Origin of the sequence: Microbacterium sp. R1, assembly GCF_015159725.1 — a bacterium.
GTDB classification, from domain to species: Bacteria; Actinomycetota; Actinomycetes; order Actinomycetales; family Microbacteriaceae; genus Microbacterium; species Microbacterium oxydans.
On record NZ_JADDUD010000001.1, the window covers coordinates 1456880 to 1512342 of the forward strand.

Annotated in this window: 55 protein-coding genes (1 of these 55 cut by a window edge); 29 read left to right on the top strand and 26 right to left on the bottom strand. The window is 68.4% G+C overall.

Annotated features, from left to right (window positions below; translation table 11 throughout):
* The first annotated feature begins 24 nt into the window (after window positions 1-24).
* The 3 genes from ILP86_RS07215 (at window position 25) to ILP86_RS07225 (ending at window position 3967) form a co-directional block, all read left to right on the top strand.
* Window positions 25-1479, top strand: coding sequence for a GuaB1 family IMP dehydrogenase-related protein (locus ILP86_RS07215; protein WP_193761683.1), 1455 nt, complete (start codon window positions 25-27; stop codon window positions 1477-1479).
* Window positions 1480-1592: 113 nt separating this feature from the next.
* On the top strand, window positions 1593-2909 hold the full coding sequence (locus tag ILP86_RS07220) for a hemolysin family protein (RefSeq protein ID WP_058631355.1): 1317 nt from the start codon (window positions 1593-1595) through the stop codon (window positions 2907-2909).
* Window positions 2906-3967, top strand: coding sequence for a hemolysin family protein (locus tag ILP86_RS07225; RefSeq protein WP_046749470.1), 1062 nt, complete (start codon window positions 2906-2908; stop codon window positions 3965-3967). Before ILP86_RS07220 ends, ILP86_RS07225 begins: the two co-directional genes overlap by 4 nt.
* Window positions 3968-4031: 64 nt before the next feature.
* On the opposite strand, the gene ILP86_RS07230 is transcribed toward ILP86_RS07225, so the two are convergent.
* Window positions 4032-5099: an NADH:flavin oxidoreductase/NADH oxidase gene (locus ILP86_RS07230; protein ID WP_193761684.1), complete on the bottom strand. Its 1068-nt coding sequence runs from the start codon at window positions 5097-5099 to the stop codon at window positions 4032-4034.
* 56 nt (window positions 5100-5155) lie between these two features.
* Here ILP86_RS07230 and ILP86_RS07235 point away from each other — a divergent pair, with 56 nt between their 5' ends.
* Genes ILP86_RS07235 through ILP86_RS07260 form a run of 6 tightly spaced genes read left to right on the top strand, consistent with a single transcriptional unit; the run spans window position 5156 to window position 9998 of the window.
* A complete protein-coding gene (locus tag ILP86_RS07235) occupies window positions 5156-5989 on the top strand; it encodes an NAD(P)H-hydrate dehydratase (protein WP_193761685.1) in 834 nt (277 codons plus the stop codon).
* Window positions 5986-7218, top strand: a complete 1233-nt coding sequence (locus ILP86_RS07240; RefSeq protein ID WP_230977869.1) for a hypothetical protein — start codon at window positions 5986-5988, stop codon at window positions 7216-7218. Before ILP86_RS07235 ends, ILP86_RS07240 begins: the two co-directional genes overlap by 4 nt.
* A 4-nt stretch (window positions 7219-7222) precedes the next feature.
* Window positions 7223-7582, top strand: a complete 360-nt coding sequence (locus ILP86_RS07245; RefSeq protein ID WP_061017298.1) for a thiamine-binding protein — start codon at window positions 7223-7225, stop codon at window positions 7580-7582.
* Entirely contained in the window at window positions 7575-8051 is a 477-nt protein-coding gene (locus tag ILP86_RS07250) for a GNAT family N-acetyltransferase (RefSeq protein WP_193761686.1), read from the top strand. The genes ILP86_RS07245 and ILP86_RS07250 overlap by 8 nt, the downstream gene beginning before the upstream one ends.
* Before the next feature lie 9 nt (window positions 8052-8060).
* The gene (locus tag ILP86_RS07255) at window positions 8061-9350 is read left to right on the top strand and encodes an MFS transporter (protein ID WP_058631349.1); all 1290 of its coding nucleotides are present in this window, start codon (window positions 8061-8063) and stop codon (window positions 9348-9350) included.
* Window positions 9351-9389: 39 nt separating this feature from the next.
* Window positions 9390-9998: an NUDIX hydrolase gene (locus ILP86_RS07260; RefSeq protein ID WP_193761687.1), complete on the top strand. Its 609-nt coding sequence runs from the start codon at window positions 9390-9392 to the stop codon at window positions 9996-9998.
* A 9-nt stretch (window positions 9999-10007) separates the two neighbouring features.
* Here the strand turns inward: ILP86_RS07260 and ILP86_RS07265 are convergent, their stop codons facing one another.
* The 3 genes from ILP86_RS07265 to ILP86_RS07275 all read right to left on the bottom strand — a co-directional run bounded on the left by ILP86_RS07265 (window position 10008) and on the right by ILP86_RS07275 (window position 13657).
* Window positions 10008-11213, bottom strand: coding sequence for a homoserine O-acetyltransferase (locus ILP86_RS07265; RefSeq protein ID WP_113681586.1), 1206 nt, complete (start codon window positions 11211-11213; stop codon window positions 10008-10010).
* A 40-nt stretch (window positions 11214-11253) separates the two neighbouring features.
* Window positions 11254-12210: an endonuclease/exonuclease/phosphatase family protein gene (locus ILP86_RS07270; protein ID WP_193761688.1), complete on the bottom strand. Its 957-nt coding sequence runs from the start codon at window positions 12208-12210 to the stop codon at window positions 11254-11256.
* Window positions 12211-12334: 124 nt separating this feature from the next.
* Window positions 12335-13657 carry a bifunctional o-acetylhomoserine/o-acetylserine sulfhydrylase gene (locus ILP86_RS07275; protein ID WP_046749463.1) on the bottom strand — a complete coding sequence of 441 codons (1323 nt, stop codon included), beginning with the start codon at window positions 13655-13657 and terminating at the stop codon, window positions 12335-12337.
* Window positions 13658-13854: 197 nt separating this feature from the next.
* Here ILP86_RS07275 and ILP86_RS07280 point away from each other — a divergent pair, with 197 nt between their 5' ends.
* From ILP86_RS07280 to ILP86_RS07290, 3 genes are read left to right on the top strand one after another with little or no spacing between them, the layout of a single operon-like run.
* Entirely contained in the window at window positions 13855-14637 is a 783-nt protein-coding gene (locus ILP86_RS07280; protein ID WP_174799784.1) for an SDR family oxidoreductase, read from the top strand.
* Between the two features lie 2 nt (window positions 14638-14639).
* A complete protein-coding gene (locus tag ILP86_RS07285; RefSeq protein ID WP_046749462.1) occupies window positions 14640-15353 on the top strand; it encodes a uracil-DNA glycosylase in 714 nt (237 codons plus the stop codon).
* Between the two features lie 4 nt (window positions 15354-15357).
* A complete protein-coding gene (locus tag ILP86_RS07290) occupies window positions 15358-15975 on the top strand; it encodes a GNAT family N-acetyltransferase (protein WP_046749461.1) in 618 nt (205 codons plus the stop codon).
* Window positions 15976-16010: 35 nt separating this feature from the next.
* On the opposite strand, the gene ILP86_RS07295 is transcribed toward ILP86_RS07290, so the two are convergent.
* From ILP86_RS07295 to ILP86_RS07320, 6 genes are all read right to left on the bottom strand, one after another.
* Complete coding sequence (locus ILP86_RS07295) at window positions 16011-16808, bottom strand: ABC transporter ATP-binding protein (RefSeq protein WP_061017283.1); 798 nt, start codon at window positions 16806-16808, stop codon at window positions 16011-16013.
* Window positions 16805-17596, bottom strand: coding sequence for an ABC transporter ATP-binding protein (locus ILP86_RS07300; protein WP_113681583.1), 792 nt, complete (start codon window positions 17594-17596; stop codon window positions 16805-16807). The genes ILP86_RS07295 and ILP86_RS07300 overlap by 4 nt, the downstream gene beginning before the upstream one ends.
* Window positions 17593-18462 carry an ABC transporter permease gene (locus ILP86_RS07305; RefSeq protein ID WP_061017279.1) on the bottom strand — a complete coding sequence of 290 codons (870 nt, stop codon included), beginning with the start codon at window positions 18460-18462 and terminating at the stop codon, window positions 17593-17595. Before ILP86_RS07305 ends, ILP86_RS07300 begins: the two co-directional genes overlap by 4 nt.
* Window positions 18459-19409, bottom strand: a complete 951-nt coding sequence (locus ILP86_RS07310) for an ABC transporter permease (RefSeq protein ID WP_061017277.1) — start codon at window positions 19407-19409, stop codon at window positions 18459-18461. The genes ILP86_RS07305 and ILP86_RS07310 overlap by 4 nt, the downstream gene beginning before the upstream one ends.
* A gap of 17 nt (window positions 19410-19426) precedes the next feature.
* A complete protein-coding gene (locus tag ILP86_RS07315; protein WP_193761689.1) occupies window positions 19427-20947 on the bottom strand; it encodes an ABC transporter substrate-binding protein in 1521 nt (506 codons plus the stop codon).
* 86 nt (window positions 20948-21033) lie between these two features.
* Complete coding sequence (locus ILP86_RS07320) at window positions 21034-21960, bottom strand: alpha/beta fold hydrolase (protein ID WP_113681579.1); 927 nt, start codon at window positions 21958-21960, stop codon at window positions 21034-21036.
* A gap of 172 nt (window positions 21961-22132) precedes the next feature.
* Here ILP86_RS07320 and ILP86_RS07325 point away from each other — a divergent pair, with 172 nt between their 5' ends.
* From ILP86_RS07325 to ILP86_RS07335, 3 genes are read left to right on the top strand one after another with little or no spacing between them, the layout of a single operon-like run.
* Window positions 22133-22609 (top strand): carboxymuconolactone decarboxylase family protein, encoded by a 477-nt coding sequence (locus ILP86_RS07325; RefSeq protein ID WP_046749454.1) that lies wholly within the window; start codon window positions 22133-22135, stop codon window positions 22607-22609.
* Complete coding sequence (locus ILP86_RS07330; RefSeq protein ID WP_179515936.1) at window positions 22606-23334, top strand: tyrosine-protein phosphatase; 729 nt, start codon at window positions 22606-22608, stop codon at window positions 23332-23334. Before ILP86_RS07325 ends, ILP86_RS07330 begins: the two co-directional genes overlap by 4 nt.
* 59 nt (window positions 23335-23393) lie before the next feature.
* Window positions 23394-23864: an SIP domain-containing protein gene (locus tag ILP86_RS07335; RefSeq protein WP_046749452.1), complete on the top strand. Its 471-nt coding sequence runs from the start codon at window positions 23394-23396 to the stop codon at window positions 23862-23864.
* 72 nt (window positions 23865-23936) lie between these two features.
* On the opposite strand, the gene ILP86_RS07340 is transcribed toward ILP86_RS07335, so the two are convergent.
* The 4 genes from ILP86_RS07340 to ILP86_RS07355 all read right to left on the bottom strand — a co-directional run bounded on the left by ILP86_RS07340 (window position 23937) and on the right by ILP86_RS07355 (window position 28083).
* Window positions 23937-24380 (bottom strand): hypothetical protein, encoded by a 444-nt coding sequence (locus ILP86_RS07340; RefSeq protein WP_058631339.1) that lies wholly within the window; start codon window positions 24378-24380, stop codon window positions 23937-23939.
* Window positions 24377-25180: an arginase family protein gene (locus tag ILP86_RS07345; protein WP_046749450.1), complete on the bottom strand. Its 804-nt coding sequence runs from the start codon at window positions 25178-25180 to the stop codon at window positions 24377-24379. Before ILP86_RS07345 ends, ILP86_RS07340 begins: the two co-directional genes overlap by 4 nt.
* Before the next feature lie 64 nt (window positions 25181-25244).
* Window positions 25245-25988 carry a PspA/IM30 family protein gene (locus ILP86_RS07350; RefSeq protein WP_046749449.1) on the bottom strand — a complete coding sequence of 248 codons (744 nt, stop codon included), beginning with the start codon at window positions 25986-25988 and terminating at the stop codon, window positions 25245-25247.
* 58 nt (window positions 25989-26046) lie between these two features.
* Window positions 26047-28083 (bottom strand): TPM domain-containing protein, encoded by a 2037-nt coding sequence (locus ILP86_RS07355; RefSeq protein ID WP_193761690.1) that lies wholly within the window; start codon window positions 28081-28083, stop codon window positions 26047-26049.
* Window positions 28084-28205: 122 nt separating this feature from the next.
* Between ILP86_RS07355 and ILP86_RS07360 the strand changes: the two genes are divergently transcribed.
* The 5 genes from ILP86_RS07360 (at window position 28206) to ILP86_RS07380 (ending at window position 32272) form a co-directional block, all read left to right on the top strand.
* Complete coding sequence (locus tag ILP86_RS07360) at window positions 28206-29045, top strand: DUF3097 domain-containing protein (RefSeq protein ID WP_193761691.1); 840 nt, start codon at window positions 28206-28208, stop codon at window positions 29043-29045.
* A gap of 53 nt (window positions 29046-29098) precedes the next feature.
* Window positions 29099-29824 carry a tRNA (guanosine(46)-N7)-methyltransferase TrmB gene (trmB, locus tag ILP86_RS07365; RefSeq protein WP_193761692.1) on the top strand — a complete coding sequence of 242 codons (726 nt, stop codon included), beginning with the start codon at window positions 29099-29101 and terminating at the stop codon, window positions 29822-29824.
* Window positions 29821-30693, top strand: a complete 873-nt coding sequence (locus ILP86_RS07370) for a CPBP family intramembrane glutamic endopeptidase (RefSeq protein WP_046749445.1) — start codon at window positions 29821-29823, stop codon at window positions 30691-30693. Before trmB ends, ILP86_RS07370 begins: the two co-directional genes overlap by 4 nt.
* 67 nt (window positions 30694-30760) lie before the next feature.
* Window positions 30761-31153, top strand: a complete 393-nt coding sequence (locus ILP86_RS07375) for a DUF1304 domain-containing protein (protein ID WP_061015248.1) — start codon at window positions 30761-30763, stop codon at window positions 31151-31153.
* A 45-nt stretch (window positions 31154-31198) separates the two neighbouring features.
* Window positions 31199-32272, top strand: coding sequence for a DNA polymerase IV (locus tag ILP86_RS07380; RefSeq protein ID WP_193761693.1), 1074 nt, complete (start codon window positions 31199-31201; stop codon window positions 32270-32272).
* Window positions 32273-32307: 35 nt separating this feature from the next.
* Here the strand turns inward: ILP86_RS07380 and ILP86_RS07385 are convergent, their stop codons facing one another.
* The 4 genes from ILP86_RS07385 to ILP86_RS07400 form a co-directional block, all read right to left on the bottom strand.
* A complete protein-coding gene (locus tag ILP86_RS07385) occupies window positions 32308-32709 on the bottom strand; it encodes a RidA family protein (protein ID WP_046749442.1) in 402 nt (133 codons plus the stop codon).
* 55 nt (window positions 32710-32764) lie between these two features.
* Entirely contained in the window at window positions 32765-33742 is a 978-nt protein-coding gene (locus tag ILP86_RS07390) for a zinc-binding dehydrogenase (RefSeq protein WP_046749441.1), read from the bottom strand.
* Between the two features lie 29 nt (window positions 33743-33771).
* Window positions 33772-34230 (bottom strand): MarR family winged helix-turn-helix transcriptional regulator, encoded by a 459-nt coding sequence (locus ILP86_RS07395; RefSeq protein WP_227750928.1) that lies wholly within the window; start codon window positions 34228-34230, stop codon window positions 33772-33774.
* 96 nt (window positions 34231-34326) lie between these two features.
* Window positions 34327-34713: an SHOCT domain-containing protein gene (locus ILP86_RS07400; RefSeq protein WP_058631330.1), complete on the bottom strand. Its 387-nt coding sequence runs from the start codon at window positions 34711-34713 to the stop codon at window positions 34327-34329.
* Window positions 34714-34889: 176 nt separating this feature from the next.
* Here ILP86_RS07400 and ILP86_RS07405 point away from each other — a divergent pair, with 176 nt between their 5' ends.
* The 3 genes from ILP86_RS07405 to ILP86_RS07415 all read left to right on the top strand — a co-directional run bounded on the left by ILP86_RS07405 (window position 34890) and on the right by ILP86_RS07415 (window position 40214).
* Window positions 34890-36530, top strand: coding sequence for a SulP family inorganic anion transporter (locus ILP86_RS07405; RefSeq protein WP_193761694.1), 1641 nt, complete (start codon window positions 34890-34892; stop codon window positions 36528-36530).
* Between the two features lie 11 nt (window positions 36531-36541).
* Window positions 36542-37519, top strand: a complete 978-nt coding sequence (locus tag ILP86_RS07410; protein WP_193761695.1) for an FUSC family protein — start codon at window positions 36542-36544, stop codon at window positions 37517-37519.
* Window positions 37520-37616: 97 nt separating this feature from the next.
* Complete coding sequence (locus ILP86_RS07415) at window positions 37617-40214, top strand: LuxR C-terminal-related transcriptional regulator (protein ID WP_193761696.1); 2598 nt, start codon at window positions 37617-37619, stop codon at window positions 40212-40214.
* A gap of 28 nt (window positions 40215-40242) precedes the next feature.
* Here ILP86_RS07415 and ILP86_RS07420 read toward each other — a convergent pair whose 3' ends face one another.
* From ILP86_RS07420 to ILP86_RS07445, 6 genes are all read right to left on the bottom strand, one after another.
* The gene (locus tag ILP86_RS07420; RefSeq protein WP_193761697.1) at window positions 40243-42585 is read right to left on the bottom strand and encodes an arylsulfatase; all 2343 of its coding nucleotides are present in this window, start codon (window positions 42583-42585) and stop codon (window positions 40243-40245) included.
* A gap of 131 nt (window positions 42586-42716) precedes the next feature.
* Entirely contained in the window at window positions 42717-43433 is a 717-nt protein-coding gene (locus tag ILP86_RS07425) for a GAP family protein (RefSeq protein WP_113681327.1), read from the bottom strand.
* A 34-nt stretch (window positions 43434-43467) separates the two neighbouring features.
* On the bottom strand, window positions 43468-44139 hold the full coding sequence (locus ILP86_RS07430) for a GAP family protein (RefSeq protein ID WP_061015256.1): 672 nt from the start codon (window positions 44137-44139) through the stop codon (window positions 43468-43470).
* Window positions 44139-45815, bottom strand: a complete 1677-nt coding sequence (locus ILP86_RS07435) for a SulP family inorganic anion transporter (protein WP_193761698.1) — start codon at window positions 45813-45815, stop codon at window positions 44139-44141. Before ILP86_RS07435 ends, ILP86_RS07430 begins: the two co-directional genes overlap by 1 nt.
* Before the next feature lie 132 nt (window positions 45816-45947).
* Window positions 45948-47090: an AI-2E family transporter gene (locus tag ILP86_RS07440; protein WP_231728723.1), complete on the bottom strand. Its 1143-nt coding sequence runs from the start codon at window positions 47088-47090 to the stop codon at window positions 45948-45950.
* Window positions 47091-47111: 21 nt separating this feature from the next.
* Window positions 47112-47945, bottom strand: coding sequence for a mechanosensitive ion channel family protein (locus ILP86_RS07445; protein WP_193761699.1), 834 nt, complete (start codon window positions 47943-47945; stop codon window positions 47112-47114).
* A 234-nt stretch (window positions 47946-48179) separates the two neighbouring features.
* Between ILP86_RS07445 and ILP86_RS07450 the strand changes: the two genes are divergently transcribed.
* Window positions 48180-49190, top strand: a complete 1011-nt coding sequence (locus tag ILP86_RS07450) for a DUF998 domain-containing protein (protein WP_181800737.1) — start codon at window positions 48180-48182, stop codon at window positions 49188-49190.
* A 146-nt stretch (window positions 49191-49336) separates the two neighbouring features.
* Window positions 49337-51793: a LuxR C-terminal-related transcriptional regulator gene (locus tag ILP86_RS07455; RefSeq protein WP_193761700.1), complete on the top strand. Its 2457-nt coding sequence runs from the start codon at window positions 49337-49339 to the stop codon at window positions 51791-51793.
* 22 nt (window positions 51794-51815) lie between these two features.
* On the opposite strand, the gene ILP86_RS07460 is transcribed toward ILP86_RS07455, so the two are convergent.
* Window positions 51816-52262, bottom strand: a complete 447-nt coding sequence (locus ILP86_RS07460) for a DUF6325 family protein (RefSeq protein WP_061015262.1) — start codon at window positions 52260-52262, stop codon at window positions 51816-51818.
* A gap of 4 nt (window positions 52263-52266) precedes the next feature.
* Window positions 52267-52653 carry an SHOCT domain-containing protein gene (locus ILP86_RS07465; protein WP_061015263.1) on the bottom strand — a complete coding sequence of 129 codons (387 nt, stop codon included), beginning with the start codon at window positions 52651-52653 and terminating at the stop codon, window positions 52267-52269.
* A gap of 213 nt (window positions 52654-52866) precedes the next feature.
* Between ILP86_RS07465 and ILP86_RS07470 the strand changes: the two genes are divergently transcribed.
* The 4 genes in view from ILP86_RS07470 to ILP86_RS07485 are tightly spaced (at most 47 nt apart) and all read left to right on the top strand, a layout consistent with a single transcriptional unit that may run on beyond the window.
* A complete protein-coding gene (locus ILP86_RS07470) occupies window positions 52867-53301 on the top strand; it encodes a DUF6325 family protein (protein WP_193761701.1) in 435 nt (144 codons plus the stop codon).
* A 1-nt stretch (window position 53302) separates the two neighbouring features.
* Window positions 53303-53644 (top strand): SHOCT domain-containing protein, encoded by a 342-nt coding sequence (locus tag ILP86_RS07475; RefSeq protein WP_113681332.1) that lies wholly within the window; start codon window positions 53303-53305, stop codon window positions 53642-53644.
* Window positions 53645-53691: 47 nt separating this feature from the next.
* Window positions 53692-55098, top strand: a complete 1407-nt coding sequence (locus ILP86_RS07480) for a hypothetical protein (RefSeq protein WP_227750929.1) — start codon at window positions 53692-53694, stop codon at window positions 55096-55098.
* Window positions 55099-55113: 15 nt separating this feature from the next.
* A protein-coding gene (locus ILP86_RS07485; protein WP_193761702.1) for an arylsulfatase crosses the window boundary here: on the top strand, window positions 55114-55463 show its beginning. Its footprint extends 1984 nt past the window's final position; only the first 350 of its 2334 coding nucleotides appear in the window; its start codon is at window positions 55114-55116; its stop codon lies beyond the right edge, outside the window.

Consider the following 55463-nt stretch of genomic DNA (forward strand, 5'->3'; position numbering starts at 1 on the left):
TCGCGATCTGGGTACCGTGGAACCATGAAGTTCTCTGGAGCGCAGCCGACCGTCGATCTGACCTACTCCGACGTCTTCCTGGTACCCCGCAGATCCGCGGTCACCAGCCGTCTCCAGGTCGATCTCGCGCCGCAGGACGGCACGCCGGCGACGCTGCCTTTGGTCGCGGCCAACATGAACTCCGTGACGGGTCCGCGCATCGCCGCTGTACTCGCTCGGCGTGGCGCCCTCGGGGTGCTGCCGCAGGACCTGCCTCTGCAGGAACTCGATGCCGCGATCCGTGAGGTGAAGTCGCAGCCCGTGCTCTGGGACACGCCGATCGTGCTGCCCCCGGAAGCCGCGGCTGCTGACGCGCTCCGCCTGCTGCCGGCGACCAGCGGTCACGGCATCGTCGTCGCCCGTGGCGCTGCCCCCATCGACGTCGGCCGGATCCTCGGCATCCTGCCCGCGACCAGGCTGGCGACCGCGCTCCCCGATGCGCAGCTGGGTGACCTGGTGCATCGCGGCACGCCATCGATCGACGCGGACGACATCGGCTCTGAGCGGCACGCGTTCGACGTCATCACCGACGCGGGCGTCGAGATGGTCACCGTCGTGCACCACGGGCACCTCGTCGGCACACTGAGCGCCCGCAGCGCGCTTCGTTCGACGCTGTACCGTCCGGCCGTCGACGCCGACGGGCGCCTCGCCGTCGCCGCCGCGGTCGGCATCAACGGCGACGTCGCGGCCAAGGCCAAGGCACTCGCCGCCGCCGGCGTCGACGTGCTGGTGGTGGACACCGCCCACGGACACCAGGAGGGCATGCTGCGAGCGCTGCGGGCCGTCGCCGAGCTCGACCTCGGTCTTCCCGTCGTCGCGGGCAACATCGTCACCGCGGAGGGCGTGGCCGACCTGGTCGACGCCGGTGCGTCGATCCTCAAGGTCGGCGTGGGTCCCGGCGCGATGTGCACCACCCGCATGATGACCGCGGTCGGCCGCCCGCAGTTCTCCGCTGTGCTCGAGACGGCACAGGCGGCGCGGGAGCTCGGCGCGCACGTCTGGGCCGACGGGGGAGTGCGCTACCCCCGCGATGTCGCCCTGGCCCTCGCCGCAGGTGCCGCCTCCGTCATGGTCGGTTCGTGGTTCGCGGGGACGATCGAAGCGCCGGGCGAGTTGCAGCGCGATGCGGAAGGGCGCCTGTTCAAGGAGTCGTGGGGCATGGCGTCGACCAAGGCGGTCCAGGCCCGCTTCGGCAGGCTCGACGCCTACGAGCGTGCGCGTAAGGAGCTGTTCGCTGAGGGGATCTCGTCATCGAAGATCTACCTCGACCCGCTCCGGCCCGGCGTCGAGGATCTCCTCGACATGATCACCTCGGGGGTGCGATCCTCGTTCACCTACGCCGGGGCTGCATCCGTCCCGGAGTTCCATGACCGCGCCGTCGTGGGTCTGCAGTCGGCGGCCGGCTACGAAGAGGGCAAGGCGCTTCCGGTCAGCTGGTGATCGTTGCGCGCATACACGGTCGCGTTGGGTACAATCGTCGGCATAATGGACGACCCTCCCAGTTGTAGAACATCGCCCCACTGTCCGCCTCTCTCACAGGAGAGGAACCTCTGATGGACTACATCATGTTGGGCGTGGGGCTCCTGCTCACGGTCGGCACCGGCCTCTTCGTCGCCAGCGAGTTCGCCCTGGTGAACCTCGATCGCGCGGAACTCGAGGCCAGGCAGGCGAGAGGCGAGTCGCGGCTCTCCCTCACCATCAGCGCCCTCAAGCACACGTCGACCCATCTCTCCGCTGCGCAGCTCGGGATCACGCTGACGACCCTGCTCACCGGGTACACGATGGAGCCGGCGCTGTCGAATCTGCTGCGTCCGACGTTCATCGCCTGGAGCATCCCCGAGGCGGCCGTCACCCCGATCGCGACCATCGTGGCGATGCTGGTGGCGACGGTGCTCTCGATGATCCTCGGTGAGCTCGTCCCGAAGAACTTCGCCCTCGCGCTGCCTCTGGCCACTGCGAAGCTCGTGGTCCCGTTCCAGATCGCCTTCACGACCGTGTTCAAGCCGGCCGTCGTGGTGCTCAACGGCAGCGCGAACGGCGTGCTGCGCAGTATGGGCATCGAGCCGAAGGAGGAGCTCTCGGGGGCCCGGAGCGCTGAGGAGCTCTCCTCTCTCGTGCGCCGTTCCGCCAGCGCCGGTCTGCTGGAAGCCGATACAGCGACGCTCCTCGACCGCACGCTCACCTTCGCCCGGCTGACCGCCGCCGATGTGATGACGGCGCGTCCGAGCATGCATGCGATCGCGGCCGGCGACTCCGCCGACGACGTCATCCAGCTCGCCCGACGCACCGGGCACAGCCGTTTCCCGGTGTACGACGACGACCTGGACGACATCACCGGTGTCGTCCACCTCAAGGCGGCCATCTCCGTGCCTCGAGAGCGTCGGACCGAGGTTCCTGCCGGCGCGCTGGCGACGGAACCGCTCCGGGTGCCGGAGACCGTGCACGTCGACGCCCTGATCGCCGAGCTGCGGGCACGCGGCTACCAACTGGCCGTCGTCGTCGACGAGTACGGCGGCACCGCCGGTCTGGTGACTCTCGAAGACCTGGTCGAAGAGCTCGTGGGCGAGGTCGCCGACGAGCACGATCGCACCAGGGCCGGAGTGATCCGCAACCGCGAGGGCATCACGTTCCCCGGGGAGCTCCGACCGGACGAGCTGCGTCGTCGCGCCGGCGTTGAGGTGCCGGAGGGCGACGTTTACGACACCGTCGGCGGCTACGTCATGAGCGTGCTCGAACGGGTTCCGTCGGTCGGCGACGAGGTCGAGCTCGACACCGGCACGCTCCAGGTCGTGCGCATGGACGGTCGGCGAGTCGATCGGGTGCGCTACGTGCCGAGACCGCTCGCTGTCGATGAGGAGGTGACCCGATGAGCGATTGGGGCGGACTCGCCTGGCTCGTCGTGCTCCTGGTCGCGAACGCGTTCTTCGTCGGCGGTGAGTTCGCCGTGATCTCGGCCAGAAGATCGCAGATCGAGCCGCGCGCGGATCAGGGTTCGCGTGCAGCGAAGACGGCCCTGTACGCGATGGAGCATGCCACTCTCATGCTCGCGACCTCGCAGCTCGGCATCACGATCTGCTCGCTGCTGATCCTCAACGTGTCGGAGCCGGCCATCCACCACCTGCTGTCGGTGCCGCTGCATGCGCTGGGGTGGCCGGACGGCGCCGTCGATGCCGTGTCGTTCACGGTCGCGCTGCTGGTCGTCTCGTTCCTGCACGTGGTGTTCGGTGAGATGGTGCCGAAGAACCTCGCCTTCTCAGTGCCGGACCGCGCTGTGCTGATCCTCGCCCCGCCGCTGGTCTGGGTGTCGAAGGTCTTCATGCCGGTGATCTGGGTGCTCAACGCGGCGGCGAACGGCGTGCTGCGCCTGTTCCGCGTCGAGCCGAAGAATGAAGCGGCATCCACGTTCACGCTCGAAGAGGTCGCGACCATCGTCAGCCAGTCGCGTCGCGAGGGCGTGCTCATGGACACGGCGGGAACCGTCGCCGCCGCCGTCGAGTTCACAGACAAGAAGGCCAGGGATGTCGCTGTGCCCTTGAGCGATCTGGTCACTCTTCCGCAGTCGACGACGCCGGACGACATCGAGAAGGCGGTCGCCCGCTACGGGTTCTCGCGTTACGTGATCGTCGACGACGAGTCGGTTCCGATCGGCTACGTGCATCTCAAGGACATCCTGCGGGCGTCCGAGGGAGCGGACGCCGAGACCAAGATGATCCAGCCGGTCCCGGCCAAGCGTATCCACCACATGGTGCCCGTTCAGGAGAACACCGACCTCGAGGACGCCCTCGCGGTCATGCGCCGCGCGGGCCGGCACCTGGCCAAGGTGCGGGACGCGGAGGGGAACACCACCGCTGTCCTGTTCCTCGAGGACATCCTGGAGGAACTGGTCGGCGAGGTTCAGGACGCGACACGTCGCTTCCGCGGACGCTGATCCTCCACCGCACGACGAAGGCCGCCGAATCCTGCACGGATCGGCGGCCTTCGTCGTCGGGGGCTCAGCGGGGACGGGCGCGCTCGTACTGCGGCGGCCAGGCGACCTCGGCGTCGAGCTCGTGCGCGGCGCGGAGGGCGAAATGCGGGTCGCGCAGCCACTCGCGTCCCGCGAAGATCGCGTCGGCGGCGCCATCGGCGAGCACCTGCTCCGCGTGGGAGGCCGCCGTGATGAGGCCCACCGCGGAGACCGGGATCCGACCGCCTTGACGCACGCCCTCGGCGAGACGCACCTGGTATCCGGGGAACACGGTGATCTGCTGATGCGCCACGAGGCCACCGCTCGATACGTCGATCAGGTCTGCACCGTGCTGGGTCGCCCAGCCACTGACGATCTCCGCCTCCTCCGGCGTGAACCCGCCCTCCGCGTGGTCGGTGGCGGAGATGCGGACGAACAGCGGCACGTCGGCGCCGGCGGCGTCGCGGACGGCGCCGACCACGCGCAGCAGTAGACGAGCGCGGTTCTCGAGCGAACCACCGTATTCGTCCTCACGGTGGTTGGACAGTGGGGAGAGGAACTGGTGGAGGAGGTAGCCATGCGCTCCGTGGATCTCCAGCACGTCGAAGCCCGCGGCGACCGCGCGATGAGCTGCATCGGCGAAGGCCTCCACCACGCGGTCGATGCCCGCCGTATCGAGGGCGATCGGGGTGTCGAAGCCCTCGTAGGCGATGGCGGACGGCGCGGACGTGGTCCATCCACCCTCACCGGTCGGCACAGTGCCTCGTTCGGGAGCCCACGGCCACCACGTCGAGGCCTTGCGGCCGGCGTGGGCGAGTTGGATGCCCGCGTGCGAGCCCCGATCGTGGATCGCCTGGACGATCGGGGCGAGCGCGTCGCGCTGCTCGTCGTTCCAGAGCCCCAGGTCGCGCGGCGAGATCCGCCCGTCGGGGACGACCGAGGTCGCCTCGGCGATGATGAGCCCGGCGCCGCCCGAGGCGAACTGCGCGAGGTGAGTGTGATGCCACTCCTGCGCCACGCCGTCGACGGCGCTGTACATGCACATCGGCGACACCCAGAGGCGATTGCGCAGGGTGACGGAACGGATGGTCAGCGGGGAGAAGAGAAGACTCACCGTTCGACGCTACCGCCGCGCAGGCGACCCGAGGGCCGTCGCACTAACGTGGAGTCATGGTCGAGGTGCGCGAGTGGACGCGAGATGACACGGCGCGGTTGTTCCGTGTTCCCACAGCCGACGACGACAAGTACGCCCGTGGTGTGGTGGCGCTTCGCACCGGGTCGCCCGCATATCCGGGTGCCGCCGTGCTCGGGGTGGAGGCCGCGTGGCGCACGGGCGCCGGATTCGTCCGGTACGTGGGCGCGGAGCGGGTGGCAGATGCTGTTCTCGCCCGACGTCCGGAGACGGTGGCGGGGGCGGATGTCGGCCGGTCGCGGATCGACGCCTGGGTGATCGGTTCCGGCACGGACCCCACCGACCGGGACGACGCGGAGCAGGCCGCCCTCGAGGCGATCGTCGCCGGCGATGCAGCGGTGGTGATCGACGCGGGCGCACTCGATCTCGCCGGGAAGGCGCGCGCTCCTTTCCTGGTGACCCCTCACGCGCGGGAGTTCGCCCGGCTGCAGGAGCAGCTCGGCATCTCCACGTCCGAAGAGGATCGCGCGTCGGCGGCCAGGAGGACGGCGGACCGGGTCGGAGGCACCGTGCTGCTCAAGGGCGCTCGCACGCTGATCGCGTCTCCTGACGGCGGCGTCATCGCCGTCGACGCGGGTACAGGGTGGCTGGCGACCGCAGGGACAGGGGATGTGCTCGCCGGGGTGCTGGGTGCCGTGCTCGCAGCGAACCAGGGCAGCCCGATCGCCGAGGTCGCCGCCGCCGGGGCGTGGATACACGGACATGCGGGCCGAGTGGCCGCGGGGATGAGCGACGGCGGGACGGGGCATCCGATCGTCGCCATGGACGTCGCTGCGGCGCTGCCGCAGGCGATCGCGGACGTCCTCGCGTGAATCGCCCGCCGACCGGGGTGGCCGTGCTGTGGGTCGCCTTCCTCCTCGCCCACCTGCTCACGGCATGGGCGGGCTGGGTCTATCCCAGTCAGCCCATGGGCGATGTGGTCCTCGTCTACGAACCCTGGGCTTCGTCGGCCCTCGACGGGGGCCCGATCGTCGGTGTCACCGAGACCTGGGTGTACCCGCAGCTCGCGCTCGTGCCGATGCTCGTGGCCAAGATGCTCGCGGCGCCGCTCGTGCCGCTGCTCGGGGTCTCCGGTGCGTACCTGATCGGGTGGGCCGCCCTCGTCGTGATCCTCGATGCGGTGGCGTTCGGAGTGCTGATCGGCCGCTCGCCGTCGCGCCCGCGCCGCGTCGCCGCCTGGTTCTGGTGCGCGGCGCTGCTCCTCCTCGGACCGATCGCGCTCTATCGGATCGATGCGATCACGGTGCCGATCGCCGTGATCGGCGGGCTCTGGCTCGTGAGTCGGCCGGTCGTCGGTGCTGCCCTCCTCACGGTGGGCGCCTGGATCAAGATCTGGCCGGGCGCGCTCGTGCTCGCCGCCGTGATCGCGCTCAGGGCGCGCATGCGGGTGCTGTTCGCCGCGCTGGCCGTCACGGCCGGAGTCGTCGCAGCGCTGCTCGTGCTCGGAGCGGATTCCGAGATCCTCGGCTTCCTGACGGAGCAGACGGGACGGGGACTGCAGATCGAAGCGGTCGCCGCCACGCCGTTCCTGTGGCTCGCCGTCACCGGGGCCGCCCGCATCGAGTACAGCTTCGAGATCCTGACCTTCCAGATCACGGCACCGGGCGTCGATGCCGTCGCGGCCGTGCTCACGCCCCTGATGGCGGTGTGCGTGCTCGCGGTCGCAGCCGTCGGCGCGCTCAAGGCGATCCGCGGTGCGCGCTTCACCCGGCTGTTCCCTCCGCTCGCCCTCGCGCTCGTGACGTTGCTGATCGTCACGAACAAGGTGGGCTCCCCGCAGTTCCAGACCTGGCTGATCGCGCCGATGATCCTGTGGCTCGTGCTCGACCGCGTCAGGGCGCGCGTCCCCGCCGTCGTCGTCCTCGCCCTCTGTCTGCTCACCTGCCTCGTCTACCCGATCGGCTACGACGCGCTGCTGCGAGCCGATACCCTCTCCGTCGCCGTCCTCACGGTGCGGAACGTCCTTCTCATCGTCCTGCTCGTGCTGGGCATCCGTGCTCTGCTTCGCGTACCCGTCCGCCAACCGAAAACCCTGGAGTGAACCCATGTTGATCGCCTTCTCCGTCGCCCCGAGCGGTACCCCGGCCGAGGGTGCCGAGCGCACCGATGCATCGGTGCACGACGCCGTGGCCGCTGCCGTGCGCGTGGTGCGGGAATCGGGCCTGGCGCACCGCACCACCAGCATGTTCACCGAGATCGAGGGCCCGGACTGGGACACCGTCATGGGCGTCGTGAAGCGTGCGACCGAGGCCGTCATGCCGTTCGGATCGCGGGTATCGCTCGTGTTGAAGGCCGATATCCGGCCCGGGTACTCCGGAGAGCTCGACGCGAAGATCGAACGCCTCGAGGCTGCTCTCACAGAGGCGGGCTCGGAAGAGGCGGGCTCTGCGCGCGCGGATGGCTGACGTCGTCCCGGCGACGTCGATCGCTCTTCGACCGGCGCTCGCCGAGGACGCCGAGTGGATCGCGGAGCTCCGGGCCGACGTGCTCAGAGTCGACCTGGAGCGACTCGGACGTTATGACGAGGTCCGTGTCCGGCAGCGCTTCCGCGACGCGTTCGAGCCTGCGCAGACGCGGATCATCGTCGTGGATGCCGTCGACGTCGGCTCTGTCGCCCTCCGCCGAGACGGCGATTCGCTCTGGCTGGAGCACTTCTACATCTCTCCCTCGCACCAGGGTCGCGGGGTCGGGGGCCGCGTGCTCACGACGGTGCTCGACGGTGCCGGCCGGTATCGCCTCAACGTGCTCAGGGGCAGCCCGGCCCGAGGCCTCTACGAGCGCCACGGGTTCGTCGTCGATTCCGAGGACGACGTGGATGTGTTCATGACGCTCGATCGTGAGGGGGAGACGAGGTGGGCGTCCGAGGGCCGGTAGGCTGTTCCGGTGAATCCCTCGACTGAATCGAGGGGTGCGGCGAAGTGGGCGCTCCTCTCTCTCGCCATAGGCAGCTTCGGAATCGGCATGACCGAGTTCGTGGTCATGGGCCTGCTTCCCAACATCGCCGCCGACCTGCTCCCTTCGCTCTGGGCGACCAGCCCGGAAGATGCGCTGAGCCAAGCGGGGTGGCTGATCTCGCTGTACGCGCTGGGTGTGGTGGTCGGCGCCCCGACCATCGCCGGTTTCGTCGCGCGATATCCACGGCATCGGGTGATGATCGTGCTGGCTCTCGCGCTGACGGTGTTCAACGCCCTCACCGTGGTGCTGCCCACGTTCGAGCTCGTCGCCGCGTCCCGCTTCCTCGCCGGTCTCCCGCACGGTGCGTACTTCGGCATCGGTGCACTCGTGGCGGCCGAGGTGATGGGGCCGGGCAACCGTGCCAAGGGCGTGGCCTTCATCCTCACCGGCCTCACGGTCGCGAACGTCGTCGGCGTGCCGCTGGGCACCTTCCTCGGACAGCAGTGGGGGTGGCGCTCGGCCTTCGCCGTCGTCGCCATCGTGTTCGCGCTCGCCACTGTCTGCATCGCGCTGTTCGTGCCGGAGCATCCGGGGGATCCAGGGCGCACGATGCGGCAGGAGCTGCGGGTGTTCCGGATCCCGCAGGTGTGGTTCACGTTGGGTGTCGGCGCGATCGGGTTCGGCGGGTTCTTCGCCGTCTACAGCTACATCGCGCCCCTGGTGACAGAGGTGTCCGGTTCGCCGGAGTGGGTCGTGCCGATCGTGCTCGTGCTGATGGGGCTCGGGATGACGGCGGGAAACCTGGTCGGTGGTCATCTCGCCGACATCGATCTGCGTCGCACGCTGCTCTTCGGTCTCGCCGCCATGGCTCTCGTCTTCGCGCTGCTCGCCTTCCTGTCGTTCTGGATCGTCAGCCTGGCGGTCGTGGTGCTCGTGGTCGGTTTCGTCTCGTCGGTGCTGAGCCCGACGATCCAGACCCGCCTCATGGATGTGGCCGGTGACAACCAGTCGATCGCGGCAGCCATGAACCACTCCGCGCTCAACATCGGCAACAGTCTGGGTGCCTTCCTCGGCGGCGTCGTGATCGCCGCAGGCTGGGGCTTCACGGCACCGGCGTGGACAGGGGCCGCGCTCGCCGTGGCGGGTCTGCTGATCGCCCTGCTGTCCTATCGCGTCGAAGGGCGTCGTCCCGCGCCGGTGGAGCTCGTCACAGCGGTATCGGCCGGATCGGCATCGGTCGTCTCGACATCGACAGCACCGACCTCGACCGCACCGTAGACGACCGCGCCGTAGACGACCGCACCGTAGAGTGACGGGGTGAGTGCTCCCGAGACGACTCTGCCCGTGGCCGGGACCGTTGTCCTGCTGCGGGCGTCGGATCCGGGGTTCGAGGTGCTCCTGATGCGGCGGCCCGATCGCGGCTCGTTCGCGGGAGCGTGGGTCTTCCCCGGGGGCAAGGTCGAGCCCGGTGACATCCGCGGGGGTGGCGACATCGACGATGCGCGGCACGCCGCCATCAGGGAGACCGCCGAGGAGGTCGGCCTCACGGTCGAGGACCTCATCGTGCTGTCGGAGTGGCAGCCGCCGCCGGAGGCACCGACGCGCATCCGGACCTGGTTCTTCCTCGCTCACGCACCGACCGGGGAGGCCGCGCCCTCCGCCGACGAGGTCGAGGAGATCGCGTGGGTGCGCCCGGCTGAGGCGCTCGCGCGCCATGCGGCCGGGACGTGGAGCCTGTACCCGCCCACCTGGATCACACTGCATCAACTCTCGGCGTTCGGCGATGTGTCCTCGGCACTCTCCTCGGGCGGCTCGACCCAGCTGTTCCAGACGCGGGTGCTCGACTCCGATGCCGGTCGGGGTTTCGCCTGGGAGCAGGGGCGTCTCGAGGCGGGTTCGCTGCCCTGGCGGTTCGAACCGAGCTGAGCGGAGGGGTCAGCTCTCGAGCAGGCGCCGCAGATTCGAGCCGACCGCCTCGGTCTCGATGAGGAAGCCGTCGTGTCCGAAGTCGCTGGCGATGACCACGGCCTCGTCGTCGATGACGTTCGGGATGCTGCGGGCGATGCGCTGCTGTCCGTCGACAGGGAAGAGCCGATCGCTGTCGATCCCGAGCACCAACGTGGTCGCGGTGACGGCATGCAGCGCCTCTTCGACGCCCCCTCGACCGCGGCCGACGTCGTGCGAGTTCATGGCCTCGACCAGGGTGATGTAGCTGTTCGCGTCGAATCGGCGTGTGAACTTGTTGCCATGGAAGTCGAGGTACGACTCCACCGCGAAGCGTCCGCCGTGACCGAGCGGTGACACGTCGGACTGCCAGGAGCGCTGGAACCGCTGATTCAGCTCGATCGGGCTGCGGTAATTCAGCAGAGCCATGCGTCGGGCGAGGGCGAGCCCCCGGTGCGGACCGTCGCCGTCCGCGAGGTCGTAGTACTCGCCGCCCTGGAAGCGCGGGTCCATGCGGATGGTCTCCAACTGCACGGTGTTGAGCGCGATCTGGTCGGCGGTGGTCACCGGGGGAGAGGAGAGCACGGCGAGGCGCTGCACACGCTCGGGGTGCGTGGCCGCCCATTCCAGCGCGTGCATCCCTCCCATGGAGCCGCCGATGACCGCGGCCCAGCTGTCGATGCCGAGAGCATCGGCGAGGCGCACCTGGGCGGCGACCTGGTCGCGGATGGTCAGGTAGGGGAAGCGCGACGCCCATTCGTAGCCGTCCGCGGCGATGCTCGCAGGTCCCGTCGATCCCTGGCATCCTCCCAGCATGTTCGGGGCGATCACGAACCAGCGGTCCGTGTCGAGCGGAGCGCCAGGACCAGTGATGTCCTCCCACCAGCCCGCGGTGGGGTGGCCGGCGCCCGCGGCTCCGCGCACGTGACTGTCGCCGGTGAGCGCGTGCAGCACCAGGACGGCATTGTCCCGTGCCGCGTTCAGCTCGCCCCAGGACTCGTAGGCGATGCGGATGCCGGGGAGCTCTGCACCGCTCTCGGTCGCGAACGGTCCGAAGGCGGCGAAGCGACGACCCCCCACGGGGTCGCCGTCCCGCCAGGCGCCGGTCGCCGGCGGACGGGCGCGGAGCAGCCTGACATCGGCCTCCGTCACGGGTGCAGAGGGCACCGTGTCCTCGGAGGTCGTCTGCCAGTCCATGCTTCCATTCTCGCCTGGCAGGGCACCCCTCGGTGGCAGGTTACGGAGTGATCGCGGATCGGGCTCGGGTGACGGTCGCCAGATGGTCGCTGTTGCCTGCGCGCATGGTGCCAGAGGTGACGACGTCGAGTCCGCGTACGAACACCTGGTCGATGCGGACGAGTGGGAAGGCCGTGGGCCATGTGAAGCCCAGGCTTCCGTCGGTCGGGCGCACCCAGTCGGTCTCCGCGCGCAGGGCGGTCAGACTCGGATCGGTCGACGGTGCGTTGAAGTCGCCGACGACGATCAGCGACTCCGCCGGGTCGGACGCCACCTCTTCCGCGATGCCGCCCAGCATGGTGTCACGGTCCTGTTGGTGCCCTGGCCGTACCGATGCCGCGTGCAGCACATAGACGGCGACGGGAGCGGACGGGGCCTGCACCTCGACGCGAAGCGCGCGCTTCCAGCTGAGTCCGAGTGTGAGGGGCTCGGCATCAGCGAGGGGATACCTGCTCCAGACGCCCACCGTCCCGACGGTGTAGGAGTGCGGGTACTCCGCTGCGAGGGTGTCCTGCGCGGCGGAGAGGCTGTCTCCGTCGAGCTCGACGAGGGCGATCACGTCGGCACCGCTCTGCGCCAGCTCGGAGGCGGAGGATGCGGCTCCACCGGAGCGCGCTCGCACGTTCTGACTCACGACGGTCAGCTCGGATGCGGCAGCCGACTCCACGTCCGCCCCGCCGGGGAGGCCGGGGAACGCCGGCATCATCGCGAGGGCCCACAGGAGTGCGGGAACCAGGATCAGGACGAGAACTCGCGGCGCACGCAGGAGGGCGACCAGCACCAGTGCGACGAGGATGATCCCCAGCCACGGGAGGACAGCCGAGACCGCGGTGCCGACGAGCCCCGGGATCCAGCCGCAGGCGACGACGAGTGCCAGGAGGACACCGGTCACGGCGAGCCACCGGGCGACGGTCCGTGACCGCCGCGTGCGGTGCGGGGGGTGCTGAGCGTCGATCATGGTCTCCTCGGGGCGGAGTCCCATTCTCGACGGAACCGCCTGTGGGTCGGCCGGGTGAGGCCGTCGCCGTCACACGTCGATGCCCCGGAACGCAGGGCTCCGGGGCATCGACGTGGTGCGGGGATCAGGCGCGGGCGGCCTCCGAGACGGCACGTGCTGCGGCGAGGGCCTGCTCGAGGTCGGCCTTGAGGTCATCGACGTTCTCGATGCCGACGGAGAGCCGGACCAGACCGGGAGTCACGCCGGCGGTCAGCTGCTGCTCGGGCGTCAGCTGCGCGTGCGTGGTGGACGCCGGGTGGATGACGAGCGAGCGCACGTCGCCGATGTTGGCGAGGTGGCTGAACAGCGACAGGCTGTTGACGAACTCGCGACCGGCCTCGACGCCGCCCTTCAGCTCGAACGACAGCACGGCTCCGACGCCCTTGGGGGCGTACTCGTTCGCCTTGGCGTACCACGGCGACGAAGGCAGGCCCGAGTAGTTGACGGTCGCGACGTCGTCGCGGCTGTCGAGCCACTCGGCGATCTCCTGCGCGTTCTGCACGTGCCGCTCGATGCGCAGCGAAAGGGTCTCGACGCCCTGGATGAGGTTCCAGGCGCTCTGCGGCGCGATCGCCGATCCCAGGTCGCGCAGCAGCTGCACTCGCGCCTTGATGATGTACGCGAGCGGGTCGCCCACAGCAGCCGTGTAGCTGGCGCCGTGGTACGACGGGTCGGGCACTGTGAGGCCGGGGAAGGTGTCGACGTGCTTCGACCACTCGAACTTGCCGCCGTCGATGATGACGCCGCCGATGGTCGTGCCGTGGCCGCCGAGGAACTTGGTGACCGAGTGGACGACGATGTCGGCGCCGTGCTCGAACGGGCGGATCAGGTACGGGGTGGCGATCGTGTTGTCGACGATCAGAGGGACGCCGTTCTCGTGGGCGATGTCGGCGACGGTGCGGATGTCGAGGATGTTGATCTGCGGGTTGCCGATCGTCTCCGCGAAGAACAGCTTCGTGTTCGGACGGACGGCGCGGCGCCACTCCTCGGCGTCGTCCTGGTTCTCGACGAAGGTGACCTCGATGCCGAGCTTCGCCAGCGTGTACTTGAAGAGGTTGTAGGTTCCGCCGTAGATCGAGCTCGACGCCACGAAGTGGTCGCCGGCCTGGGCGATGTTGAGGATCGCGAAGGTCGATGCCGCCTGGCCGCTCGCGAGGACGAGCGCCCCGGTGCCGCCTTCGAGCGCGGCGAGACGCTGCTCGAGCACGTCCTGCGTCGGGTTCTGGATACGGGTGTAGATGTTGCCGAACTCCGCCAGCGCGAAGAGGTTGGCCGCGTGGTCGGCGCTGTCGAACACGTACGAGGTGGTCTGGTAGATCGGCGTGGCACGCGCCTTGGTGACCGGGTCGGGGGCAGCGCCGGAGTGGATCTGCTTGGTCTCGAAGCGCCAGGACTCGGGTGCGGACATGTGATTCCCCCAGAAGTGGTCGGAAGGTCGGATGGCGGATGCCGTTGCAGCGACAGTACGGAATATCGGCGCTTGTCAACAACAGGTGGGAAATGTGACGTAACAGAGGGGAGCCCCGGAATCACGCGGCGGGAGGGTTCCACGACAGCGCCGTGGGGGGAGCTCGCAATCGGGGGAGAACGCCGTACGGTGGAGGCATGGTGAACAGACGAGCAGTGGTGACAGGTGCGAGTTCGGGCATCGGCGCAGCGACGGTGCGTGCGCTCCGTGCCAGGGGATGGGACGTCGTCGGTGTGGCACGCCGCGCGGATCGACTGGCCGCGCTCGCCGCGGAGACCGGGGCTTCGGCCATCGCCTGCGACCTGACCGATTCGTCCGCCGTCGAGGCGCTCGTGGGCGAGATCGAGCGATCCGGCCCGGTCCACGCTCTCGTCCAGGTCGCCGGTGGCGCCCGTGGCACCGATCGCATCGAGGACGCGTCCGTCGAGGACTGGCAGTGGATGTTCGACGCCAACGTCCTGGCGAGTCAGCGTCTCGTCGCGGGCCTGCTTCCGCTGCTGCGCCGAGCGGCTGCCGCGGACGGCCACGCGGATGCGCTCTTCGTGACGTCCACTGCCGCGCAGACCGCGTATGCCGGAGGTGCGGGCTACAACGCGGCGAAGGCTGCGGAGGGGATGCTGGTGAAGGTGCTCCGGCAGGAGCTCAACGGCGAGCCCATCCGTGTGGTCGAGGTGGCTCCGGGAATGGTGCACACCGAGGAGTTCACGCTCAATCGGCTCGGCGGTGACCCCGTGGCTGCGGAGGCGGTGTACGCCGGTGTCGAAGCCCCGCTCGTGGCCGATGACGTCGCCGACGTGATCGCCTACGCCCTGGAGTCTCCCGGCCACGTGAATCTCGACCTGATCACGATGCGTCCGGTCGCGCAGTCCGCACAGCACCTGCTCGCCCGCGGGCCGCTGCGCGTGCGATCGGCCGATTGACGATGGCGCAGACTCTCGCGGAGCTCGCCGCCGAGGGGCGGATCGATGAGGGATGGGCCGAGGCGCTGGCCCCGGTGCAGGACACGATCACCGCGCTGGGTGAGCGCCTCCGTGCCGAGCAGCAGGCAGGGCACGGCTACCTCCCGGCGGGTGGGAATGTGCTCCGAGCGTTCCAGCGGCCCCTGTCGGACGTGCGGGTGCTCATCACAGGACAGGATCCGTACCCCACTCCTGGGCACCCCATCGGGTTGTCGTTCGCCGTGGATCGCGACGTGCGCCCCCTGCCCCGCAGCCTTGCGAACATCTACAAGGAGCGGCAGAGCGATCTCGGGATTCCACCGGCACCGCACGGAGACCTCACCGCGTGGAGCGATCAGGGCGTCCTCCTGCTCAACCGGGTGCTCACCGTGCGCCCCGGCGCGGCGGCGTCGCATCGAGGCTGGGGGTGGGAGAAGGTCACCGAGCTGGCCATCCGCACCCTCGTCGCCCGCGATCAGCCGCTCGTCGCGATCCTGTGGGGCAGGGACGCGGCGAACCTGCAGCCTCTCCTGGGCGAGACGCCGGTGATCTCTTCCGCACACCCCTCGCCCCTCTCCGCCAGCCGTGGCTTCTTCGGGTCGCGACCGTTCTCCCGTGCCAACACCCTTCTCGAGGAGCAGGGTGCGGCGGCGGTGGACTGGCGAGTGGATGGCGAAGGCCCTCTCTCCCTAAGCTGAGCGCATGCAGTTCGAGCCGGGGGACCGTCGCCGCGTTCTCCCGCGCCATCTCCGACCTGCCCCGGCCCCCGAGGTCTTCTCCTATGCGATCCGCCCGGTCCGCCCGGCGGATCTGCCGCACGTGCGTGAGATATACAACCACTTCGTGAGCAACTCGGCCGTGACCCTCGACGAGCGCCGCAGCAGCATCCCCTACTGGCGTGAGAAGTACGCGCTGCTGACCAGGCTGCAGCTGCCGTTCCTCGTGGCGGTGTCCCCGGGCGGCGAAGTGATGGGCTACGCGCTGGCGCAGCCCTGGGCGGGGAAGAACGCCTACAAGTACACGGTCGAGGACTCGATCTACCTCGGTCCGGGAGCCGGGGGCAAGGGGCTCGGCGCGGCACTGCTGCAAGCACTCATCGACGCCTGCGAGCAGATCGGTCTGCGCGAGATGGTCGCGGTCATCAGCGATCATGGCGCCGAGGCGTCGATCCGACTGCACGAGAAGCTCGGCTTCGTCGAGGCCGGACGGATGGGGCGGGTCGGCTACAAGTTCGGCAGGGACCTCGGCACCGTGTACATGCGTCGTGTGCTCACGCCGACGGGGCGGCGACGAGGAAAGCTGTTCGGCGCGCGACGCTGATGCCCGGAGGGGCGCACCCCGTTCACCTCGTCCGCTCAACCGCCCGGCGGGGTGGGGATGACGGGGATCGCCGCGAGCAGCCTCCTGGTGTAGTCCTGCGTGGGGTGCAGGAGCACATCGCTCGTCGCGCCCCGTTCGACGACGCGCCCGTCCTTCATCACGACGACCGTGTCGCAGAGGTTCTGCACCACGCCGATGTCGTGAGACACGAGCACGAGTGTGAGGTTGCCCGTGCGTCGCAGCTCGATCAGCAGCTCGAGGATCTGCGCGCGCACGGTGACGTCCAGGGCGGACAGGGGTTCGTCGCCGACCAGGACCCGCGGACCGTGGACGATCGCCCTCGCGAGCGCGATCCGTTGACGCTGCCCGCCGGAGAACTCGTGGGGATACCGGTCTGCCATGTCGGGCTCGAGGCCCACCTGGGCCAGTACCTCGCGGACGCGCGCGCGGTGGTCGCCTTCGACGCCGAGCGCCCACAGCGGTTCGCGGACGATCTGGCCTGCCGTCATGCGCGGGTCCAGGGACGCGTAGGGATCCTGGAAGACCAATCCCGTCTCCCGCCGCAGCCAGTGCAGGGACTTCGCGGGAGCGGATGCGTCCACGGCACGTCCGTCGACCGTCACGGAGCCGGATGTCGGGCGGTCGAGTCCCAGCAGCAGTCGCACCAGGGTGGACTTGCCCGATCCCGACTCGCCGATGATGCCGACCGCTGACCCCTCGACGATGTCGAGGTCGGTCGGGGCCAGGGCGGTCACGGTTCGGGCACGCTCGAACGCGGAGCGCTTCGGTGCGAAGAAGTCCCGGCCGAGGCCTCGTGCTTCGATCAGGCTCATGCGGTGCCCCCGTCCGGACGCCAGAGCGTGGCCGTCGCATCACGCAGCAGTCCCTGCGTGATCGGCGAAGCGGGACTCGACAGAAGGGTGGAGACCGGTGCGGCTTCGACGACCTTGCCGTGTTCGAGCACGACACCCTCGGTCGCGACCTGGGCGAGCACGGCGAGATCGTGGGTGATGAAGACCAGCGACATGCCCTCGTCCGCGACGAGCGTCAGCAGCAGGGAGAGGATCTCCGCCTGGATCGTGACATCCAATGCCGTGGTCGGCTCGTCTGCGATGAGCAGACGCGGACGACAGGCGAGAGCCATCGCGATCGCGACGCGCTGCCTCTGACCGCCGGAGAGCTGGTGCGGGTAGCGGTCGACGATCGACTCCGGGTCGGGCAGCCGCACCCGAGCCGCTTCCGCGATCGCCCGTTCTCGCGCCGCGCGGCGTCCGAGTCCTTCGTGGATGCGGATCGATTCCGCGATCTGGCGTCCGACGGTCCTGATCGGGTTGAGCGCGGTGCGGGGCTCCTGGAACACGATGCCGATGTCGTCTCCTCGGAGGCGCGCGAGCTCGCGGTCCGGCATCCCGATCAGTTCGATCCCTTTCCAGCGGATGCTTCCCCTGGCGGTCGCACCGTCGGGGAGCAGTCCCAGCACCGCGAGGGCGGTGAGCGACTTCCCCGAGCCGGATTCCCCGATCAGCCCGAGCCTCGCTCCGTCTGCGACCTCGAAGGAGACGCCGTCGACCACCGGCCGACCGTCGATCTCGATCACGAGGTCCTGCACCGACAGGCTCATGCGACCACCCCCGGAGTGTGGATCTCGGCGGAGCGGTGCCGCAGCGTCGGATCCGTCGCCTCGCGCAGACCGTCACCCAGCAGGTTCAGCGCGAGCACCGTGATCGTGATGGCGAGTCCCGGCCAGATGACCGACAGCGGATGCACCCCGATGTAGCGCTGGAGGTCGGCGAGCAGCAGGCCCCAGCTCGGATCGACCACGGAGGCGCCGAAACCCAGGTACGACAGGCCGGCCTCCGCGAGGACGGCGACGGCCATCGACCAGGACAGCTGCACGATGAAGACGGGTGCCACGTTCGGCAGCAGGTGGCGCACCAGGCTCTGCGCGGGGGTGAGTCCTGCGGCTCTGGCGGCGAGGACGAAGTCGCTCTGCTGCACGCGGCGCAGCTCCGGACGCGTGACCCTCGCGATGTTGACGCCGAAGCCGATGCCGACCGCCCAGATCACGACCCAGAGCGAACCGCCCCAGACAGAGGAGATCATCATCGCGATCAACAGCACAGGGAAGGCGATCAGGATGTCGACGAGCACGGCGACGGTCTCCCGCATCCACCGTGCGGTGAGCGCTCCGAGTGCGGCCAGGGCGATCCCCACAGCCGTGGCGACGATGCCGGCCCCCACGCTCACGAACACCGTCGTGCGGGCACCAGCCATCAGCAGACTCAGGATGTCGCGTCCGGTGTCGTCGGTGCCGAGGACGTGGGGCCAGCTCGGCGGCAGCCACCGATCGCCGATGTCCGAGGCCTGCGGATCGAACGGTGTCCAGAGGAGCGAGATCAGCGCGGTCATGACGATCACCAGGACGACGACGATGCCGAAGCGTCCTGTGGAGGTGTCCCAGAGGCGGGCGAGCCAGCGCGGATTCATGCGGACTCCCGCTGACGAGGATCGATCGCGCGGTGCAGGAGGTCGACCAGGAAACCGACGACCAAGACGAATCCGGTGAGTACGAGGAGTTCGCTCTGCACCTTGATCAGATCGCGCGTGCCGACATCGGCCACGAGCATACGGCCGATCCCCGGCAGGGTGAACAGCTGTTCGATCACGACGGACCCGACGATGATGCCGGCCACCTGGAGCCCGAGCACGGTGATGATGGAGAGGCCGACGGCGGGGATGCCGTGCTGGATGAGGGCTCGGGTACGGGTGAGACCCTTCGCGGCGGCGGTGCGGACGAAGTCCTGTCCCGCTGCCTGCAGGGTCGCGCTGCGTACGAACCGCATGAGCATCGCCCCCTCGACGATCCCGATCGTGAGCGCGGGGAGCAGCAGCGACTCGATCGCCTTCCCCGGTGTGGACCAGCCGGTGCGGGGGAAGCCCTGGGGAGGAAGCCATCCCAGCCATACCGAGAACACGACGATCAGCATCATGCCGGCCCAGACGACGGGGACGGCGGCGAGCGTCTGGGCTCCGACGCTGAGCGCCGTCCCGCCGCGCCGATTGCGAAGAAGGGCGGCGAGGATCCCGAACGGCACAGCGATGACGACGGCGATCAGGAGCGACATCGCTCCGAGCGGAACGGTGACCTGGGCCTTGAGGAGGATCTCTTCGCCGACGGAGGCGCCGGACAGCAGCGATGTGCCGAGATCGCCGCGGAAGATGCCCCCGATCCAGTCGGTGTACTGGGCGAGGAGCGGGCGATTCAGGCCGAGGGATTCGCGGAGTGCTTCGACCTCGGCGGGTGAGGCCTGCGTGCCGGCGATGAGCTGTGCGACGTCGCCGGGGAAGACGCGCAGCGTCAGGAAGATGAGCGCGCTCGACACGAGGAGCCCTGCGATGAGCAGGGCTCCCCGGACGAGCGCATAGCGGATCACGACGCGGTGATCGCTTGCTACTTCTCAGCGGAGACGGTGACGCCCGTGAGGTTGATGCGGGAGTTGATCGAGTCTTCGGGGAAGCCGGACACGATGGGGCTCACGGCGGTGATGGTCTCTCCGTTGTAGAGCCAATCGGCGGCGTGGTCTTCCGAGACGATGCGCGCTGCCTGTGCCAGCAGGTCGGCGGACTTGTCGGGGTCGACCTCGGCCAGAGCCTTCGTGTACAGATCCTGCACCTCGGCGTTGTCGTAGCCGAAGTAGTAGTCGGGGTTGGCGAAGTTGCCGAAGTCGCGCGGCTCGACGTGCAGCACGAAGCTGAGGTCGTAGTCGTGGTTCGTGTACACGTCCTCCAGCCAGGTGGGGAACTCGACCGAGTTCACCTCGAGCGTCACGCCGACCTTCTTGAAGTCCGAGATCAGCACCTTGGGCACGGTCGTGCCGTAGAACGAAGGGATCGTGAGGGTCAGCTCGAGGTCCTCCTGACCGGCCTCAGCGAGGAGCTTCTTCGCCTTCTCCGGGTCGTAGGAGATCACGTCGGACAGGTCCTCGTAGCCCGGGTCGAGTTCGGGGATGGGCCCGTACAGTGCCGTGCCGGCGCCGACCGCGTCGATGAGAGCCTCATGGTCGATGGCGCGGCGCAGGGCTTCGCGCACCCGCACGTCGTCGAGCGGCGCCTTCTTGTTGTTGAACGCGAGAGTGGCCTTGTCGGTGGTGCGTCCCGTGGTGAGGGTGAAGTCCCCGGAGTCTTCGAGCTGAGGCGCGAGGTTCGGGTCGACGGCCGTGAGCACGTCGACGTCGCCGGCCAGTGCGGCGTTGACGCCGGCGGTGAAGTCGGGGATGTACTGGAACTCGACCTGGGCGACGCCGGCAGGATCCCCCCAGTAGGCGTCGTTGCGCGCGAAGGTGATGGTGCTTCCCTTGTTCCAACGCGTCAGCGTGAAGGGACCTGTGCCGTTCTCCGCGGTCTTCAGATCGGTGGTGTCGCCGGTCTTGAACACGAGACCGGCCGGGCCGGTGAGCGCGAAGAGGAAGTTCTGGTTCGGAGCCGACAGGGTGATCTGAACCGTGGTCGGGTCCGGCGCCGTGATCGCTGTGACCGACGCGAAGTCCGCGTTGCCCTGCACGGTGGCGTCCGTGCGCACGGTCTCGTACGAGGAGACGACGTCCGCCGACGTCAGCGGCGTGCCGTCGTGGAAGACCACGCCGTCGTTGAGGGTGAAGGTATATGTGAGCCCGTCCGAGGAGACCTCGTAGTCGGAGGCGAGACGCCCCTCGATCTCGTTGTCCTGCGTGCGCGTGACGAGGCCCTCGTAGATGTTGTCGATCAGGATCTGCTCGAGTGCCGCGCCGCTGGTGTGGCGGATGTCGAGGTTGGTGGGCTCGAGGACGAGGCCGACGTGGAGAGTGGCGCTCGGGTCGGGGGCGCCGGGTGAGCTGCTGGTCTCCGGCTCGGTGGTGCCGGAGCAGGCGCTGAGGATGACGGCGGTGGCCGCGAGGGCGGATATCAGCGCGAGACGTCGGGTACGTCGGAACATGGGTGTTTCCTCTCGGTGCGGCAACTGCTGTGTGCCGTGGAATCGAGCCTAGAGATGTGAGAAGGGGTCGGGTGTGGAACGGAACGTCATATTCCGAGGGCGGGCACGGCGGCGTCGATCAGACCGGCGAGGGCGACCGGCGCGGTCTCCTGCACGTTGTGGGTGGCGTCGAGCACGACCACCTCAGCCGCGGGGACGCGTCGCTGGAGCTCGACGGCGTCGGCTTCACTCACGAATCCGCGTGCGGCACGCACCAGGGTGACCGGTACGGTGACCGCGGTCAGATCATCCCAGCCGGTCTCGTGCAGCACCGACGGTGCGGTCGGGGACCCGGGGTCGTGGGCGGCGAGTGCCTGGGCGGCGAGGTGTGCGAAGTGGTGCTTCCACTCCACCCGCCCGTCCTCGCGCACTCGCGTGTTCAGGAAGACACCGCGCTCTGTCTCGGGTCGGGAGCCCCCGAACCCCAGTGAGATCGCCTTGTCGACGAGCTCGTCGCGTGTCGCGAAGTCGGTCGGGCCCGCGTAGAACTCGCGCAGCGCCGCCGGGCCGGCACTCACATCGATGCCGGGAGTGATGTCGACCACGATGAGCTCGGACACCAGATCCGGTCGCGCTGCTGCCAGAGCAGCGCCGGTGAGTCCGCCGAGGGACTGCCCGACCACGACCTGCGGCCCTTCCACCCAGGCGTCGAGCGCTGCGGCCACGTCACGAGCGAGTGTGCGCGGCGTGTAGTCGACGTCGTCCCGCCAGGAGGAGTCGCCGTGTCCGGCGAGATCGATCGCGAGCAGCGGCTGCTGCAGGGCGAGGGCGGTGTTGTCCCAGGTGTGTGCGTTCAGGCCGGCGCCGTGGAGCAGCGTCACACGCGGTGCTTCGCTACCGAAACGCAGGGCGCTCAGGATGCGGCCGTCGGCGAGTGGGAGGGTGAGGCGCGTGACCGGCGGAACCGGTACGCCGAGCGCTTCGGCCTGTGCGGGAAGATAGCTGAACTCGCTGTTGTCGATCGCCACCTCCACATTCTGCGCCCTCGGGAAGCGGCGTCGGAAATGCCGGACCAGTATGACAAGAGATTATTTCGTAACGTGTCGCATTATGTCGCATGAGGACTGGGTTTGATGGACATATTGATCCAAGCTCCGGTTCGTCTGCGGCAGAGCTTCCCGCTCATCCGCCGAATATCATGGAGTCATGAGCGAGACGCGTGTGCACCTGTCCAAGACCGAGCCGGCCGCGTACCAGGCGCTTGACGCGTTCTCGAAGACGGTGGGCCAGATCTGCGCGGCCAACGGCATCGACGACCGTCTCAAAGAACTCGTCATGATCCATTGCTCGCAGCTCAACGGCTGCGCCTACTGTGCGCGGATCCACGTCGACAGGGCGGTCGCTGCGGGCGTCGACGCCGACACGCTGACCCAGATCCCCACGTGGCGTGAGAGCGGTGTCTTCAGCGAGCGGGAGCGCGCCGCTCTCGAACTCGCCGAGGCCTTCACGTTCATCTCGGAGGACGGGATCTCCGACGAGGTGTACGACCAGGTCGGAAGCGTCTTCACCGAGAAGGAGTACGCGGCGCTCAGCTGGGCATGCGTCTCGATCAACGCCTTCAACAGGATCGTGATCGCCGGCCGCTACCCGGTGCCCCCGCGAGGACCGCAGGCGGCGGGATGATGATCCTCGTCGTCGAAGGGGTCTCCAACGTCCGCGACGTGGGAGGCATGCCGGCGGAGGGCGGTCGGATCCGCTCCGGCGTCCTCCTGCGCTCCGGACAGCTCTCCGGAGCGACCACCGCGGGCGCCGCCGCGTTGCGGGAGAGCGTCTCGCACATCGTCGACCTGCGAGACGGCGAAGAGGTCGCAGCCGAGCCGACGGAGATCGACGGGCCGGACACCACCCACCTCCCGCTGTTCCTCGGATCCGTCCGTTCCTTCTTCGAGGCGGACACCAGTCTCGACGACCTCTACCTCCACCTCCTCGAAGAGAGCGGGGAGCGGCTCGTCGCGGCTATCCGCATCATCGCGGCGAGTGGGCGCACGCTGGTGCACTGCACTGTGGGTAAGGACCGGACGGGCGTGACCGTCGCCCTCGCGCTCTCCGCGGTCGGTGCGGATCGGGAGGCCGTCATAGCCGACTACGCGCTCACCGAGTCTCAGCTGCCGGCTCAGCGCACCCGGTGGATCGCCGACTACCTGCGCACGCAGCACCCGGAGGCTGTGCACGCGGTGGCGCTGGCCACGCAGTCGCCGGCGCCCGTGATGCGCCGTCTGCTCGCGCAGGTCGACGAACGATGGGGCTCGGCTGCCGGGTATCTGCGCGCGCAGGGGATGACCGACGATGAGCTCGACGCCCTGGCCGTCGCACTCGTCGAGCGCGAGCAGCGGCCGGAGCGTGCATGATCATCGCGCAGCGGCTACCAGGTTAGGCAAGCCTTCACTTGGTGTACGATGAAGACACCATGAACACCTCGCTCGAGACCCGCGGCACGCGCGCCGAACGTCGCGCAGCGCGTCGGCGCGCCCATCACCTGGTGACGGCTGATGAGAACTCCCTCACGGAGCTCGAGGTGTTCCTGACGACGCTGCCACTGTGCGCCTCCGGGCGCATCTTCATCGAGGTGCCGACGGTCGCCGACATCGGCGTCATCGAGGCTCCCGGTCGCATGACGGTCACGTGGCTCGCTCGTGAGCAGCGTTCCGGGGCTCCCGGAAGCAGCCGTGCGTGCGCAGCCGGTCAGGCGCTCACCCGTGCGACCTGCGCCTGGGCGGACGAGATGATGTGCGACGACGAGATCGAGACCCACGTCACGCTGCTCGGCGGTTACCTCGGCACGGCCGACATCGTCGAGCACCTGACGAGTCATCTCGAGGTCTCGCCGACGCTGATCCGTACCCCCGAGCGTTTCGGCCTGCTGCCCGCCGACCGGTGACTCCGCGTCCGCGCGCCTGATCCGAATCGGCCACTCGCGGCCTGAGACGTCCGTGCAGAGACCGTCGTAGGGTCAGCGCGTCCGTCGAACGTAGTTGCCGTCTTCGAGCCCTGCCTCGATCTCGAAGCGGTTGCGCAGGGGGTCACGCCCCGCGAGGAAGTACAGGATCGGCATCAGGAACCCGTAGCGGAGCCACTGCGCCTTGTGCACAGCCTCATGACGGAGCACGGCCTCGCTCGGTCGCACGTCTCCGGTCAGGAAGCAGCCGCCGACGCACACTCCGCCGCGATTGAACGTCCATGCCGGCATGCCCTGGAAGATCCATAGGCCCGCCCGCCGTTCGACGGGTCCTGTGCTCCACAGCGAGCCCCACAGCCAGCCGACGGCGGTGCCCCACAGGTAGCCCAGGCGGCTGATCGGGGAGCGCAACAGGAAGGAGGGGATGCGGCGGTCGAGACGTCGGCCCCGGGCCAGGGCGGCACTCGCCGCGGGTCGCCAGTCAGGAGCCGTCGTCATGCCACCGCTCCGACCAGTCGCAGCAGTGCGCCGAGATCATCGACGGCATCGGCCGGTGACCTCGGTGCGAAACCTGCGATGGTCGCGCCCGCGAGCGGCACTTCCGAGCGCAGTGCGCGGATGGCGGTGCTCAGCGCGGCGGGGGACAGCCCGAACGGCACCGACGACGAGACACCGGCGAAGTCGGACGGATCGAGCACGTCGACGTCGATGTGCACCCAGACCCGTGACGCCCCGGTCGCGCGGACCGCGCCGAGCAGCGCCTCGGGATCTGCGAGGTCGTCGACGGAGAGATTCGTCAGAGGCGCGAGCTGCTCGACCTCCGCGTCATCGAGGTTCCGCATGCCCACGGTGATCACGCGATCGGCGGGGATCGCGGGCGAGAGCACGAGCTGCTCCTCGCCCTCGCCGAGCACAGCCCGCAGTGCCATGCCCGAGAAGGCACCGGAAGGGGACGTGTCCGGCGTGTGCATGTCGGCATGCGCGTCGCACCACACCACGGCGAGGTCGTCGGTTCCGCCCGGCAATGCGTCGAGCGCGGCGACGGTGATGCTGCAATCGCCCCCGATCACGACGGTGTCGGAGTCGATGTGCCCGTGCACGAGTTCACGAGTGCGCAGCAGAGCGCTCAGACGGCGTACACCTGTGCCGAGGGATTCACCGGCTTCGACAGGAACGTCGAGAACGGTCGTCGCCGCGCGGGGGAGATCTCCGGCGATCGCTGCAGCACCGTCCGTGAGGAGCATCGCGCGCGCTGCGGGCGAGCCCTGCCACTGCGGGATGACGAGGAATCGCACCATGAGTGCCTCCGAAGAAGGGGGGACGGATGCCTCGGCCCGCGGCCGAGGCATCCGCCCGGTGATGTCAGTTGCCTTCGATGGCCTGGCGGGGAGCGCCGCCGCCGGCCTTGAGCTCGGCCAGACGTGCCTCGACCTCGGTCAGCTCGCCGAGATCCTCGAGGCTCTCGAACTGGGCGTCGAGGCTCGACGCTGCGAGCTCGATCTTGCCCTGAGCGATGGCCTCCTGGCGGCGGACCTTGTCTTCGAACCGTCCCAGCTCGCTGGTGGGGTCGAGCACGTTGATCGAGCCCACGGCGTCCTGGACGCGGGTCTGCGCCTCGGCGACCTTGGCACGGGCGAGGAGTTCGCTGCGCTTGTTCTTGAGCTCGACCAGCTTGTCCTTCATGCCGTTCAAGCCGCTCTTGAGCTTGTCCACGATCTCGGTCTGCGCCGCGATCTGCGGCTCGGCGCCGGTGGCCTCGCGCTCGGCGCTGATCTGACGCTGCAGAGCGATCTTGGCGAGGTTGTCGAACTTGTCCGCGTCGGCCGTGTTGCCGCTCGCGCGCATCTCGTCGGCCTTGCGGCTGGCGGCGAGAGCCTTGTTGCCCCACTCGGTCGATGCCTGGACGTCTTCCTCGTGGTCGCGCTCGAGCAGGCGCAGGTTGCCGATGGTCTCGGCGATCGCGGACTCGGCGTCGGCGATGCTGTTCGTGTAGTCGCGAACGAGCTGGTCGATCATCTTCTGCGGGTCTTCCGCAGAGTCCAGCAAGGAGTTGATGTTCGCGCGGACGAGGGTCGAGATACGTCCGAAGATGGACTGCTTGGTCATGCGTGGTTCCTTTCAGAGGGCGTCTTCGAGAGCTTGTCGTAGATGTCTGTGTGGGGGATCAGAAGCGTCTACCTCCTGATCGGCCGCTGCGGCCGCTGCTGCGGGAGCCGCCTCCGAAACCGGAGCTCCGGAAGCCGCCGCCGGAGGAGCGCCATCCGCTGCTGCTTCCTCGACGGGAAGAGCCGCCGCCACCGCCGGCGAGCAGCCCACCGATGATGCCTCCGAGGATGTCGCCGCCGAGTCCTGAGCCGCCCGACGAGGATCCGGACCCGCCGAACGGGCCGCCGAAGCCGCCCTGGTCGTAGCCGGAAGGGGTGTACGCCTGCACGTCCGACCGCGCGGCCGACGTGGCCTGCGTCGCCAGAGCGAGCGCACGGTTCGCCTCCGCGAGCGCGGCATCCGGGTCGGTTGCCCACAGATTCAGCGCCTGCGACAGGCTCGCCTCCGCGTTCGCGAGGCGGGTGCGCGCGGTGGAGCCCACCGTCCCTCGACGGGTCTCGATGAAGTCCCGAGCCGCGCGGATCTCGGAGTTCGCCTGCGTGAGAGTCTGCTCGAGCAGCTGCTGAACCCGGCGGGCACGTTCGACGCTCTCCCTGCCCTGTGCGATCGCGGCGTCGATCTGCGTGTTCGCGGCGGTGAGAGCCTCGAGCACTCGCTGTGGATCGCGGGCGGTACCGCTCAGATCGGTCTGCGCCGCCCCGAGCTGCTGGGCCGTGGCGGAAGCCGCAGCGGCGATGGCACCCGAGGGGTCGGGCAGCTGCTGCCCGGCTGCGAGGTCGCTCTGCAGTTCGGCGATGAGGGCACGAGATTGAGCTTCGAGCGTCGACAGCTCCGCTCCCAGCGTCGTCACCGCCTGGACGAGCTGGGCGGCCTGCGCGACGGACTGCTCGGCGGTGCGGATCGCGAACGCGGCCTCGCCTGAACGTCCGGCCGCGATGGCCTGCGCCGCCGCCTCGATCGACCGATCCGCGAGGTCGGCCCGTTCGCGTGCCTGCACGGGGTTGTCCGCGACTGTGGCGAGAGCCGCAGGGGCATAGGTCGCGGACAGCGCGTCGAGGGCAGGCTCCGCAGAGGCGAGGGCGGCGTCGAGCGCCGCGCGCTCACCGCGGACGCGCTCGAGCTCCTGCGGGGCGTTCTGCTCGAGCTTTCGGAGCTCGTCGAACGCCGCAGTGTTGTCGTCCAGGATGTCGTCGATCTCGTCGGCGATCCGGATGATGCGTATGTGCCACGCGCGGCGGTCGTGGATCGAATCCTCGATCTCGTCGTCGAGTTTCTGCTTCAGATCGAAGGCCTCGGAGATCTTCGCCTTCGCCGCATCGACGACCCGAGTGAACTCCTCGGTGGCTGCATCGCCGAACTGCGCGACGGCGAAGCCGAGCTCCTCCTTGCTCGAGGTGATGGCATCGTCCGCCTGCACGAGCGCGAGTCCTGCCTGCGTCTCGACCTGCTGGTCGGTGAGAGTGGAGAAGGGGTCGGCGGGGTCCGGTGTCTCCGGCATGGCGCCTCGCTCGCGGATCTCCGCCCGCCGGCGGGCTCCGCGCACCAGTGCCACGACGAGCCACACGAGCAGCGCGACGACGACGACGGCGACGACGATCAGCCCGATGCGGAGCGCGCCGGCGCCCCCGTCGCCCTGGATCTCGTCGGCGGCGAGAGTGATGGCGCCGACCCAATCGCCGTCCGCGGCGAAGGGGACCATCTTGTCCTCGATGCTGTCGAGCTGGCCGAAGCTCACCGGGCCGTCGGGGGCAGCGGAGATGTAGTAGCTGCGCCCGTCGACCGCGATCGCCAGGAGGTACTGTTCGGTGCCGAGGTTGTTGTTCTGCGCGACCGTGTCGGCCCACTGCACGTTGTCGGATGGGTTCGTGAAGTCGTCGACGAGCACGACGAACAGATCGGCGCTCGAATTGTCCGTCAGCTCCTGGAGCCGGGCCTCCACCGTCGCCTCTTCGTCGGCACTGAGCACTCCGGCCTGGTCGGTGACGTATCCGGCATCGAGCGTGACGGGATCGGTCGCGGATGCTGCGGAGGTGCTGAACGCACCGGCGACAACGGCGAGAGCGAGTGCGGCCAGCGTGAGCCACCGTTTCGTCATCGTGTTCCCTCCGACCGGCAGCCGAGCCCCATGCCACGAGTCTATGCACTGGGCCCGACACGCGACAGCACTCGACACGGGTTCGCCGTTCGCCCTCAGCGGAGGCACATACGCTGGAAGGCATGGACGACATCTACGGTTCCGACGTGCTCGCGGCGGGCTGGCGCGAGCGCGGCGCGAAGAAGGTGCCCCAGGTCGCGGCCGAGCCGGATCTCGTGGTCGAGGTCGCCGACGACGGCTTCTGCGGTGCGGTCACACGTGTCCAGGGCGGCAGCGTCGAGTTGGAGGACCGCGTGGGCCGTCGGCGGTTGTTCCCCCTCGGCGGAGGGTTCCTCATCGACGGCGCACCCGTGAGGCTGATCGTGCCCGGTGCTGCCGATCAAGGGCGGCGGCGCACGGCATCCGGATCGTTCGTGGTGGCCGATCAGCGCGCCCGCGTCGCTCTGCCCAGCCGAATCCTCGTCGAGGGCAAGCACGATGCCGAACTCGTCGAGAAGGTGTGGGGTGCCGACCTGCGGGTCGAGGGCGTCGTCGTCGAGTTCCTCCAGGGCGTCGACCTGCTCGACGACCTGCTGGCCGCAGAGCCACCCAGCGCGACTCGGCGGTACGGCGTGCTCGTCGACCACCTCGTCCCTGGCTCGAAGGAATCGCGCATCGCCGACGCGGTCGCCCGGGGCCCGCACGGACGCCATCTGCGCATCGTCGGCCACCCGTTCGTCGACGTCTGGCAGTGTGTGACGCCTCGGGCCCTCGGCATCGCGAAGTGGCCGGAGATCCCGCGCGGCATCGAGTGGAAGGTCGGCATCTGCCGTGCCTTCGGCTGGCCGCACGAGACGCAGGCCGACATCGCGCGTGCGTGGCAGCACATCCTCTCCAAGGTCACGACCTACCGGGACCTGGAACCGGCGCTGCTCGGCCGTGTGGAGGAGCTCATCGACTTCGTCACCGCGCCGACGGCCTGAGCCCGGGAATCGGGGACGCCGGAGCGACGGACGTCGACGGCTACCCTGGAAACATGCCCGAACCCCGTACCTTCCGAGACGAGCCGGTGTCGTTCGTGCGCCGCAGCGGCCGGATGTCCGACGCGCAGGAGCGCGCCTTCGCCGAGCTCGGCCCGCACTATCTGCTCGACGTTCCCCGTGACGTCGCCTGGACCTCCGTGCACCCCGAGGCGCGCCTCGATCCTGCGACCGAGTACGGGCGCACCGCTGACCTCTACGTGGAGGTCGGATCGGGCCAAGGCCACGCGATCGTGGCCGCGGCCTCGTCGCGCCCCGAGGACGACTTCCTCGCCGTCGAGGTGTTCCGCGCCGGCCTCGCCAGGACCATGCTCGACGCCGACAGGGAGGGCGCACGCAACCTGCGCGTCGTCGAGGCGAATGCGCCGGAGGTCCTCTCATCGTTCCTCCCTGAGGCGGCAGCACGCGAGGTGTGGATCTTCTTCCCTGACCCGTGGCACAAGAAGAAGCACACCAAGCGACGCCTGGTGAGACCGGGATTCGGCGACGCCGCAGCGCGAGCGCTCCGTGACGGCGGCCTGCTGAGGCTCGCGACCGACTGGGAGGACTACGCCCTGCAGATGCGCGATGTGCTCGACGCGGATCCGCTGTTCGAGCGCGCATTCAAGGGGGAGTGGGCCGAACGCTTCGACGGTCGCGTCATGACCGCGTTCGAGCGCAAGGGCATCGCGAAGGGACGGGATATCCGCGATCTCGTGTACCGGCGCAGGACCCGCGCGTGACCGACACGCGGCGCGACACGGCGTCGCGGACGGGGCTCCTTCCCGCCCTGCTCGTGTGCGCCGCTGCTCCGGCATTCTTCGTGCTGGAGATCCCGTGGCTGGGCTGGACGCTCCTCGCCGCCGGCATCGCAGTCGCCGGTCTCCTCGAACGCCGTGTCGTCGAACGTCGCGGCGGTGAGCGGGGTGCGGATCCAGCCGGGAGCCCACGCCGTCCTTCGCTCACCCGCGATCTCTCGCTGATCGCGATCGGCATGCTGATCGTGAGCATCATCCCGCTGGCAGCGGAACTCGACAACCTCGCGATGCTGCGGTTCACGCTCGCCCTGGGCGGCGCGGTGGCGGTGCCCTACCTGATCTCGAGGTTCGTCTATCGAGACCGTGCCATCGGCTTCCCCTGGCGCACGCACAAGCGCTGGGGACGGCTGCAATGGGGGTGGCTCGTGGCGGTGCTCCTGCTGGGGTGGCTGATCCTGCCCTTCTACTTCATCACCAGCGGGGTGTACCAGAACTGGCCGGTCGTGGACACTCCTGACCTCATCGCCCGTCTCTTCGTCGGGGTCGGCGCCGTGGGCATCTGGGACGAGCTGTTCTTCATCTGCACCGTGTTCGCCCTGCTGCGCCGACACTTTCCCGACCTGCTCGCCAACGTCCTGCAGGCCATCGTTTTCGTCTCCTTCCTGTGGGAGCTGGGCTACCGAGAGTGGGGACCCCTGTTGACGATCCCGTTCGCCCTGCTGCAGGGGTACATCTTCGTGCGGACGCACTCGCTGGCCTATGTCGTGACGGTGCACCTGCTCTTCGATGCTGTGGTGTTCGCCGTGCTGGTACACGCACACAACCCGGGACTTCTTCCGATCTTCCTCCTGTGACGAGGAGGTTCGTGCGCGCCGGTGCTGTCGGCTTGCTCCCGGCCCCCGGGAACGGAAGAATCAGCCCATGCTCATCGTCGGTCTCGTCCTCGCCGCCGCAGCTGCGGCCTTCCACGTCTTCATCTTCGCGCTCGAGTCGCTGCGGTGGACCGAGCCGGAGACGAGGAAGATCTTCGGCGTCCCCAGCGAGGCGGACGCGGTCACGATGAAGCAGCTGGCCTTCAACCAGGGCTTCTACAACCTCTTCCTCGCACTGACGGCCCTGCTCGGTATCGGCCTCGTGATCGTCGGAGCCGAGACGGCGGGGCTTACCCTCGTCTTCGCCGGAACCGGGATGATGCTCGCCGCCGCGCTCGTGCTCGTGCTCTCCGATCGGACCAAGGTGCGTGCTGCGGCGATGCAGGGAACCCTGCCGTTGCTCGCTGTCGTGGTCACCGCGATCGGCCTCGCGATCCGGTGACGATCGAGGGGTGACATCCACGTCGGCACCGGTCACACTCGTTGCATGGCCGATTGGGTGCTGCACGTGGACATGGATCAGTTCATCGCCGCGGTGGAGGTGCTGCGCAGACCGGAGCTGGGCGGTCGCCCGGTGATCGTGGGCGGACGCGGCGATCCGACCGAGCGGGCGGTGGTGTCGACCGCTTCCTACGAAGCCCGTGCGTTCGGGATCGGCTCGGGCATGCCGTTGAAGATCGCGGCGCGGAAGGCGCCGGACGATGCCGTGTTCCTCCCGGTCGATCGGGACGCCTACGCTCGGGCATCCGACGAGGTCATGGCTGCTCTCCGTGCGCTGCCGGGCGTGGTGCTCGAAGTGGTGGGATGGGACGAGTGCTTCCTTGGGGTGCAGACGGACTCTCCCGAAGGTGTGGCCTCGTCCGCGCAGGAAGCCGTGTTCGAGGCGACACAGCTGCACTGCTCGGTGGGGATCGGGGACAACAGGGTCAGGGCGAAGATCGCCACCGAGTTCGGCAAGCCCCGCGGTGTGTTCCGCCTCACCGCGGACAACTGGTTCGAGGTGATGGGCGACAAGCCGACGCGCGACCTCTGGGGTGTCGGGCCGAAGGTGCAGAAGCGTCTCGCGGTCCACGGCATCGCGACGGTGCGAGATCTCGCCGAGGCGGACGAGCAGACCCTCGTGACCGAGTTCGGACCGCGGATGGGCGTCTGGTATCACGGGCTGGGTTCAGGGATCGGCCCGAGCAGCGTCGACGACACGCCGTGGGTTGCGCGAAGCCACAGCCGGGAGACGACGTACCAGGAGAACCTCACGACGCCGGAGCAGGTCGATGCGGCGATCCGCGATCTCGCCGCCCACGCGTTCGACGACTGCGCGGTGGAGGGGCGGCCGGTCGTCCGCGTGCACCTCAAGGTGCGATATGCCCCGTTCGAGACCAAGACCTTCGGCCGCAAGCTCTCCGCGCCGACCACGGACCGTGCGGAATTCGTCGCGGTTGCCGCGGCGCTGGCCGGCACGCTCGATCCGGAGCGAGAGGTGCGACTGCTCGGAGTCCGTGCGGAGATGACCGCGCCGGAGGACGACGGCGTCGAGCGCACACCGGTGCGGGGAAGGATCTGACCCCGCGCCGGGACATCGCGGGAAGCGTCGTCCGCTCAGGGGCGGAGCACGGCCGCGACCGCGCTCACCTCGATGAGGGCACCCGGGACTCCGAGGCCCGCCACGAGCGCCGCGGTGACGAGGGGTGGGGCTCCGTCCCGCGCCAGCCGTGAGGCGACCGCACCGTACGCCGCGCGCAGGTCCGCGTCCTGATGGATCAGCACCGTCCAGCTGATCACGTCTTCGAGTCCTGCACCCACGGACTCGAGGGCGATCCTGGCGTTCTCGACGGCGCGAGCGGACTGCTCGCCGGCATCGCTCGAGACGACGGCTCCGGTGACGTCGACACCGTTCTGGCCGCCGACGTACACCGTCGTCGCCCCTGGCGGGACGACGGCCACATGGCTGAATGCAGGACTGACGACGAGCCCATCGGGCTGTCCGAGTGTGATCTCCATGGCCACACTCTGCACCGGGGCGCCGACATCCGGAAGTCCCTCGTCGGCGTGCAGCTCAGAAGCGCAGCAGCACCTTGCCGACGCGACCCGGGGTGTCGCTCGCACGCACGGCCGCGCTGATGTCGGCGGCGTCGAAGATGCCGGCCACGGGCAACGTCAGGCTGCCGTCGGCGAGGCGCTGGAACAGCTCACCGAACAGTGCGCTACGGGTGGCCTGATCGAGGCTCGGGATCACCTTGCTGCCCCAGAAGCCCTTCACTGTGGCCTGCTTGAAGATCACGTCGGAGGAGGCGATCTCCATGGTGGGGGAGTCCATCGCTCCGAACGCGACCAACGTGCCGCCTTCCGCGAGCAGCGAGAGAACCTGGCCGGCGGATGCACCACCGACGGAATCGACGCCGGCGGTGATCGGCGCACCTCCGGTGATCGCCTCGACCTGCTCCTTCCAATCGGGCTGATCGGTCGCGACGATCCTGTCGATGCCCTGTGCGCGGAGCTCGTCGACCCCCGCTGTCCGACGCACCAGCCCGAGCACGTTCACTCCGCGCGCTGAGCCGAGCTGAGCGAGCATGCGTCCGACAGCTCCGTTCGCGGCGTTCTGCACGATCCAGCCGCCGGCCTGCACATCGAGGAAGTCCAGCAGCGTGATCGCGCTGAAGGGCATCGAGACCAGCTGAGCCGCCGTCTCGTCAGGAAGGCCGTCCGGGATCGGGATCAGCCCGGCGGCATTCGTCACGATGTACTCGGCCCAGGCGCCGAAGGTTCCGCCGGTGGCGACGCGCTGGCCCACCTCGAGGTGCTCGACTCCGGCACCGAGCGCGTCGACGACGCCGAGGGCCTCGGTCCCCGACGCGGCGGGGAGCTCCGGCTTGAAGCCGTATGTGCCGCGAACGGTCCACAGGTCGTGGTTGTGGATGGGGGAGAGCACGATCCGCAGACGGACCTGGCCTTCGCCGGGCTCCGGAAGAGGTCGATCTTCGACTCGGAGGACTTCCTCCGGAGTGCCGAAGGTGGGGTGGATGAGTGCGCGCATGGCGATTCCGTTCTCTCTCGGGATGTCGATCAGGGCCGGTCGCTCTGGTGGGCGTCGGCGAGATCTTTCGTGGTCTTCTGAAGGCGGTCGGTGATGTCGTGCAGTTCGGCGATGAGCTGACGGCGATGCTCCTCGTCCTGGAGCCCGGAGATCGACGCGATGGTGGTGTGGATGGGGGCCACCTCGGCCCGCAGGTCCTGGCCCTTGTCGGTGAGGGTCACCGTCACCACACGCTCGTCGTCGCGGCCGCGTGTCCTGGTCACGAGTCCGGCCTGCTCGAGTCGCCGGACGAGGGGGGATAGCGTGCCGGAGTCCAGGCGCATCACCGCCCCCAGCGACCCGATCGTCTGCTCGCCGTCGAGCCAGAGTGCGGCGAGCACCAGATACTGCGGATACGTCAGACCCCAGGGGGCGAGCAGCGTCCGGTATGCCTGCGTGGTGGCACGCGCGGCGGAGTACAGGGAGAAGCAGAGCATCTCATCGGTCATCGGCACCAAGATAGCATTGCACGTCATTCAATTGTGCACAACTCGAATGGGCGCGAGGAGGGCGCGACCGATCCGACTGGTCGCGCCCTCCTGGGTTCAGCTGAGCGCCTTGGCCTTGATGGCTTCGTACTCCCCGGCCGTGATGGTGCCGGAATCGAGGAGTGCCCTCGCCTTGGCGATCTCGTCGCTCGGGCTCGTGCCGGCGACCTGCTGGATGTAGGCGTCAGCGGCGCTGCGAACGTTCGCGGCCTCCGCATCGCTCCGCTCGGCCATGCCGGAGCCCCGAGCGATCAGATACACCAGCACCGTGAGGAACGGGACGAAGATCAGGAAGACGATCCACACTGCCTTCCACCAGCCGTTGAGCTGCCGGTCGCGGAAGAGATCTCCGACGATCGCGAACAGCGCGAACAGGTACGAGATGAAGACGAACGCCAGCAGGAACCACCAGATGATGTCCCAGAACGATCCCCAAAAACCCATGTGTACTCCTTCTTAAACCGGCCCGCCCGGTGGCGGCCCCGTCGGACGATACTCGGCACGCGCCAGCACGCGCACCGATTCCCGGTGGAGTTCACCAGGGTGAGCCGATCGTGCGATCACTCGATCCCCGCATGCCCCCGCAGTACGCTTCAGACGACCGGAGGACGGAGAAGCGGATGACCGCGACGAGAAGACCGCCATGGCTGTTCAGCACGGTCGAGGGGTACCGCCGGGAGTGGGTGGTCCGTGACGTCGTCGCGGGTCTGTCCGCTGGTGCCGTCGTGATCCCGCAGGGGATGGCCTACGCGACGATCGCCAATCTTCCGGTGCAGGTCGGGCTCTACACGTGCATCCTGCCGATGCTGGTCTACGCGTTCCTCGGTGGAAGCCGCGCCATGAGCGTGTCGACGACCTCGACGATCGCGACCCTCACCGCGACGACCCTGGTGTCCGCGGGAGTCGCCGCGGGATCGGACGATGCGATCGGCTCTCTGATGATGCTCACGCTGCTCGTGGGAGTGATCCTGCTGATCGCCAGACTCTGTCGCCTCGGCTCGCTCGTGGAGAACATCAGCGGAGCCACTGTTCTCGGCTTGAAGATCGGTGTCGGCGCGACGGTCGCCGTCGGACAGCTGCCGAAGCTGCTGGGCGAGAGCTACAACTTCTCCGGTCATGGATTCCTCAAGTCGCTCGGCGCAGTGGCACAGGCCTTCGACAGCGTGAACTGGCCGACGGTCGCGCTGTCTGCCGGCTCGATCCTCGTGATCGTCGTGCTCAAGCGGTTCGCCCCGCGTGTGCCGGGCGCACTCGTCGTGGTGGTCGCCGGGATCCTCCTGGTCGCCCTCGCTGGTCTGGATCGCTACGGCGTCGACCTCATCGCCCCGGTGCCGAGCGGGCTCCCCGTTCCGGGTGTGCCCGACTTCTCGCAGACGGTCGTCCTCGTGCCCGGCGCGCTCGCTATCGCCGTGATGGCGTTCTTGGAGTCCGCGGCCGTCGCCCGCAGCCTGCGGGCGGCGAGCGAACCTCAGATCGACAGCGACCAGGAGCTGTTCGCGACCGGCGCGGCGAACACGGTCGGCGCATTCTTCGGCACGATGCCAGCCGCGGGAGGCTTCTCGCAGAGCGCGGTCAATCAGAGTGCGGGGGCGCGCTCCCAGGCGGCGACCCTGGTCACCGTGGTGCTCGCCGTGCTGGTCGCGCTCTTCCTGGGACCCGTTCTCAGCCTGCTCCCCGAGGCGACGCTGGCCGCGATGGTGTTCGTGGCCGTCGCCGGGCTCATCAACATCCCCGAGCTCGTGCGGTGGGCGCGGATCAGTCCGGTGGATTTCTGGATCGCGCTCGCGGTCGCGATCCTCGGGCTCACCGCCGGCCTTCTCCCGGCAGTGGCGGTCGGTGTGGTCGTGACCTTGATCCTGGTGCTCCGCGAGCTCAATGTGCCGAAGGTGACGGTCGACGCTCGCATCGGCGACGCTCTGGGGCTCCGTCTCGAACGGGGGCTCTACACGGCGAACGCGATGGCCAACGAGAAGCAGATCCTCGCCCTGGTCGAGGCGGAGGAGCAGCCGGTCCGCGTGCTCGTGCTGGGTCTGAAGCAGCAGGAGGTGATGACGATCACCGTCCTCGACGCTCTGGAGAACCTCGACGGAGAGCTCGCTCAGCTCGGCATCGTGCTGCACATCGCAGCGCTTCCCGAGCGGGCAGCCGCTGTCGCTCGCCGCACACCCTGGTTCCTCGGACTGGAATCGCACGGTCGCGTGCACGCATCGGTGAGTGACGGCGTCGCGGCCGCGGATCGGGAAGCCGGTAGACGGAGCTGAGGGAGCGATGGATGAGTGATGACGCCGGACTGAGCTGGCGATGGTCGCGGTTCGGCCTCGGCCTGCTGTTCGCCGCGCCGGCGATGCTCGTCGCCCCCTTCCATCCGACGCTCGGTGTCGCGCTCGGGATCGGCGTGATACCCGCCGCCGCCTTCGGTCTCCCCCCACGCAGGAGAGCCCGCGCCATCATCCCCGTCGTCGGCACGCTCAGCGCCCTCGGCCTGCTTCTCGGGGCGCTGCTGGCGGAGTGGCCCGTGGTCGCCGTGCTCGCCGTGCTCGGGCTCGCGATCGTCGCGAGTCTCAACGCCCCACGAGGTCGGCTCGGGCAGTTGATCCTCGTTCTGGTGCTGCCGATGACCGGGATCGGGCTGAGCTTCTCCTGGTCCTCGGTCACAGGGGGATTCGCCGCCTGCATCGTCGCCGGCTCCGTGTACGCGTGGATGGTCTCCCTGCTCTGGCCCGAGCGTGAAGAGCGGGCGCGTGCCGCCAGTCCTGTACCTCGGGGGCGAGCCCTCCTGGTCTACGGGATCCTCCTCGGCATGGCTGCGGCGCTCGCCGCCACCATCGGCTTCGTTCTCGATCTCGAGCACGTGGGGTGGGCGACGGGCGCGGTGCTCCTCGTCATGCGTCCGGTCAGGGGGCAGCTGATCTCGCGCAGCATCGGGCGCGCGGCATCGGTGCTCATCGGAGCGTTCGCGGCCGCGGGCCTGGCTGTCCTGGCTCCGGGAGGTCTCGTCACCGGGCTCGTGGTCGGGGCTGTCATCGGATCGACATGTGCCATCCAGGAGAGCCGGTGGTACGTCGTCCCCGGCTTCACCACGTTCCTCGCCCTGACCCTCATCATGTCCACCTCGCCGGAGCCTCCGGGGGCTCGATTCGCGGAACGCGCGGTGGAGACGCTTCTCGGGGTGGGGCTCGCTCTGCTGTTCGGGGCCGTGCTGCCCTCGGTGGTCGGCTTCGTCCGGGTGAGAAGCTCGGTCGCCCGATGAGGGTTCTGGACGAAAGTTGCTTGATGTGCGCGCTCCCATGGTGGGATACTTCGAGAAGGGGAGGACGTAGTATCTAACATTTCACCGGGGGCTCTTGATGGTCGAAGAACAGCCAGACGTCGATTCAGCGCGGATCCCTCCGCTCCCTGCAGGCCCCGGTGACATCCCCAGAGCCCGACTGCTGTCACGACTCTCCGCCGCGTTGGACGAGCCCTGGACACTCACCGTCCTGTCGGCCCCCGCGGGGTCGGGCAAGACACGGCTGCTCACCCAGTGGGCGCATTCGATTACCTCCTTGGACGACGATCGATCGCGTGTGGTGTGGCTCTCGCTCCAGCGCTGGCATCGGGACCTCGACCCCCTGCAGTCTGCCCTTCGGAGCATCGAAGACCCCTCGCTGCGCGAGGCACTCGACCGCCTCACCGGGCCGTGGTCGACGGAGAGGGCGCGAGATCTGGCCCGAGCCCTCCGCGCCGCGGGCCGTCGGGTAGTCGTGATCATCGACGATGTCCACCTCATCGAGACCGGGTCACTCGCCGAGATGCTGTCGGCGTTCCTGAGCGCAGTGCCGGGTACCGCCCACGTCGTGGTCTCCGGACGCGGAACCCGGCGTCTGCCTCTTGCGCGTCGACGTATCGTCGGCATGGCACTGGAACTCGGAAGCCGTGACCTGGCATTCACACCGGCGGAGGTGCGAGCGTTCTTCCACGCGAGGGGGATGCGCCTTTCGCAGGGCGAGATCACCACCGTGCTGTTGCGTACCGAGGGGTGGGCCACGGGACTCCGGCTGCTGGAGCTGGCGGCGCTGCATGATTCGTTCGCCACGGTCCTCCCGCTGCGCGGTGACTCTCCGACGGTGACCGACTACTTCGCCGAGGAGGTCTTCGCCGATCTCGACGAAAGTCTCAGTGAGTTCCTCGTGCTCACCTCGGTGCCCGAGTCGTTCACGCCGGCTCTAGCTTCGCAGTTGACAGGAGGAATGCCGGCCGAACCGCTGATCGAACAGCTCATGCGACTCAACGTGCTGATCAGTCGTAGCGGTCAAGAACCGGTCTGGTATCACTACCATCCGCTGTTGCGGGAGTTCCTCTATGCCCGCCTGAAGGACAGAGGAGAGGCGGCCGTCGAGGAGCTCGAGAGCGTGACAGCGGAGTGGTTCGCGGCCGAGCAGGAGCACGAGCGCGCCATGTTCCACGCCGCGCGGAGCGGCGACGACTGCGCGACCTCACGGATCCTCCGTCGCAGTGGGCTGCAGCTGATCCTCATGGGTTATGCGGCTGAGGTGGTCGCAGCGATCGCGCGTCTTCCTCGACCTGTGCTCGCGGAGCCTGCCATGCGGATGCTGACGGCGTCCGCCGAGCTCACACAGGGAGACGCGGCCGGCGCTGCGGCGCTGCTCGAGTCGGACTCGGACCTTGAGGATTCCGTTGCGGTCCGTCAATGGCGAAAGGGCCTGGAGCTGCACACAGCCGTGCGTCGCGGGGGCCTCTCGGAAACGCTCGACCGGCTGGAGCCGGGTCTCTACGAGGTGTCGGGGGAGTCGCAGCTCGACACCTATGTATTCCTGCAGGCTGCCATGGCAGAGCTGTATACGGGGGCGTTGAACGATGCCGACCGGTTCGCCCGGCTCGCGGGGGACCACGCTCACGCCGCGGGCACTGCCGCGGCGGAGCTGCAGGCGGCCGCGATCCTGAACACAGCCGATCTCTTCCGAGGTCAGATGCGAGAAGTGCTGCGTTCCAGCGCGCTGCTGGATGAGCGCTGGCGCGCGCTCGGCATGCCTGCGGACTCCTTCTACGAGGTCACGCGGGTGTGGCAGTACTGGGTGCCTTTCGAACAGATGCTTGTCGCCGATGTGGATCAGACGCTGCGCGCGGCGACCGGGATCATCGAGTCCGGAACGGAGCCGGCGATCGCACGGGGTCTGCGAGGCCTGATCGCCCTGCTGAACGTCGATGGCGCCATCGACGCGCACGCGGCGGCTCTCGCTCTCCTCGAGAACCTCGCGCCGCGCGACGACATGCCGCTGCCTGTGCACTGGTATGCGATGACGAGCACTTTCGCGATCCGCGCCTTCAACGCGCTCGGAGAGTACGCCCTCAGAGACCGCTTCATCCACGACGTCGGAGACGCTCTCGGCGAGGTCGGCGAGGTGGCCGTGCTCCGCGCGATCGCCGCGCTGCACGATCAGGCGTTCGAGCCGGCGCGGGCCGCTCTCGCTCCGGTGCTGGAAGGGGTGGCGCCGTGCCTTCTCCCTGCGTCGATGATCGACGCCTGGCTGGTCGCTGCCTGTATCGACGTGCAGGCCGGCTGTCCCGATCAGGCGCAGGTGTCGCTGTCGTTCGCGCTCGCCCTGGCCGAACCGGAGGAGCACATCCGACGATTCGCCGACGCCGGGCCGGTCGTCGCGCGCCTTCTCGCCGCGCGCGCGACTCCGGGATCACGCGGTCGCTTCGCGGATCGCGTCCGCGAACGTCTCACCGCAGCAGGAGTCCTCATCGAGGAGGAGCTCACCCGTCGCGAACGCATCGTGCTCACGGCGTTGAGTCGCAACGCGACGCTCCGGGAGATCGCGGAGCAGGAGTTCATCTCCCCGAACACGGTCAAGACGCACGTGCGCAACATCTACCGCAAGCTGGGCGTCTCCGACCGGGACAGCGTGACGGCGGCTGCGCACGCTCTCGGGATCGAGTAGCGCACGCAGCCGCCGCGGGGAGAGCGACTCAGTCGCGTGCCATGGCTGCTGCCAGATGTGCTTCGAGGTCGAGGTAGGCGTCGTCGGCGATGTCGAACACGACCTTAGCGATCTCGCCCCCGGTGAAGTCGAAACCGTACCCGTACAGCGACGACACGGGATCGGCGCTGTCTCGACCGATCGTCAGGCCCTCGCCGCACAAGGAGAAGTGACCGAGCACCGTGCGGATCTGCTTCTCACCGACGACCTCGTCGTCGATGTAGAGCTTCACCGGTCCGACCCCCTCGCGGTGTTCGCCCATGCCTTCCTTCGTGAACTCCACGCCGATGATGTGCTTCCCGGAGGTGGGAACGGGCGCGGACACCCGGTCCTCCGGCGGGATGCCGAGGAAGTTGTACACGTAGTGCACCTGCCCGTCCTTGACGACGAGGGCGTGGCCGCCGAAGCGCGAGCCGTGCGCGAAGATGACGCCCTCGGTCTCAGGCGTGAACTCGACCTCGGCGGCGATCTTGTAAGAGACGCCGTGGGTGTTCGCCGCAGAGCGCTCCGGAACCTCACTCGTGCCCGGGTAGTAGACGAATCGGCCCGAGGGCGGAGCCGGCTGGTGGAACTCCATGGCGATGAACGTCTCGAAGTCCTTCGGGTTCCCGATGATCTGCAGATCGTTCAGAGGCAGGACGTTGTTCGTCTTCGCCTCTTCCATCCACAGCGACTTGAGCTCGGCGAGCTTGTCGGGGTGCTCGGCCGCGAGATTCTTGGCCTCGGCCCGGTCGGTGTCTGTGTGGTAAAGCTCCCACTCGTCTTCGTTGAAGTTGCTGATGCCACTCATCGGACCGTGGACCGCGACGGCCTTCCAGCCTTCGTGCCAGATGCCGCGCTGGCCGAGCATCTCGTAGTACTGTGTCTTCTTCTCGGTCGCCCCGTCGGGGGCGGCATCGAACGAGTACGCCATCGAGACTCCGGACAGCGGCGTCTGCTCGACGCCGTTGTAGGTCTCGGGGAACGTCACGCCGCACGCCTCGAGGATCGTGGGCACGATGTCGGTCGAGTGGTGGTACTGATGGCGCACCTCTCCCCGTGACTTGATCCCGGCGGGCCAGTGGATCACCAGCGGGTCGCACACGCCGCCCTGATAGGTGTACCGCTTGAACATCTTGTATGGAGTCGAGAACGCCGCCGCCCACCCGGTGGGGTAGTGGTTGTAGGTCTCCGGCGAGCCGAGCTTGTCGACCATGCGGAGGTTCTCCGCCTCGTCGTCCGGGTATCCGCCGAAGATCTTGCCCTCGTTGACCGAGCCGTTGGGGCTGCCCTCGCCGGACGCCCCGTTGTCGGCGCAGTAGATGATGAGGGTGTTCTCCAGCTGCCCCGATTCCTCCAGGTAGTCGACGATGCGGCCGACCTGGGAGTCGGTGTATTCACTGAAACCCGCGTAGACCTCGGCCATCCGCGAGAACATGGCCCTCTCCTCGGCGTTCAGCGTGTCCCACGGGCGCACCTCGTCGGTCGGATTGAACGTGCCGTCGGTCATCGGGTTCAGCGTGGTCAGATCTGTGTCGGAGGGGAGGATTCCCTTCTCGATCATCCGGGCGAGCACCCATTCGCGATAGGCCTCGTAGCCGTCGTCGAACTGCCCCTTGTACTTGTCGATGTACTCCTGAGGGGCGTGGTGCGGAGCATGGTTCGCGCCGGGGCAGAACCACAGGTACCAGGGCTTCTCCGGCTCGGTCTGCTTGACGTCGCGGATCATCGTGAGGGCCTGGTCGGCGAGGTCCTTCGAGAGGTGGTACCCGTCTTCCGGCAGGTACGGCTGGTCGATGTAGTGGTTGTCCTCAGCCAGCGAGGGGTACCAGTTGTTGGTCTCTCCGCCGATGAACCCGTAGAAGCGGTCATACCCCTGAGCGAGCGGCCAGTGCTTCTTCGACGCACCGGCAGTCCACTCGTCGATCGGCACATTGTGGTTCTTCCCCACCCAGAAGGTCGACCAGCCGGCGTCACGGAGCACGTGCGCCATGGTCGCGTTCGAATCGGGGATGTGGGAGTTGTAGCCGGGGAAGCCCGTCGAGGACTCGGAGATCGTCGCGAAGCCGTTGAGGTGGTGGTTGCGTCCGGTCAGGAACGTCGACCGGGTGGGGGAGCACAGCGCCGTCGTGTGCCACTGGGAGTAGGTGAGGCCGTTCTGAGCGAGACGGTCCATCGTCGGCATGTTGATCCGTCCGCCGTACGGCGACCACGCCGCCATGCCCGTGTCGTCGTACAGGACGACCAGCACGTTCGGAGCGCCGCTCGGCGGGGTCGGCGGTCGGAAGGCGTCCCAGTCAGGAACGGAATCGCGCACGTCGAGTTCGATCTTGCCTTGGAATTCGCGAGCCATCGTGGGTTTCCTTCATCTCGGTGGAACGATGCGGCTCCCCGCCGCGTTCAACGTACTGCGGTGCGAGTCGTGGGGTCATCAGAGTCGGGTGCGCTTCATCCGGGTGAACTCTGCGCGTCCCCGTGTGGACTTCAGATCAGTGCGGCGATCGCCTTCTCGAGTTGGAGGGCGCCGATCACGAGAAGCAGCGCCGCGTTGAGCACGTGTGTGTTGCCGGCGATCCAGGAGCGCATGCGGTCGAGCACGGGCTGGGCGCGCGCACCACGGACGAGGACGAAGAACACCGGCAGAGCGATCGGCAGGGTGCCGAGCACGACGAACGCGGCGGCTACAGCGGTTGCGGCACCGGGCGCGACGCCGGACTGCGTGATGTCCAGCGCGGCGAGGATGGCGCATGACGCATCCACGGGGTTGAGCACGAACAGACCGAGGCCGAGCAGGAAGGTGCGCCCCGGCCGGAACGACTCGACGGAATGCAGCCAGCCGGGCAGCTGGGGAGAAGCGTCCACCACGTCGCGAGGAGTAGCGGCTGTCGCCATCTGCTCGATACGGGCACGCCCCTTCCGGTAGACCCAGACAGCCGCCGACACGAGGAAGCCACCGATCAGCAGGCGGACCACGGGCACCCACAGGGGCGGCTCGTTGTGCTCGTGCACCGCGAGCATCGGGAAGAGCCAGAGACCGAGTGTCATGATGCCTGCGAGGCCTAGGAACCAGCCGAGCAGATAGGCGATCCCGTTCGTCCTCGCGTTGCGGGACAGCAGCACGGCGACGAGGGCCATGATGGCGAGGGGGCTGAGCACGACGCCGAGGGCGACGGGCACGAGGTCCAGGATCAACTCGCCCACGTCATCCCTCCTCCCACAACCCCGCTGCCGTGCCTCAGAAGCTGCCGATGCCCTTGCCGATCATCGAGATGCCGATGACCAGCAGCAGAACCGCCATGATGACGGCATTCTCCGCCGCCAGCCAACCGCGGAGAGCATCCAGGGGCGCTCGGAGCCGATCGGCGGCGACAAGGTAGCCGATGACCGGGACGAGCACCGTCGAGGCGGCGATGACCGTGTACACGGCGATCACCACGACGATCGACCCCACGGGAAGCGCCGCGCCACCGATGTCCGTGCCGGCGCCGGCGGCCATGATGAGGTTCTTGGGATTCACCGCCGACAGCAGGAAGCCGAGCCCGAACGCGAATGGGAAGGTGATCGTGTCGATCGCCTTCATCCACTTCGGCAGTGCGGCTTCCTCGCCCGGCCGGGGGCGTTTGCGCCACTGCCCGAAAGCCAGCAGGAAGAGCAGAGCCCCCAGAACGAGCTGCACCGCGCCGCGGATCGGATGCGACGCGTCGCTGTCATCTTCCGGCAGGAGCGAGGACACCAGCGTGAAGACCGTCACCGCGACGACGATCCCCAGCACCCAGCCGAAGAGGAAGCCGACGCTGGTCACCCTCGCCTTGGGCGAGAGCAGCATGAGGATTGCGGCGATGATCGGAATCGGACTGATCGCCACGCCGAGCGCGAGCGGGAGGATGTCTCCGATGACGCTACCCATCAGGGGCCTTTCTCGAGGGGAGCTCGTCCTGCTTCCGGAGCGGCGAGCATCGCGATCGCCTCGCGGTTGGTCGCGTAGACGTGTTCCGAAGCCAGGAGATCGAGGGCCTTCAGCCGGTGCACGGTGTTGGGGCGCACTCGGCTGAAGGACAGGGAGACGGAGCGGTCGGCGAGCCATTCCTTGAGGGAGGCGAACGATTCGGCGCCGGTGACATCGACGTCGGTCACCGCCTCCATATCGACCACCAGGTGACGGACCTCGTTCTCTCCGGCGGCGCGGACGGCGGTCTTCACCGCAGAGGAGAACACCGCCCCGTTCGCGAAGAACAGGGGCGCGGCGAGTCGGACGACCACGATCCCCGGAGCGGTCATGGTCCCAGCCGGCGCATCCTCCAGGAGGGACTCACCCGGGTCGCCGGTGGACTCGAGGACGTCGATGGCCGGATTGGCCGCGCGCTTGGCCAGGTTTATCAGCGCGAGGACGAATGCGACGAGGATCCCGGGGATCGAACCGATGAACAGGGTGACCAGGAAGCAGGTCGCGCCGATCAGGAACTCGAACCGGTCTTTGCGCCACAGATCGATGAACTCGCGGATGCCGAGCAGGGGGATGATCGCGACGCCGACGATCGCTCCGATCGCCGGGGAGGGGATATCGGCCAGCAGCGCGGTGCCGAACAGCAGCAGCAGGAGCGTGCCGGCAGCGAGGATCAGCGCGGGGAACTGCGTACGAGAACCCGCCTGATCCATGGCGGCGGTGCGGGACGTCGATGAGCCGACGGAGAAGCTGCCCTGAGCGCCTGCGGCGATGTTCGCCGCGCCGAACGCCAGGAGATCGCGGTTCGCGTGGAACGGGTAGCCGTGCTTCTCGGAATACGACCTCGACACCAGAAGCCCCTCGGCCGTGGTGACCAGTGTCAGCGCGATCGCCGATGGGACCAGCATGAGCCACAGCGACCAGTCGATCACGGGCCACGTGAGCACGGGCGCACCGGCGGGGACCTCACCCAGGACGTCGACTCCTCGCTGGTCGAGCCCGGTCAGAACCACGACGACGGTCGTCGCCACCAGGACGATCAGAGCCCACGGGACGGCACGGAGGAACCTGCGGCCGAGCAGCAGCACGGCGACGGAGCAGACCGAGATCAGCACCGCCCACCCGTTGAGCGTCGGGAGCCCGCCGATCAGATCAGCGACCTTTCCGGTGAAGTCCTTCCCGGAGTCGATGCTGACGCCGAGCATCTTCGCGAGCTGGCTCACCATGATGTCGAGGGCGAGACCGCCGACGAAGCCGACGAGGATCGGCTTGGAGAGGAAGTTGGCGAGGAACCCGAGCTTGAAGACCGCGAGCAACGCGAACATGATGCCGCAGATGATGGCCTGGGCGAGCGCGAGCGTCGCGTAGTTCGCGCTTCCGGCGGCCGCGAGCCCGCCGATCGAGGAGGCGACGAGTGCTGCGGCTGCGGCATCGGGTGAGGCGACCAGCTGCCGGGAGGACACCACGAGGGCGTAGACGACCGTGGGGACGATGAGTGCGTACAGCCCGGCGGTGGGCGGCAGGCCCGCGATCTGCGCGTACCCGATGTTGAGGGGGATGGCGATCGCGAGCAGAGTGACGCCAGCGGTCAGCTCGGTGACGAAGTTGCGTCTGGTCAGTCCTGCGAGTGGACGTTGCACATCGCCTCCATCCGCCGGCGCCCCTGGTCGAGCGCTCCTGCGTCCACGATTCCACCGGAGGGGTCGCCGGACCACGGATCGACCGCAACTCACCCCTGGTGATTTACAGCCGGAGCGTCCTGCGCCGCCCGCTCAGCGGCGACGAGGTATGCGCCGCCGTCGGCCTCGCCGTGTCGCCGCCGGGGCGGGCTCCGGCTCCGGTGTCGGCGGGACCGCGGTGCGGTCGCCCGAGAGCCACCGCACCCAGAGCGTGTCGGGATCGCCCTCGAAGACGAGCGTGCGTGCGAGGAGCGTGAGCGGGATCGAGAGGATCGCACCGAGCGGGCCGATGATGAAGGTCCAGAAGATCACGGAGAAGAAGCTCAGGGTCAAGCTGAGATCGACGGCGTCGCTGACGAACTTCGGCTGCACGAGAACCTGGAGCACCACGTTCACGACGCAGTAGACCGCGACCACACCGATGAGCAGAGGCCACCCTCCGACGACGAAGGCCAGGATCGCGGGCGGGACGAGCCCGAGCACGAAGCCGATGTTCGGGATGAAGTTCGTGACGAACGCGAGGATCGCCCAGACCACGGGTGCGGGGACGCCCATCCACCACAGCGCGAGACCGTCGATGACAGCGACGATCGCGCCGAAAGTCGCGTTGACGATGTAGTAGCGGCGCACACCGGTGTTGAGCCGAGTGATCCGGGCGATGACCGCGGCCTTGGATGCCCCGAACACCGACGGAGCGTCCCGATAGCGGGCCGCGTCGACCGCCATGAAGATGATGTAGGCGCAGACGAAGAACAGTGCGGTCGCGACGCCGATCACAGTCCCGCCGATGCTGCGTGCGAGTCCCAGAAGCGTCGTCGGATCGAGGACCGAAGCCGCGGCGGCCGACGCCTCCTCGTCCAGGCCGAGGGACTGCAGCCACCCGACGAGATCATCGACGGTCTTCGCCAGTCCGCCTTCCGAGACCAGGTCGGCGATGAGCCGCGCGAACTGCGTGCCGGCCAGCCAGAGCAGAGCGCCCATGACCAGGAGGATCAGGTAGGCGACGACGATCACCGCGGTCGTGCTGCCCCACTGCGGCCACCCGCGCCGTTCGAGCGGTCGACGCAGAGGATCGCAGATCACCACGATCACGATCGCGAGCGCGACGGGTCCGAGGAGATCGCGCGCGAAGTAGACGCCGGCGAGGGTCACTGCGCTCGCCGCGAGAAGGAGCAGCACCCGCAGACTGGGGGAGATCCGGTCGGGGGAGCGCTCCGGCGCAGGCGAGGTGGTCACGCCGAAAGCGTAGTCGACGGGTCAGAAGGGCTCGGGAGCGACCAGCGGCGGCACGTCCTGATGTCCCGAGACGACGGCTCGCAGACCCGCCGCTTCCAATGCCGCTGCCACGTCGTGGATCGTCGCTGACACCACGGACGTGCCATGGAGCGGGTGATGCCAGATGCGGAGCGCGAGCATCCACCGGGCCGGGGAGACCGATGTGAAGATCACGCCCGGATGTTCGCGGGTGTGCACTCCTTCGACCTCGCTCGCGGCGCGGGAGATGATCGACACGACGTCATGAGCATCGATCCCGTCCGCCCGTTCGACCCGGATGTCGAGGGTGCTGCACCGCGCACCGTGGCGAGAGTCGTTGACCAGGACCCCGGTGAGGAGGGCGGCGTTCGGTACGTGCACGGTCCGACCGTCGACGGTCGAGAGGATGACCGACCGGCCGTTGAGCTCCTGCACGACTCCTCGCAGCTTGCCGTCGGGCCCTTCGACCTCTATCTCCTCGCCGATCTTCACGGACTGGCGGGATTGGATCAGCACCCCGGCCGCGACGTTGTCCGCGACGCCGCGGAGCACGAGGACCAGAACGACGACCGCGATCGCGGTCATCGCCAGGAGCGGTTGGACATTCGCGCCGAGGAAGGCCAGCCCGACCCCGATCCCGATCAGCAGCAGCGAGTACTGGGCGAACCGTGCCGCCAGCTGGGCGACGGAGTCCGAGATACCCGGTGCGCGCTTCGTGATCTTGAGCACGCCCTTGCGTGCGAAACGGGAGAGCAGCCAACCGACGAGGACCGAGAGCACCGCGAGCACGATCTGCCACGGCGACAGGCCGTCCGGGAAGAGCGCGTCCAGACTCACGGGCGGCGACCGCTCGCTCGCAGGTTCATCCGCAACATCCGACCAGCATGCGACGCGCGCGCTCGCCGCGGGTCGGCCACTCATCCCTCGGGGGTGATGCCCTGGGGTGGCGGCGCCATCGCCCCAGGGGGGTGAAGGGCGCTCGCTCAGGCAGGAGCAGAGCCCCAGACTGAGCACATGTCGTCGTCGCCCCCATCACCGGACCTCCTCACGGCAGCCCGATCGAAGGGAGCCATGCGGGAACGGTCTCGAGAGGCCATCGGCCTTCAGATCTCGATCTGCGCCTTCATCATCGCCGCTCTCGTCGCCCTCGTGGTGTTCCGACTGCAGGGGGCGCCCATCTCCGGGCCGGATTCCGTCGGGCAGTTCGCGGCGCTCGCGTCCGCTGTCACGGCGACCGTGGTCTTCGTCTTAGGACGCGTGATCGCCTCCGATCCTGCACGACGGAAGCGCCTCGGTGCGCTCGACGTCGTCGACATCGCTGCCTTCGCCTTCGCCCACGCAGTGATCGCCTTGCTCGGATGGACACTCGCAGCCGTCGTCATCGAAGCGGCGTTCAGCGGAGCGGTGGTCTTCCCGGTCCCGGTGCTCATGCTCACCGGGGCGGCGGCAGGACTCTCGGCATACGTGACGTACTACTCGTCGACGCATCTCGATCTCCAGATGCTCGCGACGGTGCTCGCGGTGTTCCTGATCCTCGGGATCCTGGCGAGCATGCTGACCGCGAGTGATCCGCAATGGTGGCAGGAGAACCTCAGCGCGCTCGGCATGACGGATGATCTGTCGGCCCGAGCGTTCAACCTGACTCTGATCGTCGCAGGCGTGCTGGTCACCACGCTGGCGAGGTACGCGACGAAGGAGGTTCCGACGACGCATCCGCGCGGGGTGATCGCGGTTCGGACCTGCCTCGTCGTCGTCGGGGTCTTCCTCGCGTTGGTCGGTGTGTTCCCCGTGGACGAACACTTCGCCCTCCACACCGGGGTGGCGTCGGGAATGGTCGTGGCGTTCGCCGTGGCCGTCGTCGGACTCCGGCGGTGGGTGCCGGGAGTCTCGCGGACCTTCCTCATGCTGGGGTACGTCTTCCTGCTCGTCATCGTGGTGCTGTCGGTCTTCTTCGCCATCGGCTACTACACGCTCACTGCGGTCGAGCTGGTGGCCGGCACCCTCGTGTTCACCTGGATCATCCTGTTCATCCGCACGGCGGACGCGCTCAGACGCGACGCGGCCACCGAAGCCGCCGGGTAAAGATCACCCGGAGGATGGCCTTGAAGGGGTGTTCGAGACGCCACTAGCTTGGTGCCATGTCGCACCCCGTACGTTCGTCGAGACCGGGACCAACGGTGCGATTCCGGCCGCCCGCACCCCAGCCGGGCGCCATCCACCGTGCACGGGTGAGCGCAGCGGTGGAGGAAGCCGCAGCCCATCACCCGCTGACCGTGGTCAGCGCCCCGAGCGGTTTCGGCAAGACGACCGCGGTCGCCGATTGGGCATGCCGCCTCGACCATGTCGCATGGCTCGGGCTCAGCACGTTCGACTCCGATCCCGCCAGGCTGGCTCAGGGGGTCGTTAACGCGCTCGTCGAAGCCGCTGAGCGCTCGGGTCTCGACCTCGACCTCGACCGGGACCTGGAGGATCCCTATCGCGCCTATCAGGAGATCTGCCGAGTCCTCGAGGAGTCGGGGGAACGCGTGCATCTCGTCGTCGACGATGCGCATCGCGCAGGAGAGGCGTGGCGCGAAGGTCTGCTGGGGATGCTGGCAGAGCAGGCTCCGGACACTCTCAGCGTGGTGCTGGTGGGGACGACGCTTCTCGAGGTGACGCTTTCCCGGCACCGGGTGACACATCCCGGTTCGTTCGTCGGTGCGGAGACACTCAGCTTCACCGGGGACGAGGTGCAGCAACTCCTCGACCAGGAACCGGACGGCCTCTCGTGCGCGACGATCATGGAGGAGACCAGAGGCTGGCCTATCGCCGTCAGACTGATGATGATCGGCGGAGCCAAGCCGGACAGCCGCGCACAGAGCGCTTCGAGCTTCCTCGGCGGTTACGTGAGAGAGCACGTGCTGGGTGCACTCCCGGTCGAGGTCTCGAGCTTCGTCCTCGAGGCCAGCATCTGCGGTGAGCTGACTCCCGAGCTCGCTGCAGCGGTCACCGGTCGTGCCGATGCTCCGGCGATGCTGGAGACGTGCGTGCGACTCGGTCTCTTCCTCGACAGGTTCGAGGGTCCGCACGGTGTCGTGTACCGATGGCACGCGTCCTTCGCACGGCGGTGCGCGGAGATTCTGGCCGGTGATGCGGAGCGCGCTGCCGCATGTCATCGTCGCGCGGCGTCCGCACTCGAGGCGACCGATCCGACAGCGTCCATCGCGCATTCGCTCCACGCCTCGGACTTCTTCGGTGCCAGAGAGACGCTGCTCCGGCACTGGGTGGGGCTCGTGGTCGGTGCCCGCGCCGACGAGGTCGAACGCACGGCGATGGAGATGCTGCATCGGGTGCCCGACGACGCGCAGGTGCTTCTGGTGCGTGCGTGCGCCAGCGACGTGCTCGGCGATCATCGCGTGGCGAGGGAGCTGTTCCGTCGGGCGGAGGCGACGGTGGCGACACCGGGCGGTGTCGACGAGCCCGCCGTCCTGCAGATCGCGCGGCTCTTCATCGCGGACGAGCGTGCGGCGGTGGCGGATGCGAGCGCGAAGGTGCGGCAGATGCTGCTCGAAGCGGATTCCACGGATCTCGGGGACCGAGCCGCGCTCAACTATCTCCTCGGATGGACGGAGATCCGTCATCGCGGTAACCCGGCAGTCCCTCTCGAGTACTTCTCCGCCGCGGCCCGGGAGGCGCAGAATTCAGGGGATCGCGAACTCGCGAAGCGATCACTCGGGCACCTCGCCTTCGGACAGACCTGGGCCGGCCGATTCGTCGAGGCACGGCGAACGCTCCGTACCGTCGAGCGCGCCGATGATGTCGGACTTCCGTGGAGCACGTATGCGGGAGGCAGCGCGGCCGTGGCAGCGGGATACGTCTCGTACTGGGCGGGGGAGCTCGACGACGCGATCCGCGAGTTCGGCGTCGTCGTCCACAACGCCGGCTCCGACCATTCCTTCACGAGTGTGGCTCGCATGATGATCGCCTACGCGGCTGCGGAGACCGGAGACGTCGCCGTCTGCCGCCGCGCGGCGATCGGTATCCAAGACATTCCGCTGGAGGTGGTGCACGGCATCTCGTGGCCGGCCTTCCGAGAGTCGTCGGTCGCTCTGCTCGAAGAAGCCGTCGGTCGACAGGACCGCGCGATGCGGATCGCCCGGAAATACATCCACTGCCCTGACCTGCCGGTCGTCAACGTCGCGCTGTCGGGTGTGCTCCGGCGCGCCGGCGAGTACGCCGCCGCACTGGAGATGCTGAGGTCACTGCGCGCTTTCGGCGACGTCTCCTACGTGAAGGCCTCGACCCTGCTCACGGCGGCATTGCTGCGACGTCGTGCGGGCCACCACGACGAGGCACATGAGCTGTGCGAGGCCGCTGTCGCCGTCGCCGCGGGGGAGGACATCCGTCTTCCGTTCGGTCCGCGCGACGCGGCCGCGCGCAAACTGCTGGCCGAGCACGTGCACTTCGGGACGCAGTTCGAGGACTTCATCGGCAGATCACTGGCGAAGGACAACGCGGGTTCGCCGGTGGACGCTCTCTCCGAACGGGAGCGCGACGTCTTCCAGCAGTTGCAGACAGCGCGTACCCTGCAGGAGATCGCTCGTGAGCTCGCGGTGTCGATCAACACGGTGAAGACGCACCAGCGCGCGATCTACCGGAAGCTCGGAGTGTCGTCGCGTCGCGAGGCCGTGCGCACGACCGTCTGACCCGCGCCATCCCTGAACGGAGTCACGGCCCGCGAAGGGCCGACGAGAGGACGGTGTTCGCGACCCTGGCAGGGATCTGCTGCGTCGTGAGGATCCGATCGATCCTGCAGTCCACGTCGCGGGCGAACCGCTCCACCCAGGCGAGTTCGACGAGGAACAGGGCGGCGAGAGCACCGATCGGGATCCTCGCGGCGAAGTGTCCTGCATCGTCCGCTCCGATGAGCCCCGGCGTTCCCAGGACCAGACCCGCGAGCGTGAAATCATCGCGATCCACCTCGACGAGGCGATGTTCGTCAGGACCGAGACGCCTGATGATCACGACGTCGAGCAGGCGGATGGCGCCGTTCTCCACCTGGCGTAGGAGCGCCTCGAGGACGTGGGAGCCGAGGCGGTCGTCCTCGAGGCGGACGACGACGAACTCCACGTCGCCGAGCGCCCGGAGTCTCGTCAGATCGACCGCCTCAGCCACGACGTCAGCTCAACGCACGGGCCTTGATGGCCGAGAACTCGTCCGGGGTGATCGTGCCGGCGGCGAGCAGCTTGGACGCCTTGTCGATCTCATCGCTGGGGCTCGACCCGGCGACGCTGCGGATGTAGGAGTCCGCTGCGTGCTGCTGTTCGCGGTACGCCGACGCGCTCCGTTCGCCCATGCCCCTGCCGCGCGCGATCAGGTAGATGAGCGCCGTGAGGAACGGGACGAAGATCAGGAAGATGATCCAGACGGCTTTCCACCAGCCGTTGAGAGTGTGATCCCGGAACAGGTCGGCGACGATGTTGAAGAGCACCATCAGGTAGGAGACGAACACGAAGACCCAGAAGAACCACCAGATGATGTCCCAGAAGCTTTCCCAAATGGACACGTCGCACCTCTTTCGTTGAGTTGTTGCTTACGGCGATGGTGCCAGCGGTGACCGCGGAGCGAACGCACCGGTCACCCTGCACGGGCGACCCGGCGTCGGGCCGGCGCCGGAGCTCTCATCCTCCGCGGGTGAGAGCGCGGCGCTTTTCCGGGGAGGCGGTGCGAGCATCGAGTCGTTCACGGTCGGCGTGCGCGCCGTGAGAAGGGAATCTTCATGAATGACTTCCGATTCGGTCCGGCCGAGTTCTACCTCGTCGGGTTCGAGGGGTCGCGTCCGGATCCGGCGACTTTCCGTGCCTTGACCGATCTCGTCGACAGCGGAGTGGTGCGGCTGCTCGACTTCGTCGTGATCGCGAAATCGGAGACGGGGACGGTCGAGGTCGTCGAGCTCGAGGATGAGGACGGCTCGCTCGGTCTGGATGACTTCGAGCCGATCGCCGCGGGCTTGGCAGGTGAGGAGGACGTCGAGGCGCTGGCCGCGTCGCTCGCGCCGGGCCGGTCTGCGGCACTCGTGGTACTCGAGCTCACCTTCGCGCGCGCCCTTGCACAGAACCTCGCGGCGGCGGGGGGCGAGGTGCTGCGCACGGAGCGCGTCCCGGCGCCCGTGGTGAACGCGGTGATGGACATCCTCGACCAGGAAGGTGAATGACATGCCCTTGAGAAGATTCGGCCGGCCGGGGCTCATCGGCCTCGCGGCCAGGACCGCGGTGGTTGCGGGAACAGCGACAGCCATCGGCGGTGCGATGTCACGGCACCAGGAGCAGCGTGCACAGGGGGAGTACGAACAGCAGCAGTACGAGGCCGCGCAGCAGCAGGCACAGATCGACGCTGCCGCGCAGAACGCCGCCACGCAGTACTCCTCACCGCCGCCGGCAGCCCCCGCAGCGGGGAACGATCTGATCGCGAAGCTGCAGCAGCTCGCATCCCTGAAGGACTCCGGTGTGCTCTCGGAAGCCGAGTTCGCCGCAGCGAAGCAGAAGCTCCTGAGCTGACGACGAGATCGCCCGCCGCTGGAACGACAGCAGAGACGAGAGCGCGAATGAGCGAACTGGACGAGCTACGGGCACGAGTCGCCCTGCTGGAGCAGGAGAACGCCGAGCTCGCGAAGCCACGACGCCGTCCGGTGGCCAGGAGCGTCGTCGCGGGAATCGTCCTGGCGGTGGCGGTGCTGTTGGCGCCGATCGCCGCCATGGGGACGTGGGCGCGTCTGCAGCTCGTGGACGCCGATCGCTTCGTCGCGACGTTCGCACCTCTCGCAGCCGACCCCGACGTTCAGGACTTCGTCGCCGATCAGGTCAGCTCCGCCATCCAGGAGCAGGTGGACTTCGACGCCGTCGTCGGCGACGTGTTCGACGGGCTCCGTGAGCTCGATCTGCCACCGCGAGCCTCGTCGGCGCTCTCCCTGTTGGAAGCGCCGGCGGCCAGCGGACTGACCTCCCTCGTCGACGGTGTCATCCATGACGTCGTCGCCTCCGACCAATTCGCCGACATCTGGGCTCAGTCGCTCCGTTTCACCCATGAGCGCGCTGTCGCGATCATGCAGAACAGCCCAGGCACCGCGTTGCAACTCGCAGATGACGGTGTGCTCTCGGTAGATCTCGGTCTCGTCGTCGACCGGGTCAAGGACGCCTTGAAAGAACGCGGCGTCGGATTCGCCGACCTCATCCCCGCGATCGACAGATCGATTCCGATCGCTCAGGCCGACGCGCTGGTGCTGGTGCGCACCCTGTACCAGGTGGCCGTCGCCGCCGGCTTCTGGTTGCCATGGGTCGTTCTCGGTCTCGTGGTCGTCGGCATCGCGGTGGTGCGCAACCGACTGCGGGCACTGTTCTGGACCAGTGCGGCGTTCGCTGCCGCATTCCTCCTCCTCGCAGGAGGGGTGGGCATCGGGCGCACGTTCTTCATCGGTGCCGTCAGCCCGTCGATCATGACCGCGGCGGCCGCGCAGTCGCTGTTCGATCAGGTGACGTCGCTGTTGAGCCCGACGATCGCCGCGCTGGCGATGGTCGGCGTGCTGATCGCTGTCTGGGCATGGGGTGCAGGCACGAGCCGTGCGGCCGTGGCCCTGCGGAGCGCACTCGACAGCGGGTTCTCCGCAACACGCGGCACGTGGGAGCGTCGCGGATTGTCGACAGGTCGGCTCGGCCTCATGATCGAGCGGTTCCATGGACCCCTCCTGCTCGTGGGCATGGCGATCGCGGTGCTCGTCCTCGTCGTGACCAGACCTGTGACGTTCGGGACCGTGCTCGGCGTGACCGCCGGGCTCGTCGTCTTCGTGATCGTGATCGAGCTGCTCCGACGTCCGGAGCTTCCCTCCCCAGCGGTCGCGGGGGCGTCCGATGCCGACGGGACGAGTGCGGGCCGGAGCGACGTCGACACAGACACAGACACAGACACAGACGTGGAGGGTGGCGCCGCTGTGACGTCGCCGGCCTCGCATTCATGATCGAAGGAGCAGAGGATGTCGGAATTCAACGCGGACTTCGCCGGTCAGATCGAACTGGACGTGCGGGACTCGGTCCCGGACTGGTCACCGTACGAGCTGCGGAAGGCTCCCGATGGTGCACCGAACGTCCTCGTCGTGCTCTACGACGACACGGGACTCGCCTCCTGGTCGCCGTACGGTGGCCGCATCAGCATGCCCACGATGGACCGCCTTGCCCGAGACGGGCTCACGTACACGCAGTGGCACACGACGGCGCTGTGCTCCCCGACCCGATCGACCATGCTCACCGGTCGAAACCACCACGTGAACCGCGCCGGGGTCATCATGGAGGGCACCAACGGGTTCCCCGGATTCGCGGGACGCCT

Excerpts from the sequence above, each read along its gene's own strand:
- ILP86_RS07450 (WP_181800737.1), top strand. The coding sequence starts at position 48,180 with ATGCGGGAACGGTCTCGAGAGGCCATCGGCCTTCAGATCTCGATCTGC.
- ILP86_RS07355 (WP_193761690.1), bottom strand. The coding sequence starts at position 28,083 with ATGACGAAACGGTGGCTCACGCTGGCCGCACTCGCTCTCGCCGTTGTC.
- ILP86_RS07290 (WP_046749461.1), top strand. The coding sequence starts at position 15,358 with ATGCAGTTCGAGCCGGGGGACCGTCGCCGCGTTCTCCCGCGCCATCTC.
- ILP86_RS07415 (WP_193761696.1), top strand. The coding sequence starts at position 37,617 with ATGGTCGAAGAACAGCCAGACGTCGATTCAGCGCGGATCCCTCCGCTC.
- ILP86_RS07300 (WP_113681583.1), bottom strand. The coding sequence starts at position 17,596 with ATGAGCCTGTCGGTGCAGGACCTCGTGATCGAGATCGACGGTCGGCCG.
- ILP86_RS07375 (WP_061015248.1), top strand. The coding sequence starts at position 30,761 with ATGCTCATCGTCGGTCTCGTCCTCGCCGCCGCAGCTGCGGCCTTCCAC.
- ILP86_RS07270 (WP_193761688.1), bottom strand. The coding sequence starts at position 12,210 with ATGATCGACGCTCAGCACCCCCCGCACCGCACGCGGCGGTCACGGACC.
- ILP86_RS07280 (WP_174799784.1), top strand. The coding sequence starts at position 13,855 with ATGGTGAACAGACGAGCAGTGGTGACAGGTGCGAGTTCGGGCATCGGC.
- ILP86_RS07360 (WP_193761691.1), top strand. The coding sequence starts at position 28,206 with ATGGACGACATCTACGGTTCCGACGTGCTCGCGGCGGGCTGGCGCGAG.
- ILP86_RS07265 (WP_113681586.1), bottom strand. The coding sequence starts at position 11,213 with ATGGACTGGCAGACGACCTCCGAGGACACGGTGCCCTCTGCACCCGTG.
- ILP86_RS07400 (WP_058631330.1), bottom strand. The coding sequence starts at position 34,713 with ATGGGTTTTTGGGGATCGTTCTGGGACATCATCTGGTGGTTCCTGCTG.
- ILP86_RS07430 (WP_061015256.1), bottom strand. The coding sequence starts at position 44,139 with ATGGGTAGCGTCATCGGAGACATCCTCCCGCTCGCGCTCGGCGTGGCG.
- ILP86_RS07335 (WP_046749452.1), top strand. The coding sequence starts at position 23,394 with ATGAACACCTCGCTCGAGACCCGCGGCACGCGCGCCGAACGTCGCGCA.
- ILP86_RS07225 (WP_046749470.1), top strand. The coding sequence starts at position 2,906 with ATGAGCGATTGGGGCGGACTCGCCTGGCTCGTCGTGCTCCTGGTCGCG.
- ILP86_RS07235 (WP_193761685.1), top strand. The coding sequence starts at position 5,156 with ATGGTCGAGGTGCGCGAGTGGACGCGAGATGACACGGCGCGGTTGTTC.
- ILP86_RS07215 (WP_193761683.1), top strand. The coding sequence starts at position 25 with ATGAAGTTCTCTGGAGCGCAGCCGACCGTCGATCTGACCTACTCCGAC.
- ILP86_RS07410 (WP_193761695.1), top strand. The coding sequence starts at position 36,542 with ATGAGTGATGACGCCGGACTGAGCTGGCGATGGTCGCGGTTCGGCCTC.
- ILP86_RS07350 (WP_046749449.1), bottom strand. The coding sequence starts at position 25,988 with ATGACCAAGCAGTCCATCTTCGGACGTATCTCGACCCTCGTCCGCGCG.
- ILP86_RS07390 (WP_046749441.1), bottom strand. The coding sequence starts at position 33,742 with ATGCGCGCACTCATCCACCCCACCTTCGGCACTCCGGAGGAAGTCCTC.
- ILP86_RS07380 (WP_193761693.1), top strand. The coding sequence starts at position 31,199 with ATGGCCGATTGGGTGCTGCACGTGGACATGGATCAGTTCATCGCCGCG.
- ILP86_RS07395 (WP_227750928.1), bottom strand. The coding sequence starts at position 34,230 with ATGACCGATGAGATGCTCTGCTTCTCCCTGTACTCCGCCGCGCGTGCC.
- ILP86_RS07275 (WP_046749463.1), bottom strand. The coding sequence starts at position 13,657 with ATGTCCGCACCCGAGTCCTGGCGCTTCGAGACCAAGCAGATCCACTCC.
- ILP86_RS07330 (WP_179515936.1), top strand. The coding sequence starts at position 22,606 with ATGATGATCCTCGTCGTCGAAGGGGTCTCCAACGTCCGCGACGTGGGA.
- ILP86_RS07340 (WP_058631339.1), bottom strand. The coding sequence starts at position 24,380 with ATGACGACGGCTCCTGACTGGCGACCCGCGGCGAGTGCCGCCCTGGCC.
- ILP86_RS07325 (WP_046749454.1), top strand. The coding sequence starts at position 22,133 with ATGAGCGAGACGCGTGTGCACCTGTCCAAGACCGAGCCGGCCGCGTAC.
- ILP86_RS07405 (WP_193761694.1), top strand. The coding sequence starts at position 34,890 with ATGACCGCGACGAGAAGACCGCCATGGCTGTTCAGCACGGTCGAGGGG.
- ILP86_RS07220 (WP_058631355.1), top strand. The coding sequence starts at position 1,593 with ATGGACTACATCATGTTGGGCGTGGGGCTCCTGCTCACGGTCGGCACC.
- ILP86_RS07470 (WP_193761701.1), top strand. The coding sequence starts at position 52,867 with ATGAATGACTTCCGATTCGGTCCGGCCGAGTTCTACCTCGTCGGGTTC.
- ILP86_RS07475 (WP_113681332.1), top strand. The coding sequence starts at position 53,303 with ATGCCCTTGAGAAGATTCGGCCGGCCGGGGCTCATCGGCCTCGCGGCC.
- trmB (WP_193761692.1), top strand. The coding sequence starts at position 29,099 with ATGCCCGAACCCCGTACCTTCCGAGACGAGCCGGTGTCGTTCGTGCGC.
- ILP86_RS07480 (WP_227750929.1), top strand. The coding sequence starts at position 53,692 with ATGAGCGAACTGGACGAGCTACGGGCACGAGTCGCCCTGCTGGAGCAG.
- ILP86_RS07305 (WP_061017279.1), bottom strand. The coding sequence starts at position 18,462 with ATGAATCCGCGCTGGCTCGCCCGCCTCTGGGACACCTCCACAGGACGC.
- ILP86_RS07420 (WP_193761697.1), bottom strand. The coding sequence starts at position 42,585 with ATGGCTCGCGAATTCCAAGGCAAGATCGAACTCGACGTGCGCGATTCC.
- ILP86_RS07245 (WP_061017298.1), top strand. The coding sequence starts at position 7,223 with ATGTTGATCGCCTTCTCCGTCGCCCCGAGCGGTACCCCGGCCGAGGGT.
- ILP86_RS07385 (WP_046749442.1), bottom strand. The coding sequence starts at position 32,709 with ATGGAGATCACACTCGGACAGCCCGATGGGCTCGTCGTCAGTCCTGCA.
- ILP86_RS07315 (WP_193761689.1), bottom strand. The coding sequence starts at position 20,947 with ATGTTCCGACGTACCCGACGTCTCGCGCTGATATCCGCCCTCGCGGCC.
- ILP86_RS07295 (WP_061017283.1), bottom strand. The coding sequence starts at position 16,808 with ATGAGCCTGATCGAAGCACGAGGCCTCGGCCGGGACTTCTTCGCACCG.
- ILP86_RS07345 (WP_046749450.1), bottom strand. The coding sequence starts at position 25,180 with ATGGTGCGATTCCTCGTCATCCCGCAGTGGCAGGGCTCGCCCGCAGCG.
- ILP86_RS07250 (WP_193761686.1), top strand. The coding sequence starts at position 7,575 with ATGGCTGACGTCGTCCCGGCGACGTCGATCGCTCTTCGACCGGCGCTC.
- ILP86_RS07285 (WP_046749462.1), top strand. The coding sequence starts at position 14,640 with ATGGCGCAGACTCTCGCGGAGCTCGCCGCCGAGGGGCGGATCGATGAG.